Source organism: Bradyrhizobium sp. WSM3983, assembly GCF_000473045.1.
In the GTDB taxonomy this organism is placed as follows: Bacteria; Pseudomonadota; Alphaproteobacteria; order Rhizobiales; family Xanthobacteraceae; genus Bradyrhizobium.
On the sequence record NZ_AXAY01000009.1, the window covers coordinates 230,687 to 288,357 of the forward strand.

Below are 57,671 nucleotides of genomic sequence, written 5' to 3' on the forward strand. Positions count from 1 at the left end.
CGACCGCAGCGATCCTCAGGGCAGGTTGCGGTTGCTCGACAAGAATGCTGAAATCTATCACGAGATCGTTCCGCGCATTGTGCGCGCCGCACCTCGCGCGGTGATATTGGTCGTGACCGATCCGCCCGATCCGCTCGCCGATATTGCGCGCGCAAGCGCAAGCCATGATCGCGTGCTGAGTAGCGGTACTTTTCTGGATTCCTTGCGCTTCCGCGTTCATTTGGCGGCGCATTTCGACATCGATGCCAATCAGGTGGAGGCGCAGGTGGTCGGCGAACATGGGATCTCGCAGGTATTTCTCTGGTCAGCCGCCCGGATCGCCGGCGTGCCGGTCGGCGAGCTGTTCGGAATTCGTGGCCGAGTGCCTCTCAGTCTGCGCGGGCGGGTCGAGGCAGACGTTCGTTACGCGAATATCTCTATCATCGAAGGCAACGACGCGAGCCAGTGTGGCATTGGCATCGTTGCGGCGCGGATCGCGGAGATTATTCTTCGCGATGAGCGAGCGGTGATTCCGATCGGCAGCTATAATGACAGGTTTCGCGTCACTCTGTCGCTTCCAAGCGTCGTCGGGCGCGAGGGCGTGCTTCGGACTTTCGAGCCGGAAATGTCCGCCGAGGAGCGGCGGGCGCTGGAACTGGGCGCGGCTAACTTGAGGAAGTCGCTAGGCCGTCGGTAGACACAACTTCGCGTTTCACCGCCAGCGCTGATCGACACAGGCTGTCGGTTGTTCGCCGCGGTCCTGCGCCAGCGACGGATAGTCCGTATACCCCTTCTCGCCGCCACCATAATACGTGGTTGGATCGTCGACGTTGAGTGGCGCGCCAATGCGAAAACGCTCGGGCAGATCGGGATTGGCGAGGAACTTGCGACCGAACGCGACCAAGTCCGCTAAGCCTTGGCGAAGCCATTGCGCTGCGCTGTCAGCCTGGAAGCCGCCAGCCACAATGAGGGTACCCTCATATTTCTTCCGGATCAGCTTGACCATGCTCAGCGCCTTCGGATCCGGTTGCTTCCCGGCCTGCATCTGCTCCAATCCGGGGTTGACGATGTGCAAATAGGCCAAACCATAGTCGCTGAGCCGTTCGACGACGTAGCCGAACGTGGATTCCGGATTGTCGTCGTGCATGTCGTTCAGCCTGCCCAGGGGCGACAGGCGCACGCCGATGCGGTCCGCTCCCCAGATCGGCACCAGGGCTTCGACGATCTCAAGCAGGAGCCGGGCCCGGTTCGCGACCGCTCCACCATAGGTGTCCGTGCGCCTGTTGGTTCTGGTCTCGAGAAACTGATCGATCAGATAGCCGTTGGCGGAGTGGATCTCGATACCATCGAAACCGGCGGATTGTGCGTTCTTCGCAGCGCGCTCATATTGCCCAATCAGATAAGGCATCTCTTCGAACGTCAGTGCGCGCGGCCGCACGAATGGAACGAGCTCGCCTTCGCCGATCTCGTTTTCGATAAATGCCTTGCCCTCGGGTATAACAGGCGAGGGCGCGACGGGAAGCATGTTGTCGGGCTGCAGCGCCGGATGCGAAATGCGCCCGACATGCCAGAGCTGATTGAAGATCAAGCCATCAGCCTGGTGCACCGCTCTCGTGACCTGACGCCACGCCTCAACCTGCTCGCGGCTGTGGATGCCGGGAGTCCAGGCGTAACCTTGGCCTTGCATCGACACTTGGGTTGCTTCGCTCACGATCAGGGCTGCAGACGCACGCTGCGCGTAGTAACAGGCGGCAAGGGAACTCGGGACGTTGCCCGGTTGGCGCGCCCGCGAGCGCGTCAACGGCGCCATGACGATTCGATGCGGCAGTCTGAAGGGACCGAGCCGGTAGGGCTGGAACAGCGTGTCGGTGTCCGGCGGATGCATGACGCTAACGGCTGGGGCAACGGTGGTGGCTTCGACCATGTTTCCTCCTTTCGAGTGTAGACCAGCATCAGCATAGCCGTGCGATGGTGACCTGCGCTGACCTCCACACGCACCAAGATGCTGCAACATCGAAGAAGGCGCCCTGACAGAGATCAATTTCATGTGGGTGCGAGAAAATCGCGCGAAACTGACGACCATCAAGGGGGAGGCGGGCCTGCGCGCGCCAACATGCAGCGAGGAGACCGCCGCCATGATCGCCGCCGTGCAATGGAACATGCCGCCCACTGGCCACATCATGAGCGTGGCGAAATTCGAGCGATTCCTTCGGACCGTCGCCAGCCTTGACGTCGATAAGCAGGACCTCAAGCGCTACAGCGACCTCATCAGCCAAAAACTCCATGATCTCTTGCTGCGGGCCCAGGCGGCCGCCAAGGCGGACGGCCGTGTGCTGTTGGAGCCGTTCGACCTCCCGATTGCGAAGGGACTGCAGGAATGCGTCCATGAATTCGAGAGGCTCGACGAAGAGATCGAGTTGCGGCCGATCCTCGACCACCTCGCCGCGTGGCCGCCGCTTGACCTTGCTTACGGTGAGGATGTCGAGGCTCGCCCAGCGGAAATCGTGGGGGGTCTGAGCGTCGCGCTCGCGCGCACGTTCAACATCATCGATCCGGGGCTGAAGAATCCATCGAGCGAGCACTGGCGAAAGTGTTTTCGTATTTTCGATCTACTGCTGTAGCCGCGCCCGAGCGGCGGAGCAGCCCAGCATCGCGACGGCTGTCGTAAGTGAGGAGAGAGCGATGATCAGGGATGTAATGGTGTGGCTGGACGGCGGCGCCTCCGATGAAATTCGCCTGGCAGCCGTCGCCGATATGACTCAGCGGCTCGAGACGCGCGTGGTCATCGGGTTGTATCTCAACGTTCTGCCATTGCCGGGGCCGATCGAGGGCGACACCACCGCCGCGATCGTCGAGCATGCGCGCGAAATTGGCGATGCGATGGAGGAGGCGTTGGCCAAGCGGCTGCGAATGCTGGATCGGGTGGTCGAGATCCGGCGCTTCGATGCCCTGTCCGACGACGTTGCCAAGATTGCCGCGCGAGAGGCGCGCTCCGTCGACACCTTCGTGGCGCTTCGCCCCAATGGCGCGACGGACCCGGAGCAGCTCGTCGAAGGCGTGCTGTTCGGCTCGGGCAGGAACGTCTATCTCGTTCCCGAGACGGAGCGGCCGAAGATCGCCTTCGACCGCATTATGGTCGCCTGGAACGGGAGCCGGGAAGCGGCGCGTGCGCTTGCCGAAGCGATGCCGTTTCTGCACAAAGCGGAAAGAGTCTCGGTCGTCGTTGCGACCGGCGAAAAGCCTACCGAGGAGGAAGCGGTGATGGGAATCGATGCCGTCAACCATCTTCGGCATCATGGAATCGAGGCCAGCCTGCATCGCATCAAGTGCCCCTCAAGCGAAGTCGGGCCGCAATTGATCGCGGAGGCCGAGCGCCGGAAGGCGGACCTTATTGTCATGGGCGGATATAGTCATATGCGCCTGCTCGAGCGGCTGCTCGGCGGGGTGACCTACAGCCTGATGCATGAGGCGCCGGTCCCGCTGCTGATGGCGCACTAGGGACACGTGGTACCCCACCCCCGACAGCGAGATTGCAAATGCCGACGATTGATAGCCGCCGCGAGCAGATGTTTCCGAAGCTTGCGCCGCATGAAATCGAGCGCCTTCGCCGCTTCGGCACGGTGCGGTACTACCGTGCCGGGGAGGCGTTGTTCGTGACCGGAGAAGTCGCGCCTGGCATGTATGTGCTGATCAAGGGCTCCGTGCGAGTCGTCAGGCGCGATCCGCTAGGCCACAGCGCTCCGATTATGGAGCAGGGACCCGGCGAATTCGTCGCCGAGGTGGGACAATTGTCAGGCCAGCCTGCCTTCGTCGACGTTCACGCCATCGACGATATCCAAGCGCTCTTGATCCCGCCGGAGAATCTGCGCGCCTTGATGATCGGGGAGCCCGAACTCGGCGAACGGATCATGCGGGCTCTGATTCTCCGCCGCGTCGCGCTGATCGAGGCCGGTGCTGGCGGTCCGGTCCTAATCGGCCCCGAGTCGAACCCTGATGTCGTGCGCCTGCAAGGCTTCCTCGCCCGCAATGCGTATCCGCATCAATTGCTCGATCCAGCAAAGGACCCTGACGCGGCGAAGCTTGTCCAGCAATATGCTCCAAATCCGGAGGACCTGCCGCTTGCCGTGTGTCCGAAAGGAACGATCCTGAAAAATCCGAGCGAGGTGGAGTTGGCGCGCGCGCTTGGAATGGTGCCGATCGACGACGAGAGCCGAACCTATGACGTCGCGGTCGTTGGCGCCGGCCCGGCGGGCCTCTCGACGGCGGTCTATGCTGCATCAGAGGGCTTGTCGGTCGTCGTCTTCGACGCCCGTGCCTTCGGCGGGCAGGCCGGCGCCAGCGCGCGGATCGAGAACTATCTCGGTTTTCCCGCCGGCATTTCCGGCCAGGCGCTCACCGCCCGCGCCTGTGTCCAGGCGCAGAAATTTGGCGCGCGGATGGTGATACCCGCGGGCATTTTGCGGCTCGATTTGAGCAACTCGCCGATCACGCTGCACCTGGTGGATAGCCGGCGTGTGAGGGCCTCGACGGTGGTGGTTGCGACTGGCGCCCGCTACCGCCGCCTCAACGTGCCGAATCTGCCGAGTTTCGAGGGGCGCGGCGTTTGGTATTGGGCTTCGCCGATAGAGGCACGCCTTTGTCGAAACGAGGAGATCGTTCTGGTCGGAGGCGGAAATTCGGCGGGCCAGGCCGCCGTATTCCTGCGCAATTTCGCAAAAAAGATCTGGATGCTGATCCGTGGACGAAGCCTCGCAGAGAGCATGTCGCGCTACCTGATCGACCGCATCGCGAATATCGACAATATCGAGGTGCTGACGCACACGGAGGTGGTCGCGCTTTATGGCAGCCGGGAAGGGCAATTGGAGCGCGTACGCTGGCGCAATCGCTCGACCGGCGCGGAAACCGAGAAGCCGATCCGCCACCTGTTCCTCTTCATCGGCGCGGACCCGGCAACGGCTTGGCTCAAGGACACCGGGATCGCATTGGACAGCAAGAATTTTGTGCTGACGGGATGGGACGTTCCTTCCAGCATTCGGTCGCACACTGGCGCTGGCCGTCCGTTGCTGCTCGAAACCAGCGTACGCGGTGTATTCGCCGCCGGCGACGTGCGATCCGGGTCGGTCAAGCGCGTGGGTGCCGCGATCGGTGAGGGTGCCGTCGTCGGGGCGGAGCTACACATTGCGCTTGCCAACGGCCATGCTGCAATGGTGCTTGAGGTGCGAGGCGAGAGGGAACGAAGCGCCGGTCAAGACGCACACGAAGCCGTAAACACACTTGCATTCCCATCACCGCGGTGATGGCGGCAGCGCCGAGATATATCGCGGCCACGACTTGCCAGGTTGACCGTCGTCAAGGTCGGCACCGGTGGATTAGATACGATCCGCTTGGATACAGAGCCGCGGCCGCGCCGCGGCTTTGAGCAGCTGTTCGAATGCGATCATGAAAGCCACCGTCCCCGGATTGAGCCTTGCCATTCTCGTCTCGCTGCTGATCTGCCTCGTCCATGCGCGTGACGACGGCCGCTATTCCCTATCGCCGCTCAAGCCATGGTTTGACAGCCTAAAGTCCGGCAAGGGGCCGTGTTGTTCGGTTGCTGACGGTGTGGCGATCGCCGACCCGGATTGGGAATCGAAAGACGGTCACTACCGTGTTCGCATCGACAACGAATGGATCGGCGTTCCCGACGATGCCGTGATCACAGAGCCGAACCGCGCCGGCAGGACGATGGTTTGGCCAGTCAAGGGGGCGCTGGGCACGACAATTCGCTGCTTCATGCCTGGCAGCATGACCTGATCCGAACTATCGCCCTTCGCCCCCCGTATTCTTCGAACCTGGCATTGCGCACTCGGCGCGGGCCCTCCGTCGCGATTTCCGTCCAGGCCACCAATATCTTGACGGCGGTCAAGGGATAGCTCGGCGGCTCGTGGCATCATTGTTCAGGTCAGAGAACCAGCGGAGAACATCCATGTGCGACTACAGCTTGCATGCCGTTGCATCACGCCCCGCCAAGGTCGGAGAGAGTTTGGTGTCGACAAGTTTCTGCGGCACATCGACCCGCGGCTTTGCCGCCAACGACGAACCCGCCGTCGCGGTTTGTCTGCTACCCGGCACCGAGCTCGGTTTCGAGCAGGACGTGAGATACAATCGCAACTGGTTGTTGACCAAGAGCGCGGGCTTCCGTGTCGCCCAATTCTGCGTGATCAAACCGAAACCGCCGGAGCAGCACCGCGATGCCCTGCAGTTTCCCGACGGCACCATCGTTCTCGTGAATCTCCTGTCGGAAGGACAGCATGCTCAGGTGCTTCAATTGCCCGCCATCCGGTTGGAAAAGAAGATCGGGGCTCGCGCTGAGCGCGCTCCCGTCTATACGGCCGATCAGGATAACCGCGTTGAGGTCGAACCTACTCAGCAGACCTCATAAGCCTGGGGGACCACGGTCAGCCGTTCGTGAGAAACTGCCAGCCCTACCAGAAGCCGCAATCCTGCGCCCTTGTCATCTTCGGCGTCACGGGAGACCTGACCAACCGGCTGGTGATCCCTTCGCTTTACAATCTCGCGGCAGCCGAACTATTGCCGGAAAGATTCTGCGTCGTCGGCGTCGCGCGCGGCGGCATGTCGAACGAAGCGCTGCGCGAGGGCCTAATGAAGGGCCTGCATCGGTTCGCAACCCGCCCCGTGGAAGACAAGGTCGCGAATCGCCTGCTGGAATGCATCACCTCTGTCGAGGCTGATCCCGGTGACGGTCCTTCTTTCGACCGTCTCAAGGAGCAGCTTGAACGGCTGGAAGCGGCGCGCGACATCGGGGGCAATCGGCTGTTTTATTTGGCGACACCGCCTGATGCCTTCGCGCCGATCGTGCGCCAGCTCGGCCGTCTCGGCTTGTTGAAGGAAGTCCACGGCGCCTGGCGACGGCTCGTGATCGAAAAGCCATTTGGGACCGATCTGGCATCGGCGCGTGCGCTGAATGCCGAATTGTTGAACATCCTCAACGAACACCAAATCTACCGAATCGATCATTACCTCGGCAAAGAGACCGTTCAGAACATCCTGGTGTTGCGCTTTGCCAACGGAATGTTCGAACCGATCTGGAACCGCCATCACATCGATCACGTGCAGATCATCGTGGATGAGCAGCTCGGCGTTGGTCACCGCGGTAGCTTTTATGACGCAACCGGCGCGCTGCGCGACATGGTGCCGAACCATCTGTTTCAGCTGTTGTCGTTGATCGCGATGGAGCCGCCGACACATTTCGACGCCCATAACGTGCGTTCGGAAAAGGACGGGGTGCTGGCGGCGATCCAGACCCAGAGCGAAGAGGAAGCGCTGAAAAACTCCGTGCGCGGCCAGTACATCGCCGGGAAGATCGGCGAGACCAAGATTCCGGATTACCTCAAGATTCCGGATGTCAGGCCGGATAGTGCTACGGAGACTTACGTTGCGATGAAGCTGAACATTGACAACTGGCGCTGGGCCGGCGTTCCCTTTTACCTGCGCACCGGCAAGGCGCTCGCCATGAAGCGCACGGAAGTGGCGATCAAATTCCGCGAAGCGCCGTTCGCGATGTTTCAGTGCACGCCTGTCGAGCAACTGGCTGAGAACTATCTCGTTATCTGCATCGAGCCGACCGAAGGCATCACGCTGCAATTCAACACCAAGATGCCGGGGCCTGTGATCAGGATCGACAGCGTACAAATGAAATTTCTCTACAAGGACTACTTCAAGGCCGAGCCCGCAACGGGCTATGAGACCTTGATCTACGACTGCATGATCGGCGACAACATTCTGTTTCAACGCGCCGACGGCGTGGAAGCCGGCTGGCGGGCGGTTCAGCCCTTCCTCGATGCCTGGAAAAGAGCGGGCGCCAAGGGATTGGAATTCTATCGTGCGGGCAGCGAGGGCCCTCCGGGCGCGTTCGAGCTGTTGAAGCGCGATGGTCGCAGCTGGCGGAGGCTCTGACCGCGACGCGCTTGCGCGACCATCGCTTGCGGCTTCCGGTCCAAATGTTCTTGCGGAAACTGCCGCCGAGCGGTTGGCGGGCCAGGATTCAGTGGCGGTTGTGGGAGGCTCGTCTAAGAATTCACTTTTGGACGACGTACCACACTCACGATCGCCACGAAGCTGGTTGACCTGATTGTCGCTGACTGAGAACTCATCCGAGCGATAGCAGGAACCACTCTCAAAGGCGCTGCATCGACAGCGACCTAGCGATGTAGTTCGCTGCGCGCGGGAGGACGGCCGGCATCGGGCACCAGCATGACGGAATGTTGAGGTGTTTGCTAGCGGGGCAACGATAGCCACTCGTCAAGCGATGCCACAGTTTCGGCCTGTTTGGCTTTTTTTAGCAGGCGGTCACGTTGGCTCCCGAGAGGAAGCCGAGACGCCTCGTGCCGGGCGTCCGCTGCCGTTTTCAGCAACCGCTCGCTAAGCGGCACCTCCTGTTTGAAGCGCCGCCGTCTTCCTCTGGCTTTCACTCGCTTTCCATCCATGGGATCGCAGCTTCTATACCGTCGAAGCCGCGCAACATGGACAATCATCAACTTTAAGAGCCTATTTGATTCCACAACGGGTAGATTTATCAATTCGCTATCGCTGCTCATCGTCGACCGCGATACGGTAGGTCCGCTTACTCATCGCTTATTGAGGGATGTGAGCGCCAGCAGCTTTGATCGAGGCTGTGCTTCGACGAAGGGAATTTATGGATTATATCTGAGAATAGTGGCGCGCCAGACCAAGCCGGAGGCGCGCATGGCGCTCAAGATCGAAGACTATGCGATGATCGGCGACTGCAAGGCAGCAGCCATGGTCGGGCGCAACGGCTCGATCGATTGGCTGTGCTGGCCGAGATTTGATTCGGCTGCGTGCTTTGCCGCCCTGCTTGGCGAAGCTGAAAATGGACGGTGGCTCATTGCACCGAAGGATGAGCCGATCGAGACGTCGCGGCGCTACCGCTCAGGCACTCTGGTCCTCGAAACGGAATTCCGAACGAAGGGTGGCAGTGCGACGCTGGTCGATTTCATGACACCGGGAGACCGCGCCGACCTTGTGCGCATTCTTGTCGGTCGACAAGGGCGAGTGGAGTCTCGCTCCGAATTTGTGGCGCGCTTCGACTACGGGGCGACGGTGCCGTGGGTCAACCGGCTCGATGACCGCAGCATCAGCGCGATCGCCGGTCCGGAGCGTCTCGTACTACGTACGGCAGCCGCGCTTCACGGCGAGGATCTGAAAACGGTTGGCGAGCTTACGGTCGAGGCTGGCCAGTCAATCCCGTTCATCCTCTCCTACGGGTCGTCGTTTCAAGATCCTCCGCCGGCGATTGATGCCTTCGATGCGCTGAAGCGAACGGAAGCATTCTGGCGTGAATGGAGTGATCGGTGTCCCGAGGTCGGTCCTTGGACGGAAGCGGTCAAACGTTCGCTCATTACATTGAAGGCTCTGACCTACGCCCCGACCGGCGGGATTATCGCCGCGCCCACGACCTCTCTGCCGGAGCTTATTGGTGGAATCAGGAATTGGGACTATCGCTTTTGCTGGTTGCGGGACGCCACCTTCACCCTGCTGGCCCTGATGCACCTTGGATACTACGATGAGGCGCGGGCATGGCGAGACTGGCTCCTTCGCACCATCGCCGGCAGCCCGGAGCAGGTGCAGATCGTGTACGGAGTAGCGGGCGAGCGCAGGCTGCAGGAGCTGACCATTCCGTGGCTCGCCGGCTATGAGAGATCGCCGCCGGTGCGCATCGGAAACGCGGCGTACCAGCAACTTCAGCTCGACGTTCTCGGCGAGGTCGCCGATGCCATGTTCCACGCCGGGAAGGGCGGGATAGGTCTAACCGAGCGTGGCCGCGCCCTGCAGCCCATCATGCTGAGATATCTCGCGAGCGCCTGGCGCGAACCGGATCAAGGCATTTGGGAGGTGCGCGGCGAGCGACAGCACTTCGTCCATTCGAAGGTCATGGCCTGGGTTGCGTTCGATCGTGCCGCGAATGAATTCGCCGCCGAGGGATCGACCGAGGCATCTCGACATTGGCGAGCGGTCGCCGACGAGATCCACGCCGATGTGTGCGAACGCGGCTTCAACCGCGATCTCGAAAGTTTCGTGCAGGCTTATGGCTCGAAACGGCTTGACGCCGGTCTGCTGCTGATCCCGCTGGTGGGCTTTCTGCCTGCAACCGATCCGCGCATGAGGAACACGGTTCGGGCCATCGAAAAGAGACTGCTGGTTCAGGACGAGTTTATTCTGCGGTATGAACGCGCAAATCCCGGCGACGGACTGCCCCCAGGAGAAGGAGCGTTTCTGGCGTGCAGCTTTTGGCTGGTCGACAATTACATTCTGCAGGGCCGCTATTTGGAGGCCCGCAAGCTGTTCGATCGTCTCCTCTCGCGTTGCAATGACGTGGGACTGCTCGCCGAGGAATACGATCCGTTCGCCGGCCGCATGCTGGGAAATTTTCCGCAAGCCTACAGCCATGTGGGTTTGATCTGTTGCGCCTTGAACCTCACTCGTGAGACGTGCCCAGCGGAAGATCGCGCCGAGCTGCAGCACCTGGCGATGGGTCCAACTGCGCAAGCCGAGGCGGAGCCGGACTGACCGTACACGTTCCCGCTGGATGCGGCCCACCGGGCAATGCCAACCAGCCGTTCTGGTTGCTCGAATTCGATTTTGTCTTCTGGCGGTGGCGAAAACGGGCAATCGTCAAAGACAAATATTGCCGCTTGAGGTTAGGTGTTACAGCGTTCCATGTAATCAAAGGGGTAGTCAATGGTACTCAACGTGGAGACGATCAGTGGCAGCCTGCGCAAGGGCTCGTTCAACACCGCGCTGATGCGGGCGCTGCCCAAGCTTGCGCCGTCGAATCTTCATCTGTCCGAGGCGCCGCCATATGACGGCATGCCCCTGTACAATGCGGACGTTCAGGCCGCCGGCTTTCCAGGTGAAGTGATGACCTTCGCTGACGCCATCAGGAAAGCCGATGGCATAATCATCGTCTCGCCCGAATACAACTGGACTATTCCCGGGGGCTTGAAGAACGCGTTGGATTGGGTGTCGCGCCTGGAAAGCCAGCCCTTCAGGGAGAAGCCGGTTGCCATTCAGTCCGCCACCGGCGGTCCCCTGGGCGGCGCGCGGATGCAGTATCATCTGCGAATGGCGCTTACCTACCTCAATGCCTTCGTGTTTGGAACACCGGAAGTATTTGTCGGATTGGCCCAGACCAAATTTGATCCGCATACGCTGGAATTGAAGGACGAGCAGACCAAGAAGGTGATCACCGATCAGCTCGCGGCTTTCGCGAGATTCGTTGCTCGCTTCAAGGAGTGAGCTACTGCAACGCTATCTCTTCCTAGTCGGCCCTTTCCCACCATCGAACGCGGCATTGGGCCAGGATCGCGGCCGCTGATTGTGAGTAAGGCGATCGACACACTCTGCCAGCAATAGGCAATCTCGAATTCTAGCAGCTTGATCTGAAGCTTGGCCAACTGCATGTCACAAGCACTGAGGTATAATAATAGCGCCTCGTCGCGCCCGCGTTGACTGCCGTCAAAATCGTCTCGGCCGCGTCAGTAGCCATTGTCGGCCGACTTCTTCGACCAACCGCGATGGGCTTGGTCGTGAGTTGATTGCTACGTAGAATTACGAAATGGCACATCCGGCGTGCAGCCGTTATTACATGAGTGTGTACGCTGCGCGGTTCAGTGACGCGGTTCAGTGATACGTCTGCTCGCAACACGCGTAGCAAGAGGAGGGCGGCTTGCGCCGACGAAACCAATGTCCCGGGCTCCATCTGATACGCTCAAAGAACTCGCAACAATCAAGCGACCGTTTTGCCCTGAATGTAGACGCGCCATGGCCGCCGGCAGGGCCGCACCGGGCGCGATGGGTTATCAAGAACTCAGCTTTGCTTGCTCGACGTGCGGTCAGTCCGGGACACTTTCAATCCCCATCGATCCGCTCAGGAGTGATGCGGTAGGCTGGCTTAGAGGCGAGCTCAGGCCGCCGAAATAGTCAGATGTTTTCTTCGATGCAATGGCGGAAGAGGCAGATCATGGTTAGACCACGGCGGCTTAACGGCGAAGAACCCGAGAAGTCCGAGGACGATATTCAGCGCGAACTGCTTGGTCCGCGCGGCGTGCCCGGCGCTCCGGATCCGGCCAGGATGACTCCACAGGTCGAAAAGAACACGCCCAAGCACATTGATCCCGGCCACACTGCCTAGAGTGGCGATGGCCGCTGGTAGTCAGCCGACTTCCGCAGGATCCCCTCCGTCCGGCAGACTTCGCCGCACCGGCAGATATTCCACGCCGCCGCTGTTCTGCATGCGGACGGGTTGCGGATATAGTTTCAGGAGTTCGAAAACGCCGTCGGGCACGTCGGTGTTCACGGGAAGGCCCAGCGCCCTCGCGGTCGACGCCCAGATCGGATAGTCATGCGTCCACGTACCGGATGCGAGCTGTTCCGCCAGCTTGGCGGCTTGTTCAGCGCTCAGCCGCCGTTCCAGCAGCTCACTTGCCGACTGTTTAACCTGCGCAATTGCCTTGCGGCCGACATCGGCCATTATCAACGTTTGATCCTCAATCTTGGCGACCGGCTTCTGCTCGGCGACCTTGATCAGCGAGACCGCGGGCGACTGTCCGAGCTGCGGATCGATCGGGCCGAGCACGGCATGGCCGCTCATCACGATCTCGTCGGCCGCCAGCGCGATCAGCGTACCGCCGGACATGGCGTAGTGCGGCACGAAGACCGTGACTTTCGCCTTGTGCTCGCGGATCGCTCTCGCGATCTGCAGCGCTGCCAACACGAGGCCTCCTGGCGTGTGCAACACGAGGTCGAGCGGCACATTTTCGTCCGTCATCTGAATGGCGCGCAGAACCTCCTCCGAATCGTTGATGTCGATGTAGCGGGCGATCGGGAAGCCCAGTAGCCGCATGGTCTCCTGCCGGTGCACCAGCAGGATCACCCGCGATTTTCTCCGAGCCTCCAGTTGCGAGATCTTGCGCACGCGCATCGCCTCGAGCATGCGCTGGCGCAACAGCGGCTGGATCGCCGAGAACATGAAGAAGATCCAGAAGAGATCACCGATCGACATGGAAGCCTCCAACGACATGGCACCTCACATCCGCCCGTCAGTATCGAAGCCAAGCACGCCTTCGTCCCGATAGTAGGCCCGGTAGCGTCGTTCTGACTGGACCAGGAGGGGGACAAGCGCGAGGCCCGCCACAAATCCGCCGACATGGGCCCACCACGCGACGCTCGCGCTCGTGGGCGTTCCCGCCAGATCCAGGATTCCCTGCAAGATCTGCATGAGGAACCAGAACCCGATATAGAAGAATGCATAGACCTCGAAGAGCAGCGGGATGAACAGGATCGGGACCACCACAACCACCCGCGCGAGGGGAAACAGGCGCATGTAGCTCCCGAGGACACCGGCGATCGCTCCAGAGGCGCCCAAGGCCGGCACAATCGAAACCGGATTGAAGAAGATATGCGCGATGGCAGCCGCAACGCCGCAGGCAAGATAGAACGCCAAATAGCGGCCATGGCCCAACCGATCCTCGATCGTCGGGCCGAACAGCCATAGCGTCCACATGTTCAGGATGAGGTGCAGCCACCCGCCATGCAGGAACATCATGGTGAAGAGCGGCAGGACATCGGCGATGACCGAGTCGACCTCATCGGACACAAGAATCCCGGAATAGCGCGCAGGGACAAGCGCGTATTGATACAGCAGTTGCTGAAGCTCGTAGGGGCTCAGGCTGCTCTCGAACAGGAAAACGATACAGTTGGTGGCGATCAGCACCCACGTGATCACCGGGGGGTAACGGGTCGGGACGGTATTCCTGATCGGGAACATCTGCGCCTCTTCGTAACCGTTCCGCGATGCCGGATGGACACTGCGGCCAGACGCCTGGGCCAACCATGACGGACGTCAATTTTCGAGCGGGAGGGCAAAGTGCAGCCGCGGCTGCGGGCGGTTCCGGTACGCCGGGGCAGCGCCGGCTCTCGTTATCCCCCGGTTACGGCGAGAACGGCTTCCTTGATCTTGGCCAGCCCGAAATGCCCGATCATCTCCAAATCGACATGCGGTAGGTTGGGCATTTCGTCTGAAACGACGGTTGCGTCAACCAGCGCGGGGCCATCGATCGCGAGAGCTTCGACTACCGCCGCCATCAATTCCGCCGGGTGTCTGGCCATGTATCCGTGGCCACCGCACGCGCGGGCTAATGCCGCGAAATCCGGGTTTGGAAAATCGATGGCCTCGCGAAATGGCACCAGTCCGACGCTTTCGGCCTCCAGCGTGATCAGTCCGAGCGACCAATTGTTGTAGATGATGACCTTGACCGGCAGGTTATGATGCACCGCTGTCAGGAATTCGCCCATCAGCATGTTGAACCCGCCATCGCCGGTCAGCGCGATCACCTGGCGGGAGCGATTAAGCGCCTGTACGCCATTGGCTTGGCCGAGCGCCGTGCCCACCGCCGCATTGTTGAAGGATCCGATGATCCGCTGCGTCCCGGTTTGACGGATCCAGTTGGCGGACCATAGCGTGTTTAGGCCGGTATCCAGGACGAATATCGCGTCGGAACGGGCGAGATCGCTAACCGTACGGGCTACCGTCTGCGGATGGATCTGATTGTTGCTCCGCTTGATGTCAGCTTGCTTGTCGAGCATCGCGTCCCATTTCCTGCGCTCGTCGGTGACCTCGTCCCAGAATTCGGTATCGGTCTTCGGCGCAACCCGGTCGAGCAATTGTTTCAGCGTCGGCCGGGCCGATCCGGCAACGCCGAGCGCGGTCGGAGCGCGCCGTCCCAGTATCTGCGGTCGTTCATCGATTTGAATCACCGTGCTCCTGGTCGGGAGGAAGTTGGAATAGGGATAGTCGGTGCCGATCATCAGCAGCAAGTCGCAACGCATCACGGCGTTGTAGACGGCCCTCGTTCCGATCATGCCGAGACCGCCCATCCAGCGGGGATCGTCGTATGGCAGGAGGTCTTTGCCCTTAACAGTATGGATCAGCGGAGCCTTGAGCCGGTCCGAGAGAGCGCACAGCAGGCCAACGGAGCCGCGGCATCCGGCGCCGCACATCACCACGATCTTGTCCGCCTGATCAATCCGCTGGGCTATTTCGGCGATTCTTGCGTCGCTGGCGGTGACTTCGGACCGCGGCTTCAAGGTTGGTATGCTGGGAACGCTGCCTTGGGCTTTCGCTGCGATCACGTCCTGCGGAAGCGTTAGATGTGCGACGCCGGGGCCGGCATAGGCGGCGGCTATCGCCTGATGAATGACGGCCGGGGCCTGCGCCGCGGTCGAGATGGTCTCGGTGTAAAGCGACACGTCGCGAAACAAGAGATCGGGCTCGGTGGTCTGGATGTAGTCGGTGCCATGCAGCTTGCGCGGCATGTCGCCAGACAAGGCCAGCACCGGCGCATGATCGCGGGCCGCTTCATAGAGACCGGCGACCAAATGATTGCTGCCGGGTCCAGTGGTGCCGGCACACACTGCCAGCGTGCCGGTGATCTTGGCCTGGCCGGCGGCGGCTTGCGCCGCGCCTTCCTCATGGCGGACGCCGACCCACTCGATCTTGCTGCGTCGGACCACATCGGCAAGCGGATTGAGCGAGTCTCCGATCAATCCAAAGATGTGCCGGACGCCGATCTGTTCGAGGGCACTTACCAGAATGCCAGCAACTGTCTGTGACATGCTTTCCGCTCCCAACTATCGCCATCGGAGTGCGTTCAATGTGGCAGGGTGGCGGTACCGCTGGCCAAAGACCTTGACGGGCGTCAAATCGGCAACGACAGGACGAAGTCGTAATAATTGCTGGCGGGCTCCCTTGTTCCGAAAGCGTTCGCCGACGCAATGCGCGGGCGGTCATGGGATGACTACTAATATTGGCGCTTCGTTTTTGGCCGAACCCCTCTGATCCGGTATCAGAACGTCGGAGTTCACCATTCGTTGATCGCCCTTCCGATCCTTAGGATCAATTCGTCTTCAGTGTAGGGCTTCTGCAGTATTCGTGTTTCGTTGAAACCCTCGATAACTTCGCGATTGCCGTAGCCGGTAATGAGGATGACCGGCAACGCGGGACGTGTGGTCTTAATCGTTCTCGCGAGCTCGGCTCCGCTCATTGTCGGCATGGCATAGTCTGCAAGAATAAGGTCAATCTCTGAATGGCTATCGAGCAATTGGAGTGCTTCTCCTCCGCTGAGGGCAGGAACGACCGAATATCCTAGGGAGGCGAGCAATCGGAGAGTCGTTTTGAGCACCGCCGCGTCATCATCCACGACCAGGATAGTCTTCGGCGTCTCGAGTCCCGAGCTGACACTAGCGATCGAGAATTGGCCGTGATCGACCCGAACGACCTCGGCGCGGGGCAGGAACACCTTGACCGAGGTACCCTTTCCGACGCGCGTCTCGATTCCGATACCTCCGCCCGATTGCTTCACGAATCCGACCACCTGGGCGAGTCCGAGGCCGGAGTTCTTCCCGGGGTGCTTGGTAGTGAAAAAAGGCTCGAAAACGTGAGGGAGAACATGGTCCGGAATACCTGCGCCCGAATCGCTGACGAGCACCACAACGTACTGTCCCGGTACAGGTCCTTCCGTCCCACCCACGCGACTGTCGACAATCGCATTGCGCGTTTCGAGCATGAGACTACCACCTGAAGGCATGGCGTCCCTGGCGTTTATGACGAGATTTAGGATGACCAGTTCGATCTGGGTGGGATCGACCATGGCGGGCCAAAGATCCGGAGCCAGCACTGTCCGAAGCTGTACCGTACCCCCCAACGTAGCGGTGAGGAGACCGTTCATTCCGGTGATCTTGCTGTTGAGATCGACCCCCTGAGGTGCGAGTCGCTGCCTGCGGGAGAAAGCAAGGAGCTGCCTGACGAGATTCACGCCGCGTTCGGCAGCGGTGCGAATCAGCTCGACCCCTTCATCGGGCTCTTGCAGACTGTGGGACAATAGACGAGCGTTAGTGAGCACGACGCTGAGCAGATTGTTGAAGTCGTGTGCCACGCCTGACGTGATCTGCCCGATTGCGTCAAGCCGCTGCAATTGCTGAACTTCAGCTTCGACTATCTCCCGCTGCTCAATTTGGGCGCGCAACTGCCGGTTGGCTTGCTCCAGTTCATGGGTTCGAGCTTCGATGCGGCGCTCAAGCGTCTCTTCGATGCGTTTGCGGTCGGTAATATCCAGCGCCACCCCGTAAAATGAAACCGGCTCGTTGTTCTCGAAATTTGTCCGCCCACGCGTCGCGATCCAGCGCTGCACGCCGTCGTTTTTTCCGATAACGCGGTACTCGATGTCGTAAACCCCGTCCCCCCGTGGGTCGACGCATTGTTGGATCGCGGCCTCGACGCGGACGAGATCGTCCGGATGTACGCCGGCCCGCCACACCTCGTAGTCGATCGGCGCGCCAGCAGGCAGCCCCCACATTGCTCTGAGCCTGCCGTCCCATTGCAATTCGTTGGTTTGTGGGTTCCACGCATAACGGCCGAGCTTCACAAGATCGACGGCGGCCTGCAGCCGCGCTTCGCTTTCGTGCAGCTGCTGCTGCGCCCGCTTCTCCTGATCGACGTCTTGCAGGATTGAAACGCCACCGACGATCTCGCCGGTCTCGTCGCGAAACGGCGCGGCGCTGCAGCGAATCCAAATCTCGCGTCCGTCCTCTGCCGTGTGAATGAAGTCGAGGCTCGGGGCAAGGGTTTCTCCGCGCAGCGCCCGCGCGCCCGGATATTGCGAGGGCGGAAGCAGTCCGCCCTTGGCGTCGAAGCTTCGCCAGCGACGAAGCGCTCCAGCATCGCGCGACGGGATGATGTCGTCCCAGAGGGCGCCGAGCGGTCCGCCGCGCAGGACGAACTTTCCGTCGCGATCAAACATCCCAACGGCTCCCGGGACCTGGTTCAGGATTGCGGATAGCCTTGCCTCGCTTTCGCGCAAGGCACGCTCAGCCAACCGGGAGGCGAGCACGTCCGTGGCCTGGCGGGCGTAGACGTCGCTGAACCGCAGCTCGTCCTCGGATGGACGGTGCGGTTCGCGAAAGTGCGTCGACAGCATGCCCAAGGGTTTGCCCGAGCTCCGGTCGAGCAACGGCGTCGATTGCACGGCGCGAAATCCCATCGAGGCGGCGATGCCCCGGTGAGGTGCGAAATCCGGATCGGCATTCACGTCTTCGATAATGAAGCGCGCCCCGGAGCGCAAAGCGAGCCCGCAGGCCGACGAATCGCCGGCATCCACATTCGCGAAATAGTCCAGAAATCTCTGATCCAGGCCGCGATGGGCAACGATTTTCAGAGTTCCGGTCGCCTCGTCATATAGCTGAACGTCGCCGAAATCCGCTTTCTGCAGTTCGATGATGCCGTCGAGTATCTCGTACAGAATCGACGGCAGGTCAGATGTCTCCGTCAGTCGCCCACCCAGTTCATTCAGCCGGGTCGTGTCCCGGTGCGCCTTGATCGTTGCATCGAGAGATAGCAGCGTCTTGTACGCAGGCCCAGCGAAAGTGCCGAGGTTGGTCATCACGCGAAGGTCTTCCGCATCAAAGCGGCAAGTTTCGTCGTGGGAGATGACCCAGATCGTGCCGACCGCTTCTCCGTCGACGTAGAGCGGGATCAACAGCCCCTCGTCAAGCAAGGGCGAGACCTTGCTAAGATAAGGGAAATCGCGTTCGGGATGTGAACACAGCATCGCTGCGTTGCGATCGAGAACCATGCCGCACGGGCCAAAGTCGCGCGGCATCTCCCCGCCCACGTGAGAGGCCCATTGGCCTACGAGGGCACGCCAGTGAAAACTTTTCCTTTGGTCTCCATCCTCCAAGAGGCTGAACCCCGCGGAGTGCGCGCGGCACAATGTCAGGCCGGTCTCGGTGAGTTTCTGGAGAATATTGTGAGGTGCGCTTGCCATCTCTTGCGCCAGGGCGACCAGTGCGCGGTTCTCGGCCGCATAGTCGGGAGGGCGCGACGGTCGCCGGGTGAGCTCAGCCGTCGAGATCATCGACACGGGACCAGGTGCGGCTTCGGGAGCACCAGCAATGGAAGGGTTATCTTCTGCGTGATGAGCCTTCGCGTGATCCGCCTGTCCCCCAGAGCCGCCCGGGATCAGTTGCCCGCGGGCCAAAATCGGCTGTGATTTCTCGGCCACGGAACCGACTCCTGCTAATACTCTTACCAACGAGGAAGCAGCCCAGCGAGCATACATCATCCGCGGCGCAGGGACACCGGTCCGGTACCAATAAATAGCTGTTGCTTCAGCCTTGAGGCGCTTGGAGCAGCGCAGTCACGGATGCCAAGCGCCGCGTCGTGTTCTGCCGCGGCTCGGTCTCTCACGAACAAGTTGCCCGAAGTTGACGACCATCAAGGCGGCCGGGATCGGTTCGACGTTACCCACGTCCCAGTTCACATAGCTCACTTGCGGAGTTGGCTTGTGAGCGTGGTTCGCATGCGAATTGATCGAGGCTGCTGTGATCAACCGCTTCAAGGTACTTAGCGGGACAGCCAATCCGGTGTTGGCTCATTTGGTTGCGCGCGAGCTCGGTAGTCAGCTCGGCAAATGCGTCATCGAACGATATACGGATGGAGAAGTTTCCGTGCAGATACGTGAGTCTGTGCGGAGCAAAGAGGTCTTCCTGGTGCAACCGCCGTCGCCCCCGGCCGACGATCACCTGAACGAACTGCTCGCCCTTGCTGATGCCTGCCGTCGCGCCGGAGCCGCACGCATTGCGGCGGTCGTGCCATTTTTCGGCTACGGCCGCTCAGACAAACGACATGGCCGGCGGGAGCCGATCATGGCGCGGATGGTCGCCGATCTCCTGGAAGCCGTTGGCGTCGACCATGTCGTCACCGTCGATCCGCACACCGCGCAGATCGAGGGCTTTTTTCATGTGCCAGTGGATAGTCTGACGGCTGTGCCGACGCTTTGCGGTGCACGGCGAGGCCGTCTGCCTGCAAGGATAGTTATCGTCGCGCCAGACGCGGGCCGTGTCGCGATGGCGAACCACTATGCGCAGTGCCTCGACGCGCCAGTTGTCGTGTTGCACAAGCGTCGGATAGACGGCACGCAGACCGAAGTGACCCACATGGCCGGAGAGGTGTCCGGCAGGCCGTGCCTGATCGTTGACGATATGATTTCGACGGGAGGTACCGTCACCGAGAGCATCCGGGCTCTTCTAGAGGCTGGCGTACAACCCGAACTCATCCTGGCGGCCACGCATGGACAGCTGGTTGCGAATGCACGTGAGAAACTGAGCACGGATTCGGTGGACGTGCACGAGGAGAAATGGCCTGAACTGCGAACGGTCTCCATTGCGCCGCTGCTGGCCTCCGCCTTGGAGCGACTGGCGGCCGACGGCCCGCGCGGCGAGCTTCATTCGAAAAGCCTGCGCCAAACGGCTGCGCACGCAAAGGAGAAGATATGATGCCAGGACTGTTTCTCGATCGTCGAGACGCGGGCAGACGACTCGCCGAAAAAATTGCAGGCTACTCCAATCGCCCGGACGTGCTCGTGCTGGCGCTGCCGCGCGGCGGCGTGCCCGTTGCCTTCGAGGTAGCCCGCGCGCTCAACGCACCTCTGGACGTCTTTGTGGTCCGCAAGCTCGGCGTCCCCGGCTATGAGGAGCTGGCGATGGGTGCGGTCGCGACAGGTGGCGTGCGCGTGCTCAACAACGAGGTCGTCGAAGGCCTCGGCATTCCTGCGCCTATGATCGATGCGGTTGCGGCACGCGAACGGCAGGAGCTGGCGCGGCGCGAGCGCCTTTACCGTGACGGCCGCCCGCAGCCGGAGGTGCGGGGCCGCACTGTGATCCTGGTTGACGATGGGTTGGCGACGGGTGCCACTATGTACGCCGCGATCGAAGCGTTACGGCAGCAGGGTCCTGCGCGCGTTGTCGTTGCGGTTCCGACGGCATCGCCCGACACCTGTGAGGAAATCAAGAGTAAGGCCGACGAGGTCATTTGCGCGATCACGCCGGAGCCATTCCATGCGGTCGGTCGTTGGTATCAGGAGTTCTCGCAGACGACGGATGAAGAGGTGCGCGAGCTGTTGGCGCGCCAAAACAAGTCCGATAGTGAAGCCGCGCAATCTCCGGCAGCGGATGATGTGTTGGTCAATGCCTTGCGCGAGACTGCGTATCCGTTGGTCGAATCCGTGCGTGGCTATGATCCGCTGATCGGGCGGATCGGTGAGGCGCGCTTTGCTCTGCTCGGTGAAGCGTCCCACGGTACCCACGAATTCTATCGCGAGCGGGCCGAAATCACGAAGCGGCTCATCACCGAAAGGAAATTCACGGCGGTCGCGGTGGAGGCAGATTGGCCCGACGCTTATCGTCTCAATCGCTATGTGCGTGGCGCCGGCGACGACGTCGATGCGGTAGACGCGCTTGCCGATTTTCGTCGTTTTCCGACCTGGATGTGGCGTAACGCGGTGGTGGTTGAGTTCATTGAGTGGCTTCGGGCCCACAATGATGGGCTTCCACCGGGTGTCGAAAAGGTCGGTTTCTACGGGCTCGATCTCTACAGCCTGCACGCATCGATGAAAGCCGTGCTCCGCTACCTCGAGAAGGTCGATCCCGAGGCGGCGATCCAGGCGCGCGAACGTTACGCCTGCTTCGATCATGTTGGCGAGGATACCCAGGCCTACGGCCTGATGACGCGCCTGAACCTTTCCAAATCGTGTGAGGAGGAGGTTGTCAACCAGTTGCTCGAGTTGCAGCGCCGGGCGACCGACCGTATGCGCCGTGGCGGCGCCTTGGATGATCATCTCTTCTATGCCGAACAGAATGCCCGCCTGGTGAAGAACGCCGAGGCGTATTACCGCTCGGTGTTCCTTGAGGCAGTGTCATCATGGAATTTGCGCGACCGACATATGGCCGAAACGCTCGACGCGCTGGTCAGCTACCTTGATCGAAAAGCCGGTCGCGCCAAAATTGCCGTCTGGGAGCACAATTCGCATCTCGGCGATGCTCGCGCGACAGAAATGGGGCGGCGCGGCGAACTGAATGTCGGCCAGCTCACACGCGAGAAATATCCCGACGACGCGGTTCTGATCGGCTTTACCACGCATCGTGGCACGGTAACTGCCGCTTCCGACTGGGGCGGTTCGGCCGAACGCAAGCGCGTCCGGCCAGCGCTGGCCGGCAGCTACGAGGCGCTGTTCCATGCTTCAGGACGCGATCGATTCCTGCTGATCATGGCCGACAGCGATGTGGTGGTGCGGCAATTGGGCGTGCCTCGTCTCGAGCGCGCGATCGGTGTGATCTACCGTCCCGAAACCGAGCGGCAGAGCCACTATTTCCAGGCGCGGCTACCGGACCAATTTGATGCAGTGGTTCATTTCGATGAGACACGTGCGGTCAAGCCGCTCGAAACCACCGAGGTGTGGGAAGCCGGCGAACTTCCGGAAACATTCCCATTCGCGGTATGAGCGTCGTGCCATCGCAAGCGAGAAAGGAGGCATGCCATGATCAGTCCCGCGGCTCAAATGATCGAAGGGCAATTGGTCAGCGTCCATGCAGGTTCCGTGACGCTCAACGGCAATCTGACGATCCCGGAGGACGCACGCGCGGTGGTGCTATTCGCCCACGGGAGTGGCAGCAGCCGCCACAGCCCCCGCAACCGGTATGTGGCCCATCTGCTCAACGAGGCGAAACTGGCAACCCTGCTAATCGACCTGTTAACGGTGCACGAGGAAGTCGTCGATGCGCGCACTGCGCACTTGCGCTTCGACATCGACCTGCTCGCCGAAAGGCTGGTCGATATAACCGACTGGCTCATTCAATTCCCCGATACCAAGAATTTTCCAATAAGCTATTTCGGCGCAAGCACCGGGGCCGCAGCCGCGTTGGCGGCCGCGGCGATCCGCCCCGATCCGGTAAGGGCCGTTGTTTCGCGCGGCGGCCGGCCGGACCTGGCCGGTGTGGCCTTGACGCGCGTTCGGGCTCCAACGCTATTGATCGTCGGAGAAAACGACAAGCAAGTGCTTGAGCTGAATCGGGCCGCTCTCGCGCAGCTGCGCTGCGAAAAACAATTGGCGATTGTAACGGCAGCAACGCATTTGTTCGAAGAACCCGGAGCGCTGGATGAAGTGGCGCGCTTGGCGCGCGATTGGTTCAAGCGCCATCTCGCTGTGGCGGTGTAAGCCACTGCGACCTGTTGGGCCGCCCTGATGTACTCCCTCGCAGGATTGTTGACTGTCCTCCCGCAGTAGTCCGCAAGGTGATTTGGGGTTTGATGGCGCTGACGCCCTCAAGCCGAAGCTCCGAGTAGGGACGACGAACGAAAACTGATCGCTTGGGAGCATGGAGTTGATGCCCGTCATGGTCGCGGCGCGTGCGCCGTCATAACTTGAAAGCGTAACCGAAAGCTCGCGGCAAAGTCCGTCTGGCCGCGCGGATGCTCATCTTGCAGGCCACCGAACATGGATACGTCGCGACATACACGGCCTGAGCCAAACTCGCGTCCAACCAGCGCCTCCCCGAGCATCGCATACGGTCTCGAGCGCATCGGTCTGGTCTCGCTGCGTTTTCCATGCCTCGTTGGGTTCGTCACCGTCGTGCTGTTGATAGTGGGAGCATTGGGGATAACGCGTATCAAGGTCGATGACTCCCTTAGCCAGCTGTTCCGGTCCGAGACACCCGAGTTCAGGACGTTCGAAGAAGTGACGCGGCGCTTCCCGTCGAACGAATTCGATGTCCTTATCGTGATCGAGGGTAACAACCTGCTTGAGCGCGATTCGGTCGAAAAGCTGCGCGATCTGGTCACTGACCTTCAACTGAGCGAAGGCACGAGAGGAATTATCTCGTTGTTTTCGGCGCGCGAGCCGCCACATGGCACAGAATTGCCCGCGCCGCTGTTTCCGGATCAACTCCCTGCCGGCGCCGAATATGACCGGCTGGTCCAACGTGTCCTGAACAACGAGATCATTCGCGGTAAGTTGCTGTCCGAAGATGGACAATTGACGCTCATTGTGCTCGCACTGGACCCGGATGTCGTTGCGAGTAGCCGTTTGCGCGACGTCATCGGCGAAATACAGAAAGCAATCGATAATGACCTGGCGGGCAGCGGGCTTGCCGCTCGCCTGTCCGGGGTACCGGTCATGCAGCTCGAGATCCGCAATGCCGTGGAGCGCGACCGGCTGCTCTACAATGCATTCGGCTTCGCGGCCGGAGCTTTGATCGCCATCCTGTTCTTCCGCAGGCTGTCATTCATGGTCATCGCCGCTGGCCCACCGTTGATCGCCATCGTGCTGGCTCTCGGCGCTCTCGGTTGGCTTGAATTTCGTCTCAACATGTTTCTCAACGTCATGACGCCGCTGATCATGGTGATCAGTTTTTCGGACAGCATGCAATTGACGTTCGCGGGCCGCGACCGGCTGCTACAGGGCGAGGCAAGATTCGAGGCATTTCGCAACGCCATGCTCGTGGTCGGGCCAGCATGCGTACTGACGCATGCGACCGCTGCTCTTTCCTTTATCGCATTGCAATTCTCAGAATCCGATCTGATCCGGACGTTCGGCGAGGCCGGCCTGGTCGCTACTCTGACTGCCATGTTTGCGGTTCTGATGTTGGTGCCGCTGCTCGGTGTTCTGCTCGTCCGGAACGAAGCGATGTTTGTTGTGGACGTCAGAGGCGCGGACTCCGCTTTAGACGTGTTGCGGCGTTTCTGTTTCTGGATTGCTGCCCGGATGGTGAGCCGGCCGGGGCTGTACAGCCTGCTGGGCGTCCTGGTTGTCGGCGGCCTTGGGCTGGTCTATGCCAATCTTCAACCTCGGTATCGATTGGCCGATCAGGTGCCCGACAGAGAGCAGGCCGTTGCTGCGAGCCATCGCCTCGATGCCAAGCTCAATGGTGCCAATCCAATCGACGTCCTGGTCGAGGTTCCGAACAGCAAGTCACTTTATGATCCGGAAACGCTTGCTGTCATAGCGGAGGTGCATGCGACGGCCGAGAAGCAGCCTGGCATCGCCAATGTATGGTCGCTGGAGACGTTGCGGCGCTGGCTTGCGGACAAGATGGGCAAGTCAGACGTGGCGACACTGAGGCAATATGTCGATATCCTGCCCGAATACCTGACGCGTCGATTCATTTCTGCGGAACAGGACGCCGTTCTGGTTTCCGGCCGCGTTCCGGACGTCGATGCCAGTCAGCTTCTGCCCGTCATCGAAGGCCTTGACGGAGCGTTGGATGCCGTCCGCGCAAAGCATCCGAGCTACAAAATAGCCGTGACCGGCCTATCGGCTATTGCTGCCCGTAACAGCGCCCTCATGATCAACAAGTTGAACAGAGGCCTGACGCTTGAGTTCCTGTTTGTTGCCGCCTTCATCGGTCTCGCGTTCCGCTCGTTCGTCGTCATGCTGGCGAGCATCCTACCCGGAATATTCCCGATCGTGCTCTCTGGATTGGTGTTGCGGATTCTGGGAGAAGGTCTGCAGTTTGCGAGCGTCGTGGCGCTGACGGTATCTTTCGGATTGGGCCTCAGCGCTACGATTCACTTCTTGAACCGGTTACGGCACGAGGAGCGACCGTATGAGGACCCGGCCGTCGCAGTTGAGCGGGCAACCGTCCTGGTTGGTCCGCCTTTAATTCTGACCGCCATCGTGCTTGCGTGTGGTCTATTGGTAACCGTGTTCTCGGATCTACCGTCGCTTCGCCTGTTCGGCTGGTTGAGCGCGTTCGCCATGCTCGCGGCGTTGGCCGCAGACCTCCTGATCCTGCGTCCGACGGTTACGTTTTTGAGCAGGCTCGCGCAGGGTGTAGGCGGCAAACCGTTTCACCGATAATGGCGGAGAACGCGAACTCTGTTCACCTTTTTTCACCTTTTTCTGGCGATTCTGCGTCGGAAGTCTTGTGGCGGAATTGACGCCTATTCCGCGGCTTGGCGCCAATTTGCGTCCTGATCAGAAAATGCCTTCACTTGCCGCGGTGGACCCATCAGAACCGGCTGGAAGAATACCGCGGCCCCCATCGTGCACAACAGCGACAAGGCCATCAGCTGCCCCATGCTCGACATGCCGGGATAGCTCGACGCCCACATGCTCCCGAACGCAATGGCGGTGGTCATGGCGCTGAATATCACCGCCCTGGTCAGCGTCGATTGCAGCAGGCCGGTCTTTCCGGCGCGCCACGCCATGATGTAGTAGATCTTGAACGCGACGCCGACGCCGAGTAGCAGCGGAAGCGCGATGATATTTGCGAAATTGAGCGAGACGCCAATCAGCACGCAAATCTCGAGTGTGAGGACGCCGGCGAGGAGGAGGGGGATGAGTGTCAGCAGCATATCGGTCAAGCGCCGCAGTGTTACAAGGAGCAGAATTGTGATCGCACTGATGGCCAGAACACCAGCTTCGACAAAGGCCGATATGACTGTCCTCGCGGCTTCATAGAGGCTGATCGCGCCTCCCGCTGCCGACGGTTCAACGCGAAGTACGGCGGTCGCGAAATTCCGCAGCACGTTGGTGTCGTTCGGATCTCCGTTTGGCAGTGCCTGAACGCGGGCTCTGCCGTCTGACGACAGCCAATCGCGCACGAGATCTGGTGGCATCGTCTTGATCGTCACCACTTCCGGAGCCAGAGATTTTCGTAGAAGGTCGAGATCGTAAATCAGCGGTTGCACGATCGCGGCGTCAGCCTTGACCCGGATTCCGGCATCTGCGCTTGCGAGGCGCCTCAGCAAATCCGAAGCATGCCGTGCAGCCTCGGCGCCGGACTGATTTTCGTTTCCTGCGGCCAGGACCAGAACTTCGGCTGCGTGTTGAATCGCAGCTGTATTCTCCTGATCGCTTGGACCAGGGCGCAGCACCGGAGGATTGAGGGCTGGGCCAAGCCGTTTCGAGGCGGCCTTCAATGTGGCAATTTTCTCGGCCTGATCGGCTGGGATCAGGTTGCTCAGCGTCAAGGTTCGTGAGACTTCGGGAAGTGCAGCCAGACGTTTCGCCGTTTCATCCGCCTTCTCGAGTGACGGCGCCAGTACCTGAGCGTCATTGCCGCTGGTTACCGGCTCGCTCCGTAATTCACGATAGGTCACTACGGAAGGCGAATCCGGATTTTGCAGGTCGACTGGATTGAAGTCGAACTCCAAACGGAACAACAGCGGTATACCGGCGAGAACGACGAGAAACGTGCCAACGATTACCACGATGCGATGTCGTTGAAGGAAATTGTCGAGCGGTGCGAGAGTTCGAAAGCCAACCGGCGCGGGCTCGCCTGGAGGCTTAAGCAGCGCCAGACTCGCCGGCACCAATATGATGCTGCAGGCGAATGCGACCAGCATGCCGCAACCGGCGATCAGGCCCAGCTCCGACAGGCCACGATAGCTGGTGGGCAGAAATGCGAAAAAGCCGATGGCGGTGGCCGCGGCGGCCAATGAGAGCTGATCGCCCGCTTTGCGGGCAGCCGATCGCAGAGCCACGCACAAGTCTGGATGCTCGTACCGTTCGGCGCGATAGCGAACGCTGAATTGGATCGCGAAATCGACTCCGAGGCCGACGAACAGCACGAACAATGCGATCGAGAGCAAATTGAAAGAGGTGACCAGCACGAGGCCGAGAGCGGCCGTCGCCGCAAGCCCGGCTATCAGGCTGAAGAAGACGGCAGCAATGAGTTTCCAGGAACGAAGAGCCAGCCAGAGAATGATCAGAACGCCGAACACCGCCGTCAACGTATCGCGCACGGCGCTGTATTTGATGACCGAAAATTGATCATCATTCATTGGCACCTCACCGGTTAGACCGACCGTCGCGCCGAATTTGTTTTGCAAGTCCAGATCGGCGGCTGCGCGCCGTATTCCGTCTTCCGCCTTACGACCAGGCTGAAGCGCGGCAAAATCGAGCGAGGGTTGAACTCCAATAAGGTGTCGCAGTCGCCGGGCCGGCGGTGGCTGATTTTGCAATAGCTCCTGCCAGGAAAATGTGGCCGGCTTCCCGGACAGAACCTGACTCAGTGTTCGATCTGCCAATGACAGAGGCCGTGCAAGTTGATCCAACGTGATCCGGCCTGCCCGGACACCCTCAGCGGCAAACGAGAGCGCCGTCATAGCGCCGCGCAGGCTGGGGTCGCTTGCGAGCGCGGCAATGAGCGGCTGGGCTCTCGTCAATCCCTCCGCGGTCCTTCTCACGTCGGCCGGAGACCCGAACATCAATCCATTGCGTTCGAAGAAATCGCCGCTTTCGAGTTGTTCCACCGAGGGAAACTGATCGGGGTTTTTCGAGAGGGCCTGCGCCAGCGCGCCAGTCGCCCGTTCGGCGTCTTCAGGCGTCGTTGCTTTCACGACAACCAGAATGCCTTTCCTCGGAAAAGCCTTTGACAGCTCCAGTTCGCGCTGACGCCATGGCAGATCTTGGGAAATCAAACCCTCGATATCAGTATTGATCGAGAATCGCGCGGCATCAAAGGCCACGGCTACAAGCATCAGCAGCGCACCGGCAATAACGATCGTCCACCGATTGCGAGCGCAGAAATCGACGATTCGCACGATCGCTGAATGAATCATAGCCGGCACCAGCCTTCGATTGCTACGCCAGGTTCTCGGAATTTGCGAGCATTCGCGTCTACGGACCACAGTCGAGGTCTCAGCATCTTGATACTGCTAACGGAGCTGTCGTTGACAGGCATCAATATCCATCGATGCAGGACGTGCCGTTCTATCGTCGCCGGGTGGCACTTACGCGGCCGCCACACTCGAGGCCAAAAGGGCGTCGTCCTCGGGAGCTGTTTGATCTTTTGCAATTGACGTCCGTCATTTTCAGACCCTTTGCCAAGGCGCTATTCCAGTTGGAAAGTCGAAGCTTAGTCAGCTTTAGCGTTCGACTCTTTGGGAGAGAGTACTTACGCAGAGACGGCTTTTGACGATCGTGGACCGGGACGATCTGGTTCGTATTGCGATTTGCGGCGCGGGAGCCGCGGCTGGTAGCACCGTGGTAGCGGAGCCGGCAACCGCCAGGGCTGTTGATCTCACTGAAAAGCGCGCCGCTACCAGGCCAACTCTGCGGAGGTTCAAAACGTTTCGAGGTTCAAAACGTTTACTGTGTCAACAGCTATCCCACCCCGTAAGGGAGGCGCTCGTGCTGATCAGAAGGTCGGAAGGGTCATCGAGGCCGCGCAGACATCGCAGGCGCGCGGTCCAGCGGATCAGATAGTTGGATGACTGCTTACGGCAAGGGAGCCCGAGCTTGAACCGCAACGTGAAGTGGCAATGAAAAGTTAGGTGAAAATGCGGAGAGGTCGATCGTCATGGCGCTTCCTGTGCGTGTTCGCTTTCTTGTCGTCGCGGTCGCACTCCTTTCGATTGCCGCAGCAGTCCCTACGCAGGCCCAAAAGCTCGGTCCCGATGGTGCCCCTAACCCAACGGCCAGCGTCGTCGATGAACAGACCCTGTTGAAGCAGGCGCCCCGCGTCGAAGGGCGGATAGATATTCCCGACCCCAAAGCCGGTGTCTTGATCCAACCGGTTGGACGAACATGGCGGTATTTTCATGAGGTGCTGCTGCATCGAGCCGGCGCGGCGGTAATCCTCGGCACCATCGCGATCCTCGGATTGGCGTACTTGATCTTGGGACCGATCCGGATTGCCCGGGGGCGCTCGGGAAAGAAGATCCTCCGCTTCAAGGCGTTTGAGAGATTTGCACATTGGCTGACGGCGGTGTCATTCGTCGTACTTGCTTTGACCGGCCTCAACATCACCTTCGGCAAGATATTGCTGTTGCCGCTGATCGGAGCCGATGCCTTCGCACGGGTTTCGCAGGCGGCAAAGTACGTACACGATTTCACTGGCTTCTCGTTTGTGGTCGGCCTCGTTCTCATCATCGTATTCTTCTTCAGGGACAATTTTTTTGAAAGGGTCGACCTCGATTGGATCAGGCAGGGCGGAGGTTTCATCAAGAACAAACATGCGCCGGCCGGACGCTTTAACTTTGGCGAGAAGCTTGTCTATTGGCTTTCGGTTGCGGCCGGCGTCGCGGTCTCCGTGTCGGGATTCTTGTTGCTGTTTCCTTTCTATGGGGTGAACATCGCCGGGATGCAGCTCGCGCAGGTCGTTCATGCTGTCGTGGCCGTTCTGTTCATCGCCTTGATCCTGGCTCACATCTATATCGGTACGATCGGAATGGAGGGTGCATTCGAGGCCATGGGTACCGGCGAAGTCGATCTCAACTGGGCTAAAGAGCACCACGATCTTTGGGTCGCTCAGCAGCTCGCAAACGAAGACCGGTTGAGACAACCTTCGGCGACTGCGGCGGAATGAGCGTTGGCCGGATAGCGAGGCGCTTCATTGAGATCCAGGCGATCAATGTCCGAAAGATACACTGCATCGATGTTGCGGCTGTTGCGATGGTTTGTGGCCCGTGGGTGGCGTGATCAGGAAGTATCAGAACATGCGGTCGTTCTTTTAGCGCCTATCATCGATATTGCCCCCGACCTGATCGATCGTCAGCACCGCAAGGCTTGCAAGCGTGGCAAGAGGTTCGAAGAGTTTACGGCAGCGCAGCGGCACAGGTTGCGTATCGCGCTGGAGCATTTGCACTACATCGTCGAATTTCTGGGAAGCCTGTTTGGAAAGAACCGAATTCGAACGTTTGTCAGGTGTTTGAAGTCTTTGCAGGACGATCTCGGCTAGACAAATGACGTCCGCGTCGCCCACGATGTCGTTGATCAGATCGGCGATGCAACAGATCGGGATGTTCGCGCGATCAATCGTGCCGGAGGGATCGCGCTGGGTTGGCAGGAGCGGGTTCTTGCTGAACGCCATCCGAGAATCAGAAAACGTATTCGTCAGTTTAGACGATTGGATCCCTTCTGGTGAGGCGAAACGATGGTGTCTAGCGACTTCTTGCGAGGTCCGATTGCTACTGACGCAGGGGCTTTCGCTTGCGCTCCAGTTGGCAGGTGAGAGCCCATGTTCGGCCGCGAATTGCTCGACCGACTACCCACTGACGCCAGGGCCCGGCTTCGAAGGCGCGCACAGCCAAGATGGTTTGCGCCCATGTTGGCGACGCTTACGAACGACGTCTTCTCACGACCGGGATGGTTATTTGAGCCGAAATGGGACGGGGAGCGCTGCCTCGCTTTTCGCCGCGGTCGCGATCTGGATCTCTTTTCGCGGAATCGAATTCGACTGAATGCAAAATATCCCGAAGTGATCCAGGCGATCCATCAGCAGAAAGCCACCTACTTTATTGCGGATGGCGAGATTGTCGCGTTCGACGGCCTGATCACCAGCTTCGCAAAGCTGCAGGCGCGCATGCAGGTGGAGCGTCCGCCGACTGACCTGATTCGCAAGGTGCCGGTATGGTTCTATCTTTTCGACTTACTCTACCTGGACCGTTACGACATCCGGCAGGTTCCACTCCGGTATCGAAAGCAGGTACTTCGCAAGGCCTTCGACTTCCATGACGCCTTGCGGTTCACGGAGCACCGCACGACTGAAGGCAAGGAATACTACCGACAGGCGTGCCGTGCGGGATGGGAAGGTATCATCGCAAAGAACGCGGACAGCGTGTACGTGTCCAGGCGAACGCGTGATTGGCTCAAATTCAAGTGCAAGCAAGAACAGGAGTTCGTCATTGGCGGTTACACCGATCCACGGGGGACCCGGAGCGGGTTCGGAGCATTGCTGCTAGGCTACCATCGCGGTGGAAAGCTCGTATATGCCGGGAAGGTAGGGACGGGGTTCGCCGACGACCTGCTGCGGCGTCTCGGCGAAAAGCTCGCTCGGCTGGAGACGCCGATTTCTCCCTTTGCCGAGGATGGGTTGCCGCGGCGCGGCGTGCATTGGGTGAAGCCAAAGCTCGTCGCGCAGATCGGATTCACCGAGTGGACGGCAGGAGGTAAGCTAAGACACCCTCGATTTCTTGGCCTGCGGGATGACAAGCGGCCGGAGGATGTCGTGCGTGAGTGCTGATATGCGATGAGGCGAAATCGCCAACACCGCCGGTGGAACTCAAAATCAGTCTAAAGGACATCGGGTGTCGCTCGCAGCATACCGAAGCAAAAGAGCCTTTACGGAAACGCCCGAACCGGTCGGGCGAGGGCGGCGAAGCGCTCGCACCCACGTCTTTGTGGTTCAAGAACACGATGCAAGCCGGCTTCACTATGATTTCCGGCTCGCCGTAAATGGGGTCTTGGCGTCCTGGGCAGTACCAAAAGGCCCGTCAATGAACCCTGCGGACAAGCGCCTGGCCGTAAGGACGGAGGACCATCCGCTCGAATATGCGAAGTTCGAAGGTGTGATCCCGGCCGGCCAATACGGAGCAGGAATCGTGATGATCTGGGACCTGGGAAAGTATGAGCCCCTGGAGGATCAGTCGCCAGAGGAGCAACTTGCTCGCGGCAAAGTCCAGATTGTACTGCAGGGCGAGAGACTGCGCGGCGGCTTCACGTTGATCAAAACCAGAAATCGATCCATGAATTCTGGCCGAAGAGACTATTGGTTGCTTGTCAAAAGCCGCGACGAGTACGCTGATCCATTGTGGGACATCGAGAGCGCGAGTTTCGATCGCTCTGTTCTTACCGGCCGCAGTATGAAGGAGATCAAGGAGGGAAAACCAGCAAAGCCGCGACTTGGCCGGCACCGTGTCTGAAAGCAGCCGCTCACGCTGGCCTCCAACGCCAGGTCTCGTGGTTCAGCGGCCGACGTGCCCACGCAATTCCGGATGGAGTTCGGCTCGAACTGCAGTGACGATGCTTGCGGCATCATCTTGGGAGAAACCGCAAACGAGAAGGACTTGATCAGCCAGCGCGAGGCCGGCTGCGACGTTCTCTGGGAACACGGTGCTGGCTCCAGCCCGCGCCAGCGATGAGATTTCCTGATCATCGGCTGCACTAACGATGGAGGAGACCGCTGGATTTTGCTGGCGCACATAGTGAAGAATGCGCTCAATCAGGTGACGTCGATCAAACGTTATAACGACGAGGCGTGCTCGGGCGACACCGGCAGCTTCCATAACCCGTTTGCGGCCCGCGTCCCCGAAGACGACCTTGTGTCCTGACTTTCGTGCCCTGCGAAAGCGCGTCAGGTCATACTCGATCGCAATGCAAGGAGCCTTTGCGGCCTCGAGTACCAGCGCCACCGGACGGCCAACCCGTCCACAACCACACAGGATAACATGATCGCTGAGAGCCTGGCTCTCCTCTCGGATAGCGGCCTCCTCGGCATCTGCTTTGAGGCGATGTGATGCTCCGCCAACGAGTTCCGCAAACCGCGAACTCATCCGAATCAGCATTGGGCCTAGCGCCATGGTTGCGGCTAATGCAAAGAGAGCCGGCTGGCCAACGCTCGGGTCCACGGCATTCACTCGCATCGCCTGGGTGAGTAGAAGTAAACCGTCTTCTCCGCCGTGTGCTAGAATAAGAGCAGCTCGCGCACCGGCCGGTGCCGGCCAGCGCATGATTGCGCCAACCAGGATCACGACGAGAGCCTTTCCTGGCATGCATACGGCAATCCACGCGAGGACGGTCATGGGCGCCACAACGATGATCGAGGGATTCACCTCCATGCCAACGGTGACGAAGAATAGGCCCAACAAGACGTCGCGAAAGGGCCGGATATCGTCTTCCACCTGATGGCGGAAATCGCTTTCGCCGACCACCATGCCGGCGAGGAATGCTCCAATCGGCGCGGAAAGGCCAGTTAGACGTCCGACGAACGCCGTACCGAGCGCAAGCAACAGGACGGTGAGCAGAAAGAGATCTGCCGAGTTCGTTCGGGCAACCCAGGCAAGCCAGGTGCGAAACACCGGCTTATAGACAAAAGCGGCGACGCCGAGTGCAGTCGCCGCTATTGCGAGTTGGCGCGCCGCTCCCAACGGTTCCGGTCCACCGCCGGGTTGCCATCCGCCCAACACAACGAGAAAAGGAAGGACCGCAAGATCCTGGAAGAGCAGCAGTCCCAGCACAAGACGGCCTTGTTGGCTGCTGACGTCGCCCTGGTCGACTAATTGCTTGACTGTGATGGCGGTCGATGACATCGCAACTGCGCCGCCGAGCAGTACTGCGGTGGATAGGCCGATACCCGAAAGCACGGCAATTCCCGTCACGATCAAAACAGTGAACCCGACTTGCAGGCTGCCGGCGCCGAAAACATCGCGGCGTGCGGCGATCATTGCCGACAGCGAAAAATCGAGTCCCACCATAAACATCAGGAAAATAATGCCGAGATCGGCCAAGAACCTTGCTTCATCGCTTGCGGCGATGAGTTTGAAACCGTGCGGTCCGATAACCAGACCGGCCAACAGGTAACCTCCGGCCGCCGAAAGTCTCAGGCGCGCGACCAGGCTGATCGCGCAGACGGAGGCAAGGATCACGACTAGCGTCTTGATCAACAGATCGTCGGCCATGCGCAGCTCCGATACGCGTCGCACTCGATTCATTGTCCCGATTTGTCAGTGCCGCGATGAGCATCAAGTTCCGCCAAATCCGAGAAAAATGTCAGCGCTCAGCTGCTGACAAACGTCAATGTGACGACGGCGGACGAAGGGTAAGCCTTTCGTTCCGAAGGGCTGCGGCAGTTGCGGCACGCAGCGGAAATCGGCGTGACGCTCCAGCCGCAACTCGGAATCACTGAGTGCGGCCATGATCGAAGCAACCGATACCATCACGGTGATTGAAGGCTATGACGCGATCCGCGTCTTTCTCGAGGCCGTTTGGCGCCGCCACGGTAGACCCGTCGAGCAGATCGCATTTTTGCTCGGTAGCTTGAAATGGGCCGACGGGACGCCAGTCGATCCAACGACGTGGCAAGACTGGCAGGCAGCCGTCCAAATGGCGATGTCAGCCGGATCCTGCAAGATCGCCGCAGGCCGATGATCGCGTTGCGGTAGCCTGATCGCTGGGCACCGGAAACACGCTGTCGGGCACCGCGAGATCTTTTCTCGTGAGGTGGAGTGCAAAAGCAGCACGACTATACAGGTGCACCGCAATCTCTGGCCAACGCCGCTCTCAAAATCGCAAGTGAGGGCAAGCCAACCGTTTGCGCGCAACTCGACGAAATCCGCAGTGTTCCATTGATACTCGTCAAGGTGACCTTTCTTCGCAATGGACAAGAATAGCCGCCGCTAACGGTATCTGCCAATCCGCAATAGCCTGGCACCTTGCACGCAACGGGAGCGCGTCATGCCGATCACTATCTGCCGCCTCTATGATTCTTATGCTGACGCACGCCGCGTCATCATCGCGCTTGAGGTCGCGGGCCTGTCGCCTTCGGAGACCAGCGTGATTTCGAACAATTCCGACACATGGTACGAGCCTACCGAGAGCACGAAGATTGTGCCTTTGCGGACGCAGGGTACGAGAAGCAAGACCGCCCGCGATGGCAAGTTCGAGGGTGCGGCCGTCGGGGCTGCAATCGGCGCGACGGCGGCGACCGCTGCCAGTCTCGTTACGATGGTGGCGCTTCCCGGGATCGGCGCCGTGGTGGGCGTGGGATGGCTAGCGGCCATGTTGGGTAGCATGGCGATCGGTGGCGTTACCGGCGGCCTGCTGGGAGCGCTGTCCAATGCCGGCATCAGCGAGGAAGATGCGCACGTCCTTGCCGAGGGGGTTCGTCGCGGAGGAACATTGGTCGCCGCGCGGGTGCCCCCGGCCGAAGTGCCGCGGATAGAGCCGATTATGAACAAGTCAGCGGTAAAGCTTCAAGAACGTTGCGAGCTATACCGCCGGTCGGGCTGGCAGGCGTTCGATCCAAACGCCGTGCCCTACACCGCCGACCAAGTACGGAACGAGCGTGCATTGCATACTCAATAGCTGCCCGCCGGCAGTTGATGAGCAATGCTGCTCGGTCAGTGAATTGAACTGCACAGGAGTAAGCCATGAGCTATTACGATTTTGATGCTCGCAGGTCGCGGGGCACAGGCTTTCCACCGTCGGTTAGCGCCGAGATCGACGCCGGCTTGCGGGCGCATATGCAGCGCGTCTACGGCTATATGGCCGGCGGCCTCGCGCTGACCGGCCTCGTGGCCTACCTGGCCACGGTTTCCGGCTTCTACCAGTCCATCGCGGCGACGCCACTGATTTGGCTTGTCATGCTGGCGCCGCTCGGCTTCGTGCTGGTCTTGAGCTTCGGCATCCAGCGCATGGCCGCACCAACGGCGATGCTGCTATTCTGGCTCTATGCCGGCGTCATGGGGCTGTCGCTGGGCGGCATCTTCCTGGTGTTCACCGGGGAATCGATTGCGCGTGTGCTCTTCATCACGGCGGCGACCTTCGGCGCGATGAGCCTCTACGGCTATACGACCAGATCCGACCTTTCTCGCCTTGGATCGTTCCTCATGATGGGCCTGATCGGTATCGTGATCGCGTCCCTCGTCAATATCTTCCTCGGATCGAGCGCGCTTCAGTTCGCTATCTCGATCATCGGCGTCGTCGTGTTCGTAGGCCTCACTGCCTACGACACGCAGCGCATCAAGGAGATGTATCTTGAGTCCGACACGGGCGAGATCGCTGGGAAGAAGGCCGTGCTCGGCGCGCTGGCGCTTTACCTTGATTTCATCAACCTATTCATGATCCTGCTCCAACTGTTCGGCCAGCGCCGCGACAACTAGGCGGCGCACGGATTGATTGCGATGGCACGTGTTCTGATCGTACTAGGCGCGCTGATCCTGGTGGTCGGCTTGCTTTGGCCCTATCTGAGCCAGCTCGGATTGGGGCGGCTGCCCGGCGACATCGTCATCGAGCGGGAAAACACGACATTCTATTTCCCGCTGATGACATGTTTACTTGTCAGCGTGGTGTTCAGCCTCGTTCTTTGGGTCGCGAACCGCTGACGCGGCGTCGGAGCTACCGCGCAATGCGCCGGGTCCCACGCGACGCTGTGCTTGCAGCAGTCGCTTGTGCGTGCGTCGGCGGCGACGCGCCTCGCGGCCTGGCGCACTGACGACGATCAATTTCCGAATTGTCTTTGTACAACATGGCGCTGAGGGCGAGGCGAAAAAGGCGGCAAGCGAATCTTGACGGACGCCAATGTAGACCATTTTCCATGCCGCTAGAATCAGCGTGGCTGCGGGCGGGCGTCCGGGATCTCGGCACGCCGTTGATTCGTCACAAGTGAAGAAGTGGAGGTCGCGTGATGAGGAAAACAATGGTTGCAGTCGCGGTCGGCGCGACCGTGGTAGTCGGCGCGGTGGCAAGCTCAACCCCGGCGGACGCTCGATGGCGTCATGGATTTCCTGTCGCTCCCGTCGTCGGTGGCCTGGCGGCGGGCGCGCTCATTGGCGCCGCACTCGCAGCGCCGAGGCCATACTACTCTAGCTACGCCTATGAGCCCGTCGATTTCGGGCCGTACTGTCGGATTCGGCGTGAACGCTTCTGGGATGGTTGGACGTGGCGGGTCCGCCGGATCGAGGATTGCTACTGATACTCTCGTGCTCGGGAGGCGGTCCGGCAAGGGAAGCCTGGCGAGGGTGACGTCAGGTTTCCTCTTGGTCTGTCGGAATGAATATCGTCCTGTCGCTCCGTCGCAAGACTCAAATTGCGGCTCGCCGGTTGATTGTCATCAATGCCCGTCGCGCCGTGAGTCTTGAATGTGCGCTCAGGGCTGCATCGTATATTTGCTGGAGCGGTTCGATGATCAGGGACATTATCATCAATCTCGAGCATCAGTTAGCGCGCGATCCAGCCCGCGATTTTGCCATTTCGATTGCGGAGATGTTTGACACCCATCTTGCCGGTGTTGCCTTCGCCTACACCCCTGATTTTCCGGGTTACACGATCATGGAGCTTCCACCTGACATTCTGGCGGAGATGGTCGCCAACAGCGAGAGATCTGCGCTCGCCGCGATCGAACGCTTCGACGCGGCTGCCAAGCGTAGCCTGGTTTCAGCGGAGCGCCGGTTGCTGAGGACGATCGGGGCGGAGGCGCCTCCGATCTTTGCGACCCTGGCCCGGCGCTTCGATCTAAGCGTGTTCATGCAATCCGAGCCGATTCGCGCGGACAACGATGACATGATCGAAACGGCGCTGTTCCAGTCAGGGCGTCCGCTCATCGTCGTGCCCTACATCCAGAAGGACGGGCTGAAGCTCGATCGCGTGGTGTGCTGCTGGGATGGCAGCCGCGCGGCCGCGCGCGCCTTCAACGACGCGTTGCCGCTGCTCGTGAAGGCGACGGCGGTGGATCTCTTGATCGTGCTGAACGAGAAGACCAAGGCAGAGAACAAGGAAGTCCGCGGTGTCGAGATGGCGGCTCACCTCGCGCGTCATGACGTCAAGGTCGAGATCGCGACTGTTCCTGCCCCCGACATCGATGTTGCCAATATCATCCTTTCCTATGTCGCAGAGAGTTCCGGAACTCTGATCGTGATGGGTGGTTACGGTCACGGGTGGCTGCGCGAAGTCATTCTGGGCGGCGTGACCCGCGATATGATGAACTCGATGACGGTGCCTGTGTTCATGTCGCATTGAAGAGAGTGACAACCAGGAGTGAGATCGATGCGGCTCGGTCTTTACGCATTTGCCGTCGCCGCCGCCTTCCTCGGCGCTACGATTTACATCGGCCTTGTCGAGCAGCCGGCGCGGCTCAGCCTCAATAGCCGTGCGATGATCCAGGAATGGAGACGGAGCAACCGGCGCGGCACGCTGGTGCTGGCGGGCTTTGCCGTCCTCTCGGCCGCGCTCGCTCTTGTACAGTTCAGGCTGAGTGGCGACGTCCGCTGGATCATTGGGGGCACTACGATCCTGGCGAGTTGGCCGTATGACTATTTTGCAATGACGCCAGTGAACGTCTGGCTGTTCGCCGTTCAACTCGGAAAGCCGGTTTCGCCCGTGCGCAGGCTGATGCGGGACTGGGGGCTCCTGGAATGGGGGCACGCCCTGATTGGGTTCGCAGCCTGTAGCGCTTTCGCCTGGGCGCTGGAGTTGCCGCCTTGATTGACCGCCGTCAATGTCGGAGCGCCGCGCTTGGGCCAAGGTCTCTCGTGCCGCAGCGAACGAAGGGTTCTGCCGGTGCAAGAGAGAGCGGATGCTGCATATTGATATTCCGACGCTGGAGGAGTTCAAGGCGCTGGCGCAGGTCAGGGGAGAAACCTGCGTTTCCCTGTATCTGCCGACATCCCCCTTAGGGAGCAACGCCAAGCTCAACCGTACTGCGTTCAAGGACTTGGCGAAGGACGCGCTGTCGCAGCTCAGTGGAGGCAGCGTCGACAAGCGCAAGATCGTTGCCTTCGAGGAGCAGTTCGATCGCCTCGCGGGCGGGGAACACAACGTCCAGGATGAAGACAAGATCAGAAGGCTACAGCGCGGAAAGCCGGATCCGGTCGATTCGTTCTGGCACTATCTGTCCACCGGACTGGCGGTGCTCGCCACGTCCGCCACACTGCGAACGTTCCGCCTGCCGGAGTCGCCCAAGCCACTCGCCGAAGTCGCGGACCGCTTCCATCTAACGCCGCTGATCCGCGCCATGACCTCGCCGCACGATATCTACGTGCTTGCACTGGCGGAGGAGAGTGTGCGGCTAATTCACGCCTTCGCCCATTTTCCGCCAGAACGGCTGCAGGTTCGCGGCCTGCCCAAGAACGCGGAGGAAGCGACCCGGCGGCCGTCCTTTCACGTACGTGCCCCGCGCCGCGGACTGCAGAACCTCGAAGGCGAGAAGGTCCTGCTGCACCAGTATGTCAGGAAAGTCGAGCACGCCACCCGCAGCCTGCTTGCGGAACGCAATGCACCACCTCTGGCTCTTGCTGCGGGGGAGCCTCTCGCGTCGATGTTCCGTTCCGCCAATACGTATTCAAGACTGGCCGACGAGCTGATCGAAGGAAACCCGGGCTTGAAAACGGATGCCGAGCTGGGAGATACAGCCATCCCGATTCTCGACCGTCTCTATTCCCGCGAACTGAGAGCTGTGATCGCGCGCTACGACGAGCTCAAGCCCCGACGTGCAACTACTGACGTTTCCTACGCGGCGCATGCTGCGACTGCAGGCGCCATCGATCAGCTCGTTGTCGATCTTGATGCGGTTGTTCCCGGCCTGGTCAGCGATTTCGATGGCAGCGTGACATATTCAGCCTCTGACGATGCCGAAACTTACAGCGTTGTTGATGAAGTCGCGCGACGGGCGCTGTCCACGGGTGCCAGGGTCATGGGCGCCAAGCAGCATGAGCTACCGGACCGGGCTCCGCTCACCGCCATCCTCCGCTACGAATTCCACTGAAGCACGGTCGCAACCGTGAAGCACGGTCGCAACCGTCAGGTACCACCACCGGTCCGGTCGGACACCTCCATCGCGTGGATATCCCGCACTAGGCAACGCAGCCCGTGCAGTTGATCGAGCAGGTGCAGGATGACCGCGATGCCCTCGTCGTTGACACCGAGGTCAACCTTGAGGTCGTGGATCAGGAGCGCCCGCGCGAGGTCGGCGTCGGAGAACTGACGGGTGCTCCCGCTCTCGAGCGGCATAAGCCATTCCTCCTCGATCCACGCGTTCAATGTCGCGGCATCAAGATGCGATCGACTGATGAATTCCCGGGTCTCCACCGTCACACTCCCATGGATTGTCGGGGGCTACCCGCTACCGGCTGCCATTGCGCGACAAATTTCTCGAGTTCCGGATCCGGCTTTGGCGGAAGCACCAGCTTCAGCGTAATGTATTGATCACCCTTGCTGCCGTCGGGACGCGGCACGCCGCGTCCCTTCAGCCGGAGGATGCGACCGGTGCTTGACCATTTCGGCACGGTTGCCGTGACCGCGCCGCCCGGGGTCGGAACCTTGACCTTGGCGCCCAGCACCGCTTCCTTCAGCGAAATCGGCAAGTCGAGATAGATGTCGTCACCTTTGCGAGTGAAGTAGGGATGCGGCAGGACACTGATCTCGATCAGCGCATCGCCCGACGTCCCGTCTCCGAGCCCCGGGCGACCTTTGCCCCTCAGCCGCAGAATCTGTCCGTCGTGCGTGCCCGGCGGAATGTTGACGTCCAGCGTGCTGCCGTCGGGGAGGACGAGAGATTGCTTGCCGCCATTGATCGCGTCAGGGAACGAGAGATCGAGGTGGTAACGAACGTCCTGCCCCCGCCGACGGCGGCCGGTGCGACCGTCGCGGCCGAAAATCTCCGAGATGATGTCCTCGGCGCCAGCAAAATCGCCGAAATCGGCAAAGCCTGAATTGCTTGTGTAAGCCGACCAGCCACCTTGATCGGCGAAATCTCTGTAATAGTGCTGGCGCGGCCGCTCGGTTCCTGAGGCATCGATTTCGCCGCGATCGAAACGGGCTCGCTTTTCGGGATCGCCCAAGAGATCATAGGCGGCTGAAATCTCCTTGAATTTTTCCTCAGCCGTCTTGTTGCCAGGATTGAGATCCGGGTGCAGCTTTTTCGCCAGTCGGCGATAGGCCTTCTGGATTTCGTCTTGCGTAGCGTCCTTCTTTACGCCGAGCGTTATGTAGGGATCCGCGGCCAATGCCCGCTCCTGTTTGCGCCTCGACGCGAATGCGGCATCAGTGTTGCGCCGCTTGCGACGGTGGCGCTTGCGATTTGGCTACCGCGACACGCGCCGGTCGCAGCAGACGGTCATGAAGCATGTAGCCGTTCTCCAGGACCTCGGTGACGCTGGCGGGCGGCTGCTCGGTGCCGTCCGTTTCCATCACCGCTTCGTGCTTTCTGGGATCGAACGGCTCGTTAAGCGCCTTGATCTCTTCGACGCCAAAACGATTGAGGATCTGCGTCAGGATGCGCTCGGTGGCCGCGACGCCATCGAGCAACCCTTCGGTGCCGGTGCTGCGCGACTCCGCGTCAGCCTCGCCGGCGGCAATGGCACGACGCAAATTATCGACGACCTGCAGCAGTTCGCGAGCAAAATTCGTGATGGCATAGTCCTCAGCGTCCTGCGTACGCCGTTCGCCGAGACGCCGCGTGTTCTCGATCTCGGCCAGCGCGCGCATCAGCCGCTCGCGCAAGGAGGCGATTTCCGAGGCGGAGTTCTCGTCCTTGCCCTCGTTCTCGTCCTTGCCTTCGCGCACGGCTGAAGGATCGATATCGCTATCCATGGTCTTTGCCGCTATGCCAGTCGTCTCGTCTTTTGGCATCGCCTCGTCCTATCTTCCGACGCTTCAGGACGCTCTGCGGTCGCGAGGATCGACCTCTTCGAATTCGGCATCGACCACATCCTCGCCTGAGGAACCGCTGCCGGACGATCCCGACTGCCCACCTGCCGCTCCTTGCGAGGCGGCGCGATTGAGCGCTTCGCCGATTTTCGCTGCCTGCTGCTGTAGGCGTTCCGCCGCCTGACGGATCGTCTGAACGCTATCTGAAGTGAGGGCCTGTTTCGCATCGCCAATGGCCTGCTCGACCTGCTTTTTGAGGTCGGCAGCAATCTTCGTCTCCGACTCCTTCAGCGCCTTTTCGGTGCTGTAGATCAGGGCATCAGCCTGATTGCGGGCTTCGACAAGTTCCTTGCGTCGCTTGTCTTCCTCGGCGTGAGCTTCGGCTTCCTTGATCATCTTCTGGATATCGGCCTCGCTCAGTCCGCCGGAAGCCTGAATCCGGATGCTCTGCTCCTTGCCGCTCGCCTTGTCCCTGGCTGAGACGTTGACGATGCCGTTGGCATCGATATCGAAGGTGACTTCGATCTGCGGTACGCCGCGCGGCGCCGGCGGAATGCCGACCAGGTCGAACTGGCCGAGCAGCTTGTTGTCGGCCGCCATCTCCCGCTCGCCCTGGAAGACGCGGATGGTGACCGCGGTCTGGTTATCTTCCGCAGTCGAAAACACCTGGCTCTTCTTGGTCGGTATGGTGGTGTTTCGGTCGATCAGCTTGGTCATGACGCCGCCGAGCGTCTCGATGCCGAGCGACAGCGGAGTGACATCGAGCAACAGGACGTCCTTGACGTCGCCCTGCAGCACGCCAGCCTGGATTGCCGCGCCGATCGCGACCACTTCGTCCGGATTGACGCCCTTGTGCGGTTCGCGCCCGAACAGTTTTTGCACGGTTTCCTGGACCTTCGGCATGCGCGTCTGCCCGCCGACCAGAACGACCTCGTTGATATCGGAGGACTGCAGGCCGGCATCCTTCAGTGCCGCTTGGCAGGGGCCGATCGTGCGCTCGATCAAATCATCGACGAGCGCTTCCAGCTTTGCGCGCGACAGCTTGATGTTGAGATGCTTGGGCCCGCTCTGATCAGCTGTGATGAACGGCAGGTTCACGTCGGTCTGGGGCGCGCTAGAAAGCTCGATCTTGGCTTTCTCGGCAGCATCCTTGAGCCGCTGCAGCGCCAGGCGATCTCTGCGCAGATCGATGCCTTGCTCCTTGCGGAACTCATCGGCCAGATAATCCATGATCCGTTTGTCAAAATCCTCGCCGCCGAGGAATGTGTCGCCGTTGGTTGCCTTGACCTCGAACACACCATCCCCGATCTCGAGAATCGAGATGTCAAACGTGCCGCCGCCGAGATCGTAAACCGCGATCTTGCCGCTGCCCTTTTTGTCGAGCCCGTAGGCCAGCGCGGCCGCGGTGGGCTCGTTGATGATACGCAGCACCTCGAGCCCTGCGATACGGCCGGCGTCCTTCGTTGCCTGGCGCTGAGCGTCGTTGAAATAAGCCGGCACGGTGACTACGGCCTGCGTCACCTTGTTGCCGAGATTGGCTTCCGCAGTTTCCTTCATCTTGGTGAGAATGAAGGCGCTGATCTGGCTCGGGCTGTATTTCTTGCCTTTGATCTCGATCCAGGCGTCACCATTGTCGCCGCGCACGATATGATAGGGAACCATCGTCTTGTCTTTCTCGACGATGGGATCGTCATAGCGCCGGCCGATGAGCCGCTTGATGGCATAAACCGTGTTTTCCGGATTGGTGATGCTCTGCCGCTTGGCCGGCTGCCCGACCAAGACCTCGCCATCGTCGGTGAAGGCAACCATGGACGGCGTGGTGCGGGCGCCCTCGGCATTTTCGATCACCCTGGCCTTACTTCCCTCCATCACGGCGACGCAAGAGTTGGTGGTTCCGAGATCGATACCAATTGCTTTGGCCATGATTGGGCTCCTTTGATATTGGTTTATCAGGCGACGGCAATCTCTGCGGGTAAGCGCCGCGACGGGGCTGTCGTCGATCGTATGCGGGACGCATGGGCGTATGCGGGACGCATGGGCCGGCACGAGGCGGCTACCTGCGCGTCCCGCTATCGCTCGGGTCAGGCGGCTTTCTTGGTGTCCGCCTGGGAGGCGTCCTTGACCTCGATCTTCTTCGGCATTGACTTGGCCGGTTTCGGTATGGTGACCTTGAGGACGCCGTTGGACATGGTTGCCTGGACGCTGGACGGATCAATGCCGGGAGGCAACTGCAGCACACGCATGAACATGCCGTAGATGCGCTCGCTGTGCTGCACGTTCTTGTCCTTCTGATCTTCCTCGACCTTCTTCTCACCCCGGATCGTCAGGGTATCGTCCTCGATCGATATGTCGACGTCCTTGCGTTCAAGGCCGGGCATCTCCGCAGTGACCTCAACGGCCTTGTCGGTCTCGGTGACTTCGATGTTGGGCGTGAGCGACTTTGTGGCGTCGTTTGAGGCTATTCCTTGTGCGAACTCGTTGAACAGCCGGTCGATCTCCCGATGCAGGCCGAACAGCCCGAAATCCGGTCGCATCGGCGCACCGCTCTCACGAAACGGAACTAATGATGGTAGTCTCATGGCATTCTCCTTTTTGTCTCGATGTGATGTCAACTAGCGTGCGGATAGCAGGCCGCGGTCGTTATGGACTGACCACGATCCGGTCATCGACACGGGTGATGCCCGGTGCCGACCACGCGACACGCTCGGCTTCCTCGCGTTCGATCCATGAGCGAACGGTGCCTTTCAGGATGACCTCGCTGCCGTTGGTTTCGACGGTGATACGATTGGCATCGACCTCGGCATTCCGCTTGAACGCCTCCTGGATTCTGCGCTGAATGTCGGTGGGCTCGACCGCGGGCTTCACTGAGATGACGTTGGTCACGCCCTTGACCCCTTTCACCTTTCGCACGGCATTTTCGGCCGTGGTCTTCTGGTATTGCCATTCCACCGTGCCTTCGAGGGTCAGCCAGCCGTTTTTGACGATGGCCTTGATCTTTTCATGCGAAATCGGCAGTTGGGCCTTCAGACTGGCAATCGCATCGCGCGCGATGTCCGGATCGGGCCTTTGATCGATCGACGGCAGCCGGACCTCGATGTCGTTCGCGACAGCATGCACGCCCGCGACGCGTTTCGCCGCCTGTTCGGCTTCCAGCCGGTCACTATAACTTCTGGTGAAGCCGGCCAGTGTGACCACGCCATCTTTCACTGAGATGGCGATATCCTCGGCATCAAGATCGGGATCCCATTTTAGCTCTTCGCGGACGTCGCGCTCCATTTCACTGTCGGATCTCATGATTGGCTCCTGGTCTGTACAAAAGCGGATTGTGGGATCGGTGGATCATCACGCTACCGATCAACGCCAATCTTAAGAGGTGTCACACGTCCAGCCATGATGCTCATCAACTTCTGCAGCAGGTTTCTCGGTGGTGGGCTGCGCTTGTTACGCACGCTGGAGTGGCCAACTCTCCGCCGAGAACGATCGATGCGTAGGTCCATGATCGAGAAGTCAATGATCGAGGTGCGTACCGTCCGGCTTTAAGTCGCCTTCAGGCCCTTCGCCGCCAGCCGTCTAGGGTCGTCCCAGCCGCTCGTCACCAAGCCACGGGTCAGGTCGCAGCGAATGGAGCGGCAGATCCTCTGTCCGTTTTGTCAGTTCGATTTCATGGATGTGAACGGCTTTGCCGCCATGCCGGATCAGGATTTCTTGCGCCTGCGCTTCCTTTTCTGGCGACCGAACTCGCACCCAGATTAGCAGGCCCTGATATTCGGAAACTGGCTCCAAGCCCCGCGCGCGATCGCGGTGGAAGCTGCGATTTACGACCACCAACGTTATGGAGCCTACGACCAGTCCGCTCAGAATCGAGATGATGCCGACGGGAAGCGGACTCATATTTTGCGTGACGAGAAGGAGCGCCAGAGCAACCGCGACCACGCAGCCGGCAACGCTGGCGACCACCACCTTCGTTGCCAGTGCGTCGTCTTCGCCCAGGAAAGGCTGGCGGGGCGTGGCCGGGATATCTGCGAGATCGGCCGGAGGAACCGACACATAGTTCAGGCGGCGGTCCACTTCGTCGACCGAGGCGCTGACATCAATATCTGCGCGGTCTACTCCGGCAACTAGAAGGTCGTCCGTGGCGGCGACTAGCGCTTTCCGCGAATGGAAGACGCCCGTCACCTCACGGGTGCGCATCCGGTCAAGAATATCGTCTGACGACGTCTGCATCGACGTTTTCCGAGCATCGGTTTCGATCATGCCGGATAGTTGAATTCCGACAGCTTCTTCAATTCGTCCTTTGACGCGCCGGGCAGGGTGATCTTCTGGCCGTGATCGTCGATGACGAGGCTCTCATAGGGCACCACTACCAGGCGTCCACCCACGCTCAGGAAGCCGCCGACCTGCAACACGGCAAAGCTGAGCTGCTTCTTGTCTTTGTCAGCGACAATATCATCAAGCGTACCGATCTTTTCATTCTTGTCGTTGAAGACGGATCTGCCGATCAGCTTGCTAATCCGGTAGCCGTTCGCAACCACCGAAAGATCCACCTTGACCACGGCCACGCCCGCCTGTGGCAAGGCCGGACCGGCGGCAAGAGCGACCGCAAGCGCACTCCAGATCATCCAGCCGGACAAGCGTCGCGCCGTTGTGCCAGCCTGCGGAGGCGTTTGGAATCCCGGGAAGGCGACCATGGCTCTCTCCTAAGCGTTAAGCAGAGTGTTCGGATAATCGCCCGATCTCGAAGTGGCACTGACCGTTGTCAATTCGCAGAGGCCTTTTCTAGCGATCGGCTCCAGTCGGCCAGAATGCCAGCGTCACTGGCCTTCCTCTGAGGGCCGAGATGTGGGGCGTTGATCAGGGTTGACCGCCGCGTGAAATCGGGTGCGGCGGCCAGAATGGAGAAACTCTATTTGTTTCTATTTGTCTCGAGCGATAGCCGTCATCGAGTGAGCGTAGTGAGCGATCAGCGGTCGCGTCGCTGATCGCAGTCAATTTCAATTGTCAGCGCCACAAGAGCTCTCTCGTCCGATCTGTGCGAGTCTTGGTTTCGAGGCGTGGTTTATTGTGACAGTGTTGGCTCATTACGTAGTTTTACTCTACGCAGATTCGCTCGACTCGGTTGAACGTTCTTGTCGAGCGGTCGTTCACATTGGGGTTGGTTCTTACCACACCAAGGGTGCGATAATGAAAACAAGAGCTCATGCAGCGGATTACTATCGGAGAATGCTATCGGCGCAACCTCATGCGCTCAAGCGCCTTGATGCGTTTGCGAAAATCACGATCTGCAGCCGGGACCAGGAAATTCCTGGTGATCCGGGGCCTGCCGGTCACTGGTACTGTGTCATCAGTGGCGCGGTCCGGCGCTGTGCCGTGCGATCGGACGGGCGCCGGCAGATTGTGGACTTGATGCTGCCGCGGGATTTCTTCTTTGTTTCGGACAATCAGAGCGAAGCGACGATCGAGGCGATCGTCGAAGAAACTGTGCTCGCAAGCTATCCGGGCCAGCGCGTTGAACTGCTTGCCGAGCGCGAGGTCGAGTTCGCCCGGGAACTGCGGGATGTCGCGTTCCAGTCCCTCACGCGTTCCCAGAGCCAACTGCTGATCCTGGGCCGCGTCACCGCACTCGAGAAGGTCGGTTCCTTCTTGCTGTCGCTGGACGGGCGCTCCTCTGACGGAGGCGGGCAGGTCGTGTTGCCGATATCGCGCTACGACATCGCCGACTATCTCGCAGTCTCGGTCGAGACGGTTTGCCGTGCGATGACGGATCTGAGACAACGGGGTGTCATCACCTTGGCGGGCAAACGGACGATTAAGATTCTGAACCGTAGCGCGCTGGAAGACCGCACGAGCGAAAGTTCGATCGCCGCGCGATCGGAGCCAGAAGCGGTCCCCGTCAAATATCATCATTTGCGGCCGCATGGCGAGGCATTAGCCTCGCCATGATGCCGAGCCGGATGGCTTCTGCAAGCTGGCGTACTCCGAGCCGCTCCATCATGCGCGCACGGTGCACCTCGACGGTGCGTACGCTGAGGCCGAGCTTGTATGCAATCAGCTTGTTCGGGCGACCGCCCATGAGCCCGTCGAGAACGTCCCGCTCGCGCGGGCTAAGGGATGCCACGCGCCGGACTGCATCGGCGACCTCGCGCTCGCGCGCAATGTGATGTTCGCTCTTGAGCGTCGCCTCGATTGCCCGCAGCAGCGCATGATCGCTGTAGGGCTTTTCCAGGAAATCGCTGGCGCCCGCCTTCATCGCCCGGACGGCGGTCTGGATATCGCCCTGGGCGGTGACTATGATGACGGACAGGTCGCTTCTCGTCTTGTTGAGTTGTGCCTGCACATCCAGGCCGCTCATGCCCGGCAGGCGGACATCGAGCAGGACACATCCCGTCTTGAACGTGCTTGCTGCCGTCAGAAACGCATCCGGACGATTGAAGCTAACGGCTTCGAAGTTGGCCGAACTCAACAGACGTTCCATCGAGCGAAGAACGGCTTCGTCATCGTCCAGGACGTAGACGGTTCGCTCAACAGGCATCAGCCACACCATGACGCGGAACAGTAAAGCGCAAGACGGTGCCGCCGCCGGGCCTCGGCTTCGCCGTCAAACGGCCCCCATGCGCCTCGATAATCGAGCGCGAGATCGACAGGCCGATCCCCATGCCGTCCCGCTTGTTTGAGACGAATGGCTCGAACAGCCGGCCGGCAATATCGTCGTGAATTCCGGGGCCCATGTCGCTCACGGTAACCGCGACCATGTCATCGCCGATAGCCATGGTCGCCAGAGTGACTTCCCGCTGCTGCTGATCTGCCATCGCTTCAAACGCATTGCGGATGAGATTGACAAGAACCTGCTGGATTTGAACCCGGTTTACGAACACGTCCCGGGCTTTGACGTCAAAATCGAAACTAAGACGTACTGTGAGCGGAGCAACGCTGCTCAAGGCGAGCGCGCCCGCTTCCTCCATCATTGAAGGCAGCGCTTCGTCTCGTCGACCAGCGTCATCCAGCTTGACGAAATTGCGGAGACTGCCGATGATTTCGCTGGCCCGCAACGCCTGAGCAGCCGCATCGTTTGCGGCGTCCTGCGCTATGATGAGGCTGGCGTGGTCTTCGTGAGCCAGCAGCCGCTTTGCTGCGTTGACCGAGTTGATGATTGCTGTGAGCGGCTGGGTCAGTTCGTGGGCGAGCGCAGCGGCCATCTGGCCGGCCGCCGTGAGGCGCGCCATATGAATCAGCTCGTTGCGCAATTCGTCAATGCGGAGGCCGGCTTGCGCCCGCTCGAGAGTCTCCGCCACCAGCTTCCTGTGCGCCTCCGCCAATTCGATCGTTCGTTGCTCCACACGTCGTTCGAGACTGTCGTTTAGAAGGTGCAATTCCGCCTCGGCAAGCTTTTGCACGCTGAGATCGCGGCTGACGGTTGCGATGTTCATGGGCTCGCCGGTTCTGGGATCGTCGATCCTGAACCAGTCGATCAGGAAAGGAATCGGCAACCCAGATCCAAAATGCGTAAGATCAAGTTCGCCTTTCCAGCGACCGGTACGCAGCACCAGAGGCCAGATCTCGCTCCGAACAACCCTCCGTTTTTCCTTGGAGACGAAATCAAGCAGGTCGAGCCGCAGTGCATCGTCAAGTGTGGCAAGTCCTACTAGTTCAAGGCCGGCGGGATTGACGTATTGAATGTGACCGTCCAGCGAGGCAATGCCCACGAAATCGGTCGACCGCTGCACCAACGTGGTGAATCGTCGTTTGTCAGCATCGCCTAACCATTGCTGGAAGGCGATCGCTGCCTGATTTGCTCCGGTAGTCAGCAGCAGCGTTTCCGTCTTGGTTGGAAACGTAGCGCGAGAGGAACCTGCGGCAAGCACGGCATCGCCGGTGAGCCCGATCGGAACGGTTGCCATCCGCAAGTTGTTACCACTGTTTCCGTCAGCGACGCTAAATTCCTTAGCGCCACCAAATATTGCGTTCTCTTGCTTCAGGACGGTCCGCACATGGTCCAGAGTTGCGGGGTTCAGGTCGCGATCGCTGCGGATCAGTTCGGTGAGTTGATTGTCCTGGCTGGGCGGGATGATGAGAACAAAGTCTGCGGCGAGCATCGTGATCAGAGCGGCTGCGATGCTGTCGCCGATCTGGCGCATGTCATAGTTGCGCCAGGCGGCGGGAAGCACTGACAGCGCTACGAGGTCGCGAAGGCAACGTCGCAACTCGTCAGGACTTGCAAGCGGCTCGGTCCACGGCATTGCTTGCCCCTTACGTTACTCCGCGGAGGCCCGGATGAATTTGATACCGATCTTCGGGGGTTGGCAACGCCCAAGAATCGCGGATCGCCCACCGCAAAGCGAAAGGCGATTGTTTGCGACTCCAAGTTGACGGATTAGTTGAAGCAAAATCTTCGAAAGATTGTTTCGGTCATCAATTCCGTTTTCGGACAAATTTGGATTTGTGCCGCCGGTCGGGAATGCCGACACGAGCGAGTGGTATCCAGGCGGGAGGATCGCTTGCAGGAAACGTTTCGACCAAGCTCCTCAGGACAAGTTCGTCGTCAACCGCGGCCGTTTCAGTTTCACGGACGAGTTGGGCTTTGGCCCGGCTCTTGCGACTTTCCCGGCTCTTGCGACTTTGATGGCTCGATCGCCGTTGCGTCGTCATCACAGGTCCGCCTACGCAGCCGTGCCAACGGCCGTAGGATTGGTCCCCTGCTGATGCCGCGCTCGCAGTCGGAACGAGAATACGATCAGAGCGACGCCAAAGGCGATGGCATACGCGCCCATCCACCAGGTCAGGACGAGAGCTCCGATCAAGGGCGCGATGAAGAGCAGCGCACCATATGCCAGTGACAGCAGCCCACCCAGAATCAGCCACCACCGACCATGCTCCAGGTTGAGGTGGAAACCCGCAGCCGCCATCAACCCGCCGGTGACGATCGCCCATGAGGCAACCAGCAATACGAAGGCAAGCACGGTAAGGCCCGGCCAGAGGAGGGCTCCGATGCCCACGGCGATATTGAGCAGCCCTTCGAAGATCAGGAATCCCCAGCGGTCCCTGCCGCGCATCGCGCGGACCGCCGAGATGATCCCGGCCACGCCATCGACCAGCATGTAGGCTGAGAACAGGAGCACCAGCGACAGCATTGTCGGGCCGGGAAAGATCAACGCGAGACATCCGAAGATGATGCCGAGAATGCCTCGCAACAGGAACAGCCACCAGTTCGGAGCGAGCGCTACCGTCGCGGCGTCGGTTTGGGCGTCGGAGGGGCCAATGAACGTCGTGCTGGTCATGATATACTCCCGGAAGCTGGCTTCGATTGATGTTTGGCCAAGCTTAGCGCGTACCGGATGACGGGCGCCTTGACGGCCGTCAAAATTGGCGTCCGCCCGCTTTGGGGCCGCATCGATCTTCATCGTTGGAAGCGAAAAGTCCGAAGATGACATTGCGCGCGAACTGCTTGGGCCGCGCGGTGTCGCTGGCACGCCAGATCCTGCAAGAATGACGCCGCAACGAATAGAGAAGGTGCCAAAGTACCCCGATCCCGGTCACGCGGTAGAGCGGGACAAGGCACTCTAGTTTCCTAGCTTCGCTCGATGATCACCTTGCCTCGAACCACGCAGACAATGTGCTCGCCGTCAGATACCTCGGTTGCGAGGTGGATGTTGGTCGTCGGACGCAGGTTGTTCCCGAGAAGCGCGGGCGTACGGCGAACGGCGTGAGCGCAGGCTTCGTCTGCGTTCTCGAACTGGAGGCCGCGGCGGTCCTCTGCCAGGCATCCATTAAGATACCGATGGAAATAGAAACGCCTCATCTCGCCCAACTCGGGCCGACACCCGGGGTTCCAAAGTGAACGACCTGACAATTTCTCATCAATCGGCAAGCGTGACCGCCGGTAGTGCAATTGTCTTTTATTGGTGAGCTTGGGCGCGGTGACCTCCCGTGACGGACGCCTCGCCACTACGAACCGTGTATCGAGAGGATGATCTTGCCGACCACTTGACCCTCGGCAAGGCGCTCGTGCGCCTTGCGGGCATGAGTCAGGGAATAGCATTCCGCGATCGGAACCCTGAGTTTCGCGGCCTGCACCGCCGCGTTGAGGCGTTCGAACTCGCGAACGCCGGAGACGCCGTCGTAGCGGATCAATTCCATGCCGCGCCGCTTTTTCGGGGCTGGCTCGATGCCGTTCGGGTGCGCGAGACGGCCGCCGGGCCGCAGCACGTTCAGGCATTTTTCCAGCGCATCGCCACCGGCAAGCGCCAGGATGGCGTCAACGCCGTCGGGGGCGAAGCGGCGCGCCTGATCGTCGATGTCGATGCGCTTGCCGTCGATGACGACATGCGCGCCCATCTTCCGCACCAGTTCCACGCCTTCCTGGCCTGATGCTGTTGCGAACACCCGGGCGCCGCGAAGTCTTGCGAACTGCAATGCAAGCGTTCCGACACCGCCGGAAGCGCCGTGAATGATGATGGTCTCGCCCTTCTTCAGCTTCAGCGCGTCGTCAACGCCCTGCAGCGCCGTCAACCCCGTTATCGGGATTGCGCCAGCATACCGCAGGTCAAGTCGTTTTGGGATCGATGCGACCTTGTCGGCGGACACGGCGACGTATTCGGCATAGAACCCGCCCTTTGGGTTCTCCCAATTGTAGGAATAGACCTCGTCGCCGACTTTCAGCCGCCGCACCCGCGATCCGACGGCGGCGACGATTCCGGAACCGTCATAGCCGAGCACCAGCGGAAAATGCGGCTTGCGGGGCGCATAAAGACCTTCCCGGACGTCGGCATCCCACGGGCCGACTCCGGCGGTGTCGACGGCAATCATGACTTCGTCAGCGTCCAGCGGTGGAACCGGTAAAGCATGACCAGTGATCACCTCCGGTCCGTCGAAGCGGTCGATGGCCGCCGCGAACATGGTGCGGGGGACATGCATCGTGTGATGTCGGAGAAGCGAGGCATTGCGGGTACGATCAAGCATGGTGGCCATCTCGCGGGGGCTTTCCGCCTGCATGGACGAAATTGCCGGCCGCGACGCTGACGCCGGTCAATTTTGGGCAAACAACCTCAACTCCGCTGCGAAGCGCCTTTTGGACAACCGCACCCGCGAGAGGGTCTCGTCAAGAAACGGCGCCGGCGTCCGCAAGTTGATGGCCGTCAACGTCGGGGGTGGCCAGCGATGTAGCCTGCGAGCAAGCGGATCGTAGTCAGCACGATAGGATCCCCAATGCAGCGCCACGACTTCGTGCGAAGCGACGACGGAAGTGGACCTCGCACGCTGGAAGAACCTCGACTGCCGTCCGAATCGCGCACGCGGGCGATGACCCAGGTCGTCATCGCGGTCGCCGTTGTGTTGCTGGCGCTTTGGGTCGCGCGCGACTTCCTGGTTGCATTGATCTGGGCGGGCGTGATCGCCATCACCACGTGGCCCATCTACGTTAGGTTCACGCAGCTGATTTCTGCCCGACCCTCATCTTTGTTAGCATCGGTGCTATTTACGTTCGCGGTCGGCCTCGTTCTTATCATCCCCATTGTATTGACCGCACATCAGGTCGCCCAAGGGGGCGAGGCCTTTGTGCACGTGCTCAATCGTCTGCGCGAAAGCGGAGTTGTTGTGCCGGCCTGGCTGGTGCAGCTGCCGATTGCCGGCGAATACCTCGATCTCTGGTGGCGTGCCAACCTCAGCAATCCTGAGGTGCTCACGGAATGGTTTCGCGGCGTAAAGATCGAAAATCTGACGGCCTGGACTGGCACGCTCGGCGGTGCGCTGCTGCATCGTCTCTTCCTCTTCGCCATTACGTTGATCGCGCTTTGCTTGATGCTGCGCGACGGAACATGGCTGGCGGACCGGTCGGTCGTCACCGCTCGGCGCTTGCTCGGCGATCCCGGCACTCGCCTGATCGGCAAGATCGCCGAGGCAACCCGCGCCACCGTGAACGGAACGATCGCAGCGGCGATTGTGAAGGGCGCTGCCGTCGGTATCGCCTGCGTCATGATGGGCGTGCCGCATCCGCTGCTATTTTCGGTGCTGACAACTGCATTGGCAATGGTGCCGCTCGGCGCCTGGGTCGCGCTTGCGGCGGCCTCTCTGACTTTGCTTGTTCAAGATGGCACCTTGTTGGCGCCTTTCGGACTGTTTGTTTTTGGCGCGGCGGTGCTGCTGATCGGCGACAATTTTATTCAGCCCGCTCTGATCGGAAGCAGCGCTGAGCTGCCCTTCCTGCTGGTGCTGATCGGAATCCTCGGTGGGATGCAGTCGTTCGGATTGGTCGGTCTCTTTCTCGGGCCGGTAATCATGGCGGCGCTCCTGACGGTATGGCGCGAATGGATCTGCATCCGGGAGTGACGGTCGGGCTGATCGTCGTGGCTTCTTCTAACTCTTAACTCTCATCGTTCATCGGGCGTGAAAAAAGACGGACCGCACGGCTTTCGCCGGCGGTCCAAGTCTCGGGAGGAAACGCCCAGGAGGGGCAAGCGACGCGAGAAGTCGCCAAGTCCAATTCGCAGATCGAACGGCCTCATGCATTGACGAGGCTCAATTTTCTGCCTGGATTTTGTATTTCGCGAGCGGTGACGCGCCGAGCACGTCCCGCTGCCTCTTCGCCTCGACGCTGTCGGCGACTTTTCCTGACCGTCTCAAAGCATCGGTGGGGCACGCAGTCGGAAAACGCTGACACCCGTCAAGGTGCCGAAGATCGATTGACGCAACATTGCGGCTAACCGGGACCGCGAGTATCGCGCCATGCCAGACAGCGGCTTCGAAACATTTGCGAAAGTTGGCGAACCCAACACGGCCCGCGCACTCCCGAGGCGTTCTCCTCACCTGGATCGGGACCTCCAGGATTCGACGGGGACGCCTGGTGAAGAAGGCCCGCCATCGCCGTGGCGGAGCCGCTGGCGCCGGCCGCTGCTGACCCTTGGTCCGGTCGCGCTGGTTGTCGGCGCGCTCGCCCTCTATCTGATGACCGGCCGCTCCGTGTCGGAGGAGGATGCCTATGTTCAGGCCGTGAGCGCGTCGGTCAGCGCGCAGATCTCGGGTCAGGTCACCGGCATCGCGGCAAAGTCGAACGCGCCGGTGAGGAAGGACGACCCGCTCTTCAGTGTCGATTCGGAACCCTATCGGATTGCGCTGGCCAATGCCGAGGCGCAACTCGGCATCGCGCGCGACCAGGTGCACACGCTGATGGAGACCTATCGCGCACGCCAGAGGCAGATCGATGAGGCCAGGGCGACGGCCGACTACACGCAGGCCAATTATGAGCGCCAGCAGCAGCTCTACAACACTGGCTCCGCGCCCCGGGCGACGCTCGATGCCGCAATACGCGACCTTCAGGCGGCGAAGGCCAATCTGGCAAGCCTGGAGCGGGAGGCCGCGGCAGCGCTCGCCCAGCTTGGCGGCAACCTGGATTTGCCGGTCGACCAGCAATCCACGGTCAAACAGGCACAGGCGGCCGTCGATCTCGCGGCACGCAACCTGCGGCTCACCTCTATCGTCGCGCCCTTCGACGGCATTCCCCATAATGTCGAGAGCGTCGCGATCGGGGTTTTTCTGAATGCCGGACAATCCGCGTTTCCGCTGGTATCGACGCGCGATCTCTACATCGAAGCCAATATCAAGGAGACCGATCTCACCTACGTGAGGGAGGGGAATCCGGCGCGCGTCATCGTCGATGCTTATCCGGACGCGCCGATCGACGCGCGGGTAACGTCACTGGCGCCGGCGAGCGGATCGATCTTCGCGCTAATACCGCCACAAAATGCCACCGGTAATTGGGTAAAGGTGGTGCAACGCTTACCGGTTCGCATTTCGTTCGATCAACCCGCGAACCGCCCGCCACTGCGCGCCGGCATGAGTGTCAAGATATCGATCGACACCGGCCACCACCGATCGCTCCGCGAACTGTGGCGCGACTTCACCGCGATTTTCGGGGCCTGACATGGCGAACGGGGCCATGGAGAGCGGCGTCATGAACCGCGGAATGATAACAGCAACCGTGATGCTTGCGACCCTGATGCAGGCGCTCGATATCACGATCGCCAATGTCGCATTGCCCTATATGCAGGGCAGCCTGTCGGCAACGAGCGACCAGATCAACTGGATCCTGACTTCCTATATCGTGGCGGCGGCGATTGCTACGCCGGCAACCGGCTGGCTCGAGGCCAGGCTCGGCCGCAAGCCCTTATTCCTGACGGCGGTGATCGGCTTCATTGCGACCTCGATGCTCTGTGGGGCGGCCGTGTCGCTGGGACAGATGGTTGTCTTTCGTCTGCTGCAGGGTATCTTTGGCGCGCCGCTCGTGCCGCTCTCGCAATCCGTGCTGCTCGACTCCTATCCGCCGGAGCAGCAGGGCCAGGCGACCGCGATATTCGGCCTCGGCGTGATGTTGGGCCCGATTCTCGGGCCGACACTCGGCGGCTGGCTGACCGATTCCTATAGCTGGCGCTGGGTGTTTTATGTCAACCTGCCCTTTGGCGTGGCATGCGCGCTCGGCATTTTGCTGTTTCTCCGACGGCGCGCCGAGCGGCCCCCGGCGCGGCGGCTCGACTGGCTTGGGTTCATGTCACTCAGCCTGGGCATTGGCGCATTGCAGCTTTTCCTCGACCGAGGCGAGCGCCTCGACTGGTTTTCCTCTCGCGAGATTCAGTTAGAGGCCGCGCTTTGCATGCTCGGCCTCTATCTCTTCACGGTCCACTCCCTGTCGGCGCACGATCCTTTCATCGATCTTGCGCTGTTCCGCGACCGGAATTTCGTGATCGGTATCATCCTGATTTTCATCGTCGGTGTCGTCCTGCTCGCGACGCTGTCGATGCTGACACCCTATCTCGAAAAGCTCATGAACTATCCGGTGCTGACGGCTGGCCTCGTGCTCGCTCCACGCGGTGTCGGGACTATGATCGCGATGCTGGTGGTCGGGCAGTTCGTCCGCCATATCGACGGGCGGATCCAGATCGCGACCGGTTTCGGACTGACGGCGCTGTCGCTCTATTTCATGACCGGCTTTACTCCGGATGTGTCGCAGGGCACCCTGGTCCGCACCGGTCTGCTGCAGGGTTTCGGCATCGGATTTGTCTTCGTGCCGCTCGGCACGGTGGCGTTCGGTACGCTTCCGCCGGCGTTGCGCACGCAGGGAACCGGGCTCTTCAATTTGATGCGGAATATCGGGGCGAGTATTGGCATTTCGCTGATGAGTTATCTACTGGTGCGCAATTCAGCCACCACCCAGGCCGGGCTGGTCGAGCATATAACCCCCTACCGGCAGGTGATACGCGACCACGCCCAGCATTTCGGTCTCGCCACCGTTCAGGGGCGGGCCGCACTTACCCAGCTCGTTTCCGCACAGGCAGAAGCTGTCGCGTTCATCGACAACTTCAAGCTGATGATGTTTGTATCCTTGCTGGCGATCCCGCTGGTAATGCTGATACAACGTCCAAGTCGATCTGCTGGCAAAGAGGGCCCGGCAGGAAGGCTTGCAGAAGCGTGAGACGCGTCGTGTCGGAGGCCTTGATGTCGATCAGGCAGGAGTTGAGGGCGGCGAGGGACCGATTGGGGCTGCTAACGCTGTATCAGCGCTTCGAGTACTTCGTCGTCATGTTCCTCACGGCGTTGATCGCCGTCATCGTCGTCGCCGCGCTGTGGACGCTGACCCTGAGGATCTTGTTTGGCCTGGTTCTCGCTGGAGGATTCGATCCATCCGACTACTCGGCGTTCCAAGCTGCATTCGGC

50 protein-coding genes (2 of these 50 running past the window's edge) are annotated in these 57,671 nt (G+C 60.5%); 30 read left to right on the plus strand and 20 right to left on the minus strand.

All coding sequences use genetic code 11. The features are described 5' to 3' along the window. A protein-coding gene (locus YUA_RS0117105; RefSeq protein WP_027531802.1) for an NAD(P)-binding domain-containing protein crosses the window boundary here: on the plus strand, positions 1-676 show its 3' portion. 254 nt of this gene lie to the left of the window's left edge; only the last 676 of its 930 coding nucleotides appear in the window; its start codon lies off the left edge, out of view; the stop codon is at positions 674-676. 15 nt (positions 677-691) lie between these two features. Here YUA_RS0117105 and YUA_RS0117110 read toward each other — a convergent pair whose 3' ends face one another. Next, positions 692-1,903, minus strand: a complete 1,212-nt coding sequence (locus tag YUA_RS0117110; RefSeq protein ID WP_027531803.1) for an alkene reductase — start codon at positions 1,901-1,903, stop codon at positions 692-694. A 211-nt stretch (positions 1,904-2,114) separates the two neighbouring features. Here YUA_RS0117110 and YUA_RS0117115 point away from each other — a divergent pair, with 211 nt between their 5' ends. From YUA_RS0117115 to YUA_RS51055, 9 genes are all read left to right on the plus strand, one after another. Further along, the gene (locus YUA_RS0117115) at positions 2,115-2,600 is read left to right on the plus strand and encodes a DUF1931 family protein (RefSeq protein ID WP_198029442.1); all 486 of its coding nucleotides are present in this window, start codon (positions 2,115-2,117) and stop codon (positions 2,598-2,600) included. A 61-nt stretch (positions 2,601-2,661) separates the two neighbouring features. After that, positions 2,662-3,477 carry a universal stress protein gene (locus YUA_RS0117120; RefSeq protein WP_027531805.1) on the plus strand — a complete coding sequence of 272 codons (816 nt, stop codon included), beginning with the start codon at positions 2,662-2,664 and terminating at the stop codon, positions 3,475-3,477. Between the two features lie 38 nt (positions 3,478-3,515). After that, positions 3,516-5,276, plus strand: a complete 1,761-nt coding sequence (locus YUA_RS44210; protein WP_084292651.1) for a cyclic nucleotide-binding domain-containing thioredoxin-disulfide reductase — start codon at positions 3,516-3,518, stop codon at positions 5,274-5,276. A gap of 142 nt (positions 5,277-5,418) precedes the next feature. Further along, the gene (locus YUA_RS0117130) at positions 5,419-5,772 is read left to right on the plus strand and encodes a hypothetical protein (protein WP_027531806.1); all 354 of its coding nucleotides are present in this window, start codon (positions 5,419-5,421) and stop codon (positions 5,770-5,772) included. A 172-nt stretch (positions 5,773-5,944) separates the two neighbouring features. Continuing rightward, positions 5,945-6,400: a hypothetical protein gene (locus YUA_RS0117135; RefSeq protein WP_027531807.1), complete on the plus strand. Its 456-nt coding sequence runs from the start codon at positions 5,945-5,947 to the stop codon at positions 6,398-6,400. A gap of 26 nt (positions 6,401-6,426) precedes the next feature. Continuing rightward, positions 6,427-7,935 (plus strand): glucose-6-phosphate dehydrogenase, encoded by a 1,509-nt coding sequence (gene zwf, locus YUA_RS0117140; RefSeq protein WP_027531808.1) that lies wholly within the window; start codon positions 6,427-6,429, stop codon positions 7,933-7,935. A 789-nt stretch (positions 7,936-8,724) separates the two neighbouring features. Continuing rightward, complete coding sequence (locus tag YUA_RS44215) at positions 8,725-10,566, plus strand: glycoside hydrolase family 15 protein (protein ID WP_051383250.1); 1,842 nt, start codon at positions 8,725-8,727, stop codon at positions 10,564-10,566. 171 nt (positions 10,567-10,737) lie between these two features. After that, a complete protein-coding gene (locus YUA_RS0117150; RefSeq protein WP_027531809.1) occupies positions 10,738-11,295 on the plus strand; it encodes an NADPH-dependent FMN reductase in 558 nt (185 codons plus the stop codon). 724 nt (positions 11,296-12,019) lie between these two features. Next, positions 12,020-12,190 (plus strand): hypothetical protein, encoded by a 171-nt coding sequence (locus YUA_RS51055; RefSeq protein WP_198029443.1) that lies wholly within the window; start codon positions 12,020-12,022, stop codon positions 12,188-12,190. A gap of 21 nt (positions 12,191-12,211) precedes the next feature. On the opposite strand, the gene YUA_RS0117160 is transcribed toward YUA_RS51055, so the two are convergent. From YUA_RS0117160 to YUA_RS46915, 4 genes are all read right to left on the minus strand, one after another. After that, positions 12,212-13,060 carry an ATP-dependent Clp protease proteolytic subunit gene (locus YUA_RS0117160; RefSeq protein WP_027531810.1) on the minus strand — a complete coding sequence of 283 codons (849 nt, stop codon included), beginning with the start codon at positions 13,058-13,060 and terminating at the stop codon, positions 12,212-12,214. 24 nt (positions 13,061-13,084) lie between these two features. After that, complete coding sequence (locus tag YUA_RS0117165; RefSeq protein WP_027531811.1) at positions 13,085-13,825, minus strand: rhomboid family intramembrane serine protease; 741 nt, start codon at positions 13,823-13,825, stop codon at positions 13,085-13,087. A 152-nt stretch (positions 13,826-13,977) separates the two neighbouring features. Beyond that, positions 13,978-15,672, minus strand: a complete 1,695-nt coding sequence (locus tag YUA_RS0117170; RefSeq protein WP_027531812.1) for a thiamine pyrophosphate-dependent enzyme — start codon at positions 15,670-15,672, stop codon at positions 13,978-13,980. A gap of 245 nt (positions 15,673-15,917) precedes the next feature. Beyond that, the gene (locus YUA_RS46915) at positions 15,918-19,115 is read right to left on the minus strand and encodes a GAF domain-containing protein (protein ID WP_198029444.1); all 3,198 of its coding nucleotides are present in this window, start codon (positions 19,113-19,115) and stop codon (positions 15,918-15,920) included. A 319-nt stretch (positions 19,116-19,434) separates the two neighbouring features. Between YUA_RS46915 and YUA_RS44230 the strand changes: the two genes are divergently transcribed. The 4 genes from YUA_RS44230 to YUA_RS44235 all read left to right on the plus strand — a co-directional run bounded on the left by YUA_RS44230 (position 19,435) and on the right by YUA_RS44235 (position 25,745). Beyond that, the gene (locus tag YUA_RS44230) at positions 19,435-20,388 is read left to right on the plus strand and encodes a ribose-phosphate pyrophosphokinase (protein WP_084292661.1); all 954 of its coding nucleotides are present in this window, start codon (positions 19,435-19,437) and stop codon (positions 20,386-20,388) included. After that, on the plus strand, positions 20,385-22,391 hold the full coding sequence (locus YUA_RS0117185; protein WP_027531813.1) for an erythromycin esterase family protein: 2,007 nt from the start codon (positions 20,385-20,387) through the stop codon (positions 22,389-22,391). The genes YUA_RS44230 and YUA_RS0117185 overlap by 4 nt, the downstream gene beginning before the upstream one ends. A 36-nt stretch (positions 22,392-22,427) precedes the next feature. Continuing rightward, positions 22,428-23,105 carry a dienelactone hydrolase family protein gene (locus tag YUA_RS0117190; protein ID WP_027531814.1) on the plus strand — a complete coding sequence of 226 codons (678 nt, stop codon included), beginning with the start codon at positions 22,428-22,430 and terminating at the stop codon, positions 23,103-23,105. A 279-nt stretch (positions 23,106-23,384) separates the two neighbouring features. Then, positions 23,385-25,745, plus strand: coding sequence for an RND family transporter (locus YUA_RS44235; protein WP_051383227.1), 2,361 nt, complete (start codon positions 23,385-23,387; stop codon positions 25,743-25,745). An 83-nt stretch (positions 25,746-25,828) separates the two neighbouring features. On the opposite strand, the gene YUA_RS44240 is transcribed toward YUA_RS44235, so the two are convergent. Next, positions 25,829-28,453 carry an MMPL family transporter gene (locus YUA_RS44240; protein ID WP_035971108.1) on the minus strand — a complete coding sequence of 875 codons (2,625 nt, stop codon included), beginning with the start codon at positions 28,451-28,453 and terminating at the stop codon, positions 25,829-25,831. 740 nt (positions 28,454-29,193) lie between these two features. On the opposite strand from YUA_RS44240, the gene YUA_RS0117205 reads away from it, so the two are divergent. From YUA_RS0117205 to YUA_RS44245, 4 genes are all read left to right on the plus strand, one after another. Beyond that, the gene (locus YUA_RS0117205; RefSeq protein ID WP_027531815.1) at positions 29,194-30,201 is read left to right on the plus strand and encodes a formate dehydrogenase subunit gamma; all 1,008 of its coding nucleotides are present in this window, start codon (positions 29,194-29,196) and stop codon (positions 30,199-30,201) included. Positions 30,202-30,270: 69 nt separating this feature from the next. Further along, positions 30,271-30,573, plus strand: a complete 303-nt coding sequence (locus YUA_RS52590; protein ID WP_198029445.1) for a CHAD domain-containing protein — start codon at positions 30,271-30,273, stop codon at positions 30,571-30,573. 366 nt (positions 30,574-30,939) lie between these two features. Next, entirely contained in the window at positions 30,940-31,857 is a 918-nt protein-coding gene (gene ligD, locus YUA_RS0117215) for a non-homologous end-joining DNA ligase (RefSeq protein WP_027531817.1), read from the plus strand. A gap of 64 nt (positions 31,858-31,921) precedes the next feature. After that, entirely contained in the window at positions 31,922-32,536 is a 615-nt protein-coding gene (locus YUA_RS44245; protein ID WP_051383228.1) for a DNA polymerase ligase N-terminal domain-containing protein, read from the plus strand. 42 nt (positions 32,537-32,578) lie between these two features. On the opposite strand, the gene YUA_RS0117225 is transcribed toward YUA_RS44245, so the two are convergent. Next, positions 32,579-34,291, minus strand: a complete 1,713-nt coding sequence (locus YUA_RS0117225) for a cation:proton antiporter (RefSeq protein ID WP_027531818.1) — start codon at positions 34,289-34,291, stop codon at positions 32,579-32,581. A gap of 235 nt (positions 34,292-34,526) precedes the next feature. Between YUA_RS0117225 and YUA_RS0117230 the strand changes: the two genes are divergently transcribed. The 7 genes from YUA_RS0117230 (at position 34,527) to YUA_RS0117260 (ending at position 40,092) form a co-directional block, all read left to right on the plus strand. Next, on the plus strand, positions 34,527-34,760 hold the full coding sequence (locus YUA_RS0117230) for a hypothetical protein (protein WP_027531819.1): 234 nt from the start codon (positions 34,527-34,529) through the stop codon (positions 34,758-34,760). Between the two features lie 306 nt (positions 34,761-35,066). Next, on the plus strand, positions 35,067-35,696 hold the full coding sequence (locus YUA_RS0117235; RefSeq protein ID WP_027531820.1) for a hypothetical protein: 630 nt from the start codon (positions 35,067-35,069) through the stop codon (positions 35,694-35,696). 65 nt (positions 35,697-35,761) lie between these two features. Then, complete coding sequence (locus YUA_RS0117240) at positions 35,762-36,493, plus strand: Bax inhibitor-1/YccA family protein (RefSeq protein WP_027531821.1); 732 nt, start codon at positions 35,762-35,764, stop codon at positions 36,491-36,493. Positions 36,494-36,514: 21 nt separating this feature from the next. Further along, positions 36,515-36,715: a DUF2905 domain-containing protein gene (locus tag YUA_RS0117245; protein WP_027531822.1), complete on the plus strand. Its 201-nt coding sequence runs from the start codon at positions 36,515-36,517 to the stop codon at positions 36,713-36,715. Positions 36,716-37,514: 799 nt separating this feature from the next. Beyond that, complete coding sequence (locus YUA_RS0117250; protein WP_027531823.1) at positions 37,515-38,348, plus strand: universal stress protein; 834 nt, start codon at positions 37,515-37,517, stop codon at positions 38,346-38,348. 27 nt (positions 38,349-38,375) lie between these two features. Next, positions 38,376-38,813 carry a DUF1772 domain-containing protein gene (locus tag YUA_RS0117255; protein WP_027531824.1) on the plus strand — a complete coding sequence of 146 codons (438 nt, stop codon included), beginning with the start codon at positions 38,376-38,378 and terminating at the stop codon, positions 38,811-38,813. A gap of 91 nt (positions 38,814-38,904) precedes the next feature. Continuing rightward, a complete protein-coding gene (locus YUA_RS0117260; protein ID WP_027531825.1) occupies positions 38,905-40,092 on the plus strand; it encodes a hypothetical protein in 1,188 nt (395 codons plus the stop codon). A 35-nt stretch (positions 40,093-40,127) separates the two neighbouring features. Here the strand turns inward: YUA_RS0117260 and YUA_RS0117265 are convergent, their stop codons facing one another. From YUA_RS0117265 to YUA_RS44250, 8 genes are all read right to left on the minus strand, one after another. Beyond that, entirely contained in the window at positions 40,128-40,415 is a 288-nt protein-coding gene (locus YUA_RS0117265; protein WP_027531826.1) for a chaperone modulator CbpM, read from the minus strand. 2 nt (positions 40,416-40,417) lie between these two features. Then, positions 40,418-41,332, minus strand: coding sequence for a DnaJ C-terminal domain-containing protein (locus YUA_RS0117270; RefSeq protein WP_027531827.1), 915 nt, complete (start codon positions 41,330-41,332; stop codon positions 40,418-40,420). 37 nt (positions 41,333-41,369) lie between these two features. Beyond that, a complete protein-coding gene (locus YUA_RS0117275; RefSeq protein WP_051383229.1) occupies positions 41,370-41,957 on the minus strand; it encodes a nucleotide exchange factor GrpE in 588 nt (195 codons plus the stop codon). Between the two features lie 24 nt (positions 41,958-41,981). After that, on the minus strand, positions 41,982-43,898 hold the full coding sequence (gene dnaK / locus YUA_RS0117280) for a molecular chaperone DnaK (RefSeq protein WP_027531829.1): 1,917 nt from the start codon (positions 43,896-43,898) through the stop codon (positions 41,982-41,984). Positions 43,899-44,056: 158 nt separating this feature from the next. Beyond that, the gene (locus tag YUA_RS0117285) at positions 44,057-44,554 is read right to left on the minus strand and encodes an Hsp20/alpha crystallin family protein (RefSeq protein WP_027531830.1); all 498 of its coding nucleotides are present in this window, start codon (positions 44,552-44,554) and stop codon (positions 44,057-44,059) included. Between the two features lie 61 nt (positions 44,555-44,615). Continuing rightward, entirely contained in the window at positions 44,616-45,269 is a 654-nt protein-coding gene (locus tag YUA_RS0117290; protein WP_027531831.1) for a BON domain-containing protein, read from the minus strand. A gap of 276 nt (positions 45,270-45,545) precedes the next feature. Next, entirely contained in the window at positions 45,546-46,229 is a 684-nt protein-coding gene (locus tag YUA_RS0117300) for a hypothetical protein (protein WP_051383230.1), read from the minus strand. After that, positions 46,226-46,663, minus strand: coding sequence for a PRC-barrel domain-containing protein (locus YUA_RS44250; protein ID WP_051383231.1), 438 nt, complete (start codon positions 46,661-46,663; stop codon positions 46,226-46,228). Before YUA_RS44250 ends, YUA_RS0117300 begins: the two co-directional genes overlap by 4 nt. A 493-nt stretch (positions 46,664-47,156) precedes the next feature. Between YUA_RS44250 and YUA_RS44255 the strand changes: the two genes are divergently transcribed. Then, positions 47,157-47,915: a helix-turn-helix domain-containing protein gene (locus YUA_RS44255; RefSeq protein ID WP_084292656.1), complete on the plus strand. Its 759-nt coding sequence runs from the start codon at positions 47,157-47,159 to the stop codon at positions 47,913-47,915. On the opposite strand, the gene YUA_RS0117315 is transcribed toward YUA_RS44255, so the two are convergent. The 5 genes from YUA_RS0117315 to YUA_RS0117335 form a co-directional block, all read right to left on the minus strand. Next, on the minus strand, positions 47,866-48,504 hold the full coding sequence (locus YUA_RS0117315; protein WP_027531833.1) for a response regulator transcription factor: 639 nt from the start codon (positions 48,502-48,504) through the stop codon (positions 47,866-47,868). The two genes, YUA_RS44255 and YUA_RS0117315, sit on opposite strands and share 50 nt — an antisense overlap. Then, positions 48,494-50,209: a PAS domain-containing sensor histidine kinase gene (locus tag YUA_RS46920; protein WP_084292657.1), complete on the minus strand. Its 1,716-nt coding sequence runs from the start codon at positions 50,207-50,209 to the stop codon at positions 48,494-48,496. Before YUA_RS46920 ends, YUA_RS0117315 begins: the two co-directional genes overlap by 11 nt. Before the next feature lie 420 nt (positions 50,210-50,629). Continuing rightward, entirely contained in the window at positions 50,630-51,247 is a 618-nt protein-coding gene (locus tag YUA_RS0117325; protein WP_027531834.1) for an HdeD family acid-resistance protein, read from the minus strand. Positions 51,248-51,537: 290 nt separating this feature from the next. Then, positions 51,538-52,008, minus strand: a complete 471-nt coding sequence (locus tag YUA_RS52595; protein WP_371259892.1) for a hypothetical protein — start codon at positions 52,006-52,008, stop codon at positions 51,538-51,540. After that, positions 51,915-52,928 carry an NADP-dependent oxidoreductase gene (locus YUA_RS0117335; protein WP_198029446.1) on the minus strand — a complete coding sequence of 338 codons (1,014 nt, stop codon included), beginning with the start codon at positions 52,926-52,928 and terminating at the stop codon, positions 51,915-51,917. Before YUA_RS0117335 ends, YUA_RS52595 begins: the two co-directional genes overlap by 94 nt. 246 nt (positions 52,929-53,174) lie before the next feature. On the opposite strand from YUA_RS0117335, the gene YUA_RS0117345 reads away from it, so the two are divergent. The 4 genes from YUA_RS0117345 to YUA_RS0117360 form a co-directional block, all read left to right on the plus strand. Then, the gene (locus tag YUA_RS0117345; protein WP_051383235.1) at positions 53,175-54,293 is read left to right on the plus strand and encodes an AI-2E family transporter; all 1,119 of its coding nucleotides are present in this window, start codon (positions 53,175-53,177) and stop codon (positions 54,291-54,293) included. Positions 54,294-54,689: 396 nt separating this feature from the next. After that, positions 54,690-55,883 carry an HlyD family secretion protein gene (locus YUA_RS0117350; protein ID WP_051383236.1) on the plus strand — a complete coding sequence of 398 codons (1,194 nt, stop codon included), beginning with the start codon at positions 54,690-54,692 and terminating at the stop codon, positions 55,881-55,883. A 1-nt stretch (position 55,884) separates the two neighbouring features. After that, positions 55,885-57,429, plus strand: coding sequence for a DHA2 family efflux MFS transporter permease subunit (locus YUA_RS0117355; protein WP_027531840.1), 1,545 nt, complete (start codon positions 55,885-55,887; stop codon positions 57,427-57,429). A gap of 23 nt (positions 57,430-57,452) precedes the next feature. Next, on the plus strand, positions 57,453-57,671 hold the 5' portion of the coding sequence (locus YUA_RS0117360; protein ID WP_027531841.1) for a phosphate-starvation-inducible PsiE family protein. Its footprint extends 255 nt past the window's final position; the window shows 219 of its 474 coding nt (coding positions 1-219); its start codon is at positions 57,453-57,455; its stop codon lies beyond the right edge, outside the window.

Coding starts and splice junctions, on each gene's coding strand:
- YUA_RS0117110 (WP_027531803.1), bottom strand. CDS start 1,903: ATGGTCGAAGCCACCACCGTTGCCCCAGCCGTTAGCGTCATGCATCCG.
- YUA_RS0117115 (WP_198029442.1), top strand. CDS start 2,115: ATGATCGCCGCCGTGCAATGGAACATGCCGCCCACTGGCCACATCATG.
- YUA_RS0117120 (WP_027531805.1), top strand. CDS start 2,662: ATGATCAGGGATGTAATGGTGTGGCTGGACGGCGGCGCCTCCGATGAA.
- YUA_RS44210 (WP_084292651.1), top strand. CDS start 3,516: ATGCCGACGATTGATAGCCGCCGCGAGCAGATGTTTCCGAAGCTTGCG.
- YUA_RS0117130 (WP_027531806.1), top strand. CDS start 5,419: ATGAAAGCCACCGTCCCCGGATTGAGCCTTGCCATTCTCGTCTCGCTG.
- YUA_RS0117135 (WP_027531807.1), top strand. CDS start 5,945: ATGTGCGACTACAGCTTGCATGCCGTTGCATCACGCCCCGCCAAGGTC.
- YUA_RS44215 (WP_051383250.1), top strand. CDS start 8,725: ATGGCGCTCAAGATCGAAGACTATGCGATGATCGGCGACTGCAAGGCA.
- YUA_RS0117150 (WP_027531809.1), top strand. CDS start 10,738: ATGGTACTCAACGTGGAGACGATCAGTGGCAGCCTGCGCAAGGGCTCG.
- YUA_RS51055 (WP_198029443.1), top strand. CDS start 12,020: ATGGTTAGACCACGGCGGCTTAACGGCGAAGAACCCGAGAAGTCCGAG.
- YUA_RS0117160 (WP_027531810.1), bottom strand. CDS start 13,060: ATGTCGATCGGTGATCTCTTCTGGATCTTCTTCATGTTCTCGGCGATC.
- YUA_RS0117165 (WP_027531811.1), bottom strand. CDS start 13,825: ATGTTCCCGATCAGGAATACCGTCCCGACCCGTTACCCCCCGGTGATC.
- YUA_RS0117170 (WP_027531812.1), bottom strand. CDS start 15,672: ATGTCACAGACAGTTGCTGGCATTCTGGTAAGTGCCCTCGAACAGATC.
- YUA_RS0117185 (WP_027531813.1), top strand. CDS start 20,385: ATGATGCCAGGACTGTTTCTCGATCGTCGAGACGCGGGCAGACGACTC.
- YUA_RS0117190 (WP_027531814.1), top strand. CDS start 22,428: ATGATCAGTCCCGCGGCTCAAATGATCGAAGGGCAATTGGTCAGCGTC.
- YUA_RS44235 (WP_051383227.1), top strand. CDS start 23,385: ATGGATACGTCGCGACATACACGGCCTGAGCCAAACTCGCGTCCAACC.
- YUA_RS44240 (WP_035971108.1), bottom strand. CDS start 28,453: ATGATTCATTCAGCGATCGTGCGAATCGTCGATTTCTGCGCTCGCAAT.
- YUA_RS0117205 (WP_027531815.1), top strand. CDS start 29,194: ATGGCGCTTCCTGTGCGTGTTCGCTTTCTTGTCGTCGCGGTCGCACTC.
- YUA_RS52590 (WP_198029445.1), top strand. CDS start 30,271: ATGTTGCGGCTGTTGCGATGGTTTGTGGCCCGTGGGTGGCGTGATCAG.
- ligD (WP_027531817.1), top strand. CDS start 30,940: ATGTTGGCGACGCTTACGAACGACGTCTTCTCACGACCGGGATGGTTA.
- YUA_RS0117225 (WP_027531818.1), bottom strand. CDS start 34,291: ATGGCCGACGATCTGTTGATCAAGACGCTAGTCGTGATCCTTGCCTCC.
- YUA_RS0117230 (WP_027531819.1), top strand. CDS start 34,527: ATGATCGAAGCAACCGATACCATCACGGTGATTGAAGGCTATGACGCG.
- YUA_RS0117235 (WP_027531820.1), top strand. CDS start 35,067: ATGCCGATCACTATCTGCCGCCTCTATGATTCTTATGCTGACGCACGC.
- YUA_RS0117240 (WP_027531821.1), top strand. CDS start 35,762: ATGAGCTATTACGATTTTGATGCTCGCAGGTCGCGGGGCACAGGCTTT.
- YUA_RS0117245 (WP_027531822.1), top strand. CDS start 36,515: ATGGCACGTGTTCTGATCGTACTAGGCGCGCTGATCCTGGTGGTCGGC.
- YUA_RS0117250 (WP_027531823.1), top strand. CDS start 37,515: ATGATCAGGGACATTATCATCAATCTCGAGCATCAGTTAGCGCGCGAT.
- YUA_RS0117255 (WP_027531824.1), top strand. CDS start 38,376: ATGCGGCTCGGTCTTTACGCATTTGCCGTCGCCGCCGCCTTCCTCGGC.
- YUA_RS0117260 (WP_027531825.1), top strand. CDS start 38,905: ATGCTGCATATTGATATTCCGACGCTGGAGGAGTTCAAGGCGCTGGCG.
- YUA_RS0117275 (WP_051383229.1), bottom strand. CDS start 41,957: ATGCCAAAAGACGAGACGACTGGCATAGCGGCAAAGACCATGGATAGC.
- dnaK (WP_027531829.1), bottom strand. CDS start 43,898: ATGGCCAAAGCAATTGGTATCGATCTCGGAACCACCAACTCTTGCGTC.
- YUA_RS0117285 (WP_027531830.1), bottom strand. CDS start 44,554: ATGAGACTACCATCATTAGTTCCGTTTCGTGAGAGCGGTGCGCCGATG.
- YUA_RS0117290 (WP_027531831.1), bottom strand. CDS start 45,269: ATGAGATCCGACAGTGAAATGGAGCGCGACGTCCGCGAAGAGCTAAAA.
- YUA_RS0117300 (WP_051383230.1), bottom strand. CDS start 46,229: ATGATCGAAACCGATGCTCGGAAAACGTCGATGCAGACGTCGTCAGAC.
- YUA_RS44250 (WP_051383231.1), bottom strand. CDS start 46,663: ATGGTCGCCTTCCCGGGATTCCAAACGCCTCCGCAGGCTGGCACAACG.
- YUA_RS44255 (WP_084292656.1), top strand. CDS start 47,157: ATGAAAACAAGAGCTCATGCAGCGGATTACTATCGGAGAATGCTATCG.
- YUA_RS0117315 (WP_027531833.1), bottom strand. CDS start 48,504: ATGCCTGTTGAGCGAACCGTCTACGTCCTGGACGATGACGAAGCCGTT.
- YUA_RS46920 (WP_084292657.1), bottom strand. CDS start 50,209: ATGCCGTGGACCGAGCCGCTTGCAAGTCCTGACGAGTTGCGACGTTGC.
- YUA_RS0117325 (WP_027531834.1), bottom strand. CDS start 51,247: ATGACCAGCACGACGTTCATTGGCCCCTCCGACGCCCAAACCGACGCC.
- YUA_RS52595 (WP_371259892.1), bottom strand. CDS start 52,008: ATGCTATTCCCTGACTCATGCCCGCAAGGCGCACGAGCGCCTTGCCGA.
- YUA_RS0117335 (WP_198029446.1), bottom strand. CDS start 52,928: ATGCTTGATCGTACCCGCAATGCCTCGCTTCTCCGACATCACACGATG.
- YUA_RS0117345 (WP_051383235.1), top strand. CDS start 53,175: ATGCAGCGCCACGACTTCGTGCGAAGCGACGACGGAAGTGGACCTCGC.
- YUA_RS0117350 (WP_051383236.1), top strand. CDS start 54,690: ATGCCAGACAGCGGCTTCGAAACATTTGCGAAAGTTGGCGAACCCAAC.
- YUA_RS0117355 (WP_027531840.1), top strand. CDS start 55,885: ATGGCGAACGGGGCCATGGAGAGCGGCGTCATGAACCGCGGAATGATA.